The sequence below is a fragment of the Mesorhizobium sp. YIM 152430 genome, assembly GCF_029210365.1.
In the GTDB taxonomy this organism is placed as follows: Bacteria; Pseudomonadota; Alphaproteobacteria; order Rhizobiales; family Rhizobiaceae; genus Aliihoeflea.
The window spans coordinates 56,151-112,057 of the sequence record NZ_JARGES010000055.1; the positions used below are offsets into that span (position 1 = coordinate 56,151).

The following is a 55,907-nucleotide window of genomic DNA, read 5'->3' on the forward strand; positions in this document are numbered from 1 at the left end:
AGCACGGCTTGCAAAAAGGACCGGGGCGGAAAGACCGCCCCTGCCCCGGTTAAAACTTCAGACCGCCTTCGCGGGCGGCATCGGCCAGCGCCTTGACGCGGCCATGATAGATGTACGGGCCACGATCGAAGACGACCTCCTTGACGCCGGCCTTGACGGCACGTTCGGCGACGAGCTTGCCGACGGCGGCCGCAGCGGCCAAGTCGGCGCCGGTCTTCAGCGAACCCTTGAGGTCCTTTTCCAGCGTCGAAGCCGAGGCGATCGTGTGACCGTTGGCGTCATCGATGAGCTGCACGTAGATGTGCTTCGACGAACGATGAACCGAAAGGCGCGGACGCTCGCCCGCGACCTTCTTGATCTGGCGACGAACGCGCGAAGCGCGCTTGAGCGCGGAATCCTTGGAAGCCATTATACAATTCCCTGCCTTGAAAAACGGGGCCGGCCCTGTGCGGTAAGCCAGAGCTTCCCGCGACCGCACCCCGTGGCGTTTCGATCTTACTTCTTCTTGCCTTCCTTGCGAACGATGCGTTCGCCGGCATAGCGCACGCCCTTGCCCTTGTAGGGTTCCGGCGGACGATATTCGCGGATTTCGGCTGCTACCTGACCCACCTGCTGCTTGTCAATGCCGCTGACCACGATCTCGGTCGGCTTGGTGACCTGGATGGTGATGCCTTCGGGCGTCTGGTAGACGACGTCGTGGCTGAAACCGAGCGCGAGTTGCAGGTTCTTGCCCTGCATGGCCGCACGGTAGCCGACGCCGGTGATCTCGAGCTTGCGCTCGAACCCGTCCTTGACGCCTTGCAGGATGTTCTCGATCTGGGTGCGGGACATGCCCCACTTCGACCGAGCGTCCTTGGATTCGTCGCGCGGCGAAACCTGGATCGCGCCGTCTTCCAGCTTGACCAGGACTTCGTCGTTGACGACGTATTTCAGTTCGCCCTTCGGACCCTTGGCGCTGACCGTGCGACCATCGACGGTCGCGGTCACGCCCTGCGGGACGGAGAGAGGCTTCTTGCCGATACGAGACATGTCGTTGTCCTCGTCTTCTTCTTATGTTTCGAGAAGCCGATCAGAAGATCTGGCAGAGAATCTCGCCGCCGACATTCTCTTCGCGGGCCTGATGGTCCGCCATGACGCCCTTCGGCGTGGAGAGAATGGCAATGCCGAGACCGTTGGCAACCTGCGGGATCGACTTGACCGACACGTAGACGCGACGGCCCGGCTTCGACACGCGGGCGATCTCGCGGATCACCGGCTGGCCTTCGAAGTACTTCAGCTCGATCTCGATTTCCGACTTGCCGTTGTCGTAGTCGACCTGGGCGTAGTCGCGAATGTAGCCTTCGGACTTCAGGACTTCGAGAACGCGGGCACGCAGCCGCGAGGCCGGCGTCGAGACCTTGGTCTTCTTGCGGCCATAGGCGTTGCGGATGCGGGTCAGCATATCACCGAGAGGATCACTCATGGACATGGAATATCCTCCTTACCAGCTTGACTTGACGAGGCCGGGAATGAGGCCGTTATTGCCGAGCTCGCGCATCGCAATACGGCTCATCTTGAGCTTGCGGTAATAGGCGCGCGGACGGCCGGTAACTTCACAGCGGTTGCGCACGCGGGTCTTGGACGAATTGCGCGGCAGGGCTGCGAGTTCGAGTTGGGCACGGAAGCGTTCATCCATCGGACGGTCCTGGTCCATGATGATCGCCTTCAGATCGGCACGCTTGTTAGCGTAACGCTTCACAAGCTTCGCGCGCTTCTGGTTCTTCTCGACTGAGCTGGTCTTTGCCATTTCAGATATGTCCTTTATTCGCTGCCGTTACTGGCGGAACGGGAAGTTCAAGGCCTTAAGCAACGCTCGCGCCTCGTCATCCGACCGGGCAGTCGTACAAACGATGATGTCCATTCCCCAGATCTGGTCGACCTTGTCGTAATTGATCTCGGGGAACACGATGTGCTCCTTCACGCCCATGGCGAAGTTGCCACGGCCATCGAAGCTCTTGGGATTGAGGCCCCTGAAGTCGCGAACGCGCGGAAGCGCGATCGTCACCAGACGATCGATGAAGTCGTACATGCGGTCCTGGCGCAAGGTGACCTTGGCGCCGATCGGCATACCTTCACGCACCTTGAAGCCGGCGATCGACGTGCGGGCACGTGTCACGACAGGCTTCTGGCCTGCGATCATCGCGAGATCTTCCGCAGCGACCGAAGGCTTCTTGGAATCGCCGGTCGCTTCGCCGACGCCCATGTTGATGACCACCTTGTCGAGACGCGGGATCATCATCTCGTTGGCGTAGTTGAACTCTTCCTGGAGCGCCTTGCGGATCGTCTCGTTGTAGAGCTTCTTGAGCCGGGGCTCATACTTGGAGTCAGCCATTGATCACTTCTCCGGAGCGCTTGGCGATGCGGACCTTCTTGCCGTCGCGGAAATCGAAGCCGACGCGGGTCGGCTTGTTGTCCTTGGGGTCGGCGATCGCGATATTGGACAGATGGAGGGGGGCTTCCTTGCGGATGATCCCGCCTTCCTGCGAAGCGGACTGCTTCTGGTGGCGCGCAATCATGTTGATGCCGCGGACGACAGCCTTGTCCTCCTTCGGCATCACCTGCACGACTTCACCGGTACGGCCCTTGTCCTTGCCGGCCAGAACGACGACCTTGTCGCCCTTACGAATCTTCTGCATCTTTCCGGCCCCTTAAAGCACTTCCGGTGCAAGCGAAATGATCTTCATGTGGTTCTTCGCGCGAAGTTCGCGCGGAACGGGACCGAAGATACGCGTGCCCACCGGCTCTTTCTTGTTGTCGACGAGAACGGCTGCGTTCTTGTCGAAACGGATCACGCTGCCGTCCGGGCGACGGATGTCCTTGGCCGTGCGAACCACGACCGCCTTCATCACGTCACCTTTCTTAACGCGGCCGCGCGGAATGGCTTCCTTCACGGAGACGACGATGATGTCGCCGACGGAGGCATACTTCCGCTTCGAGCCGCCCAGCACCTTGATGCACATGACACGACGTGCGCCGGAATTATCCGCGACGTCGAGGTTTGTTTGCATCTGAATCATGACTGGCCGCCTTCTTATTCGTTGGAGAGCGGCTCATATACGCCCTCTCCGGCTTTATCAAGTTTCGTTCTTATTCGGCCGAAGCCGCTTGGGACGGATTTTCGATCACGACCCAATTCTTGTCCTTGGAGTACGGCGCCGACTCCTGGATGAAGACGAAATCGCCCACCTTGCAGGCATTGTTCTCGTCATGCGCCTTGTACTTCTTCGTCTGGCGAACGGTCTTCTTCATCACCGGATGGGTGAAGCGACGCTCGATCTTGACCACGACCGTCTTGTCGTTCTTATCCGAGACGACCGTGCCCTGCATGATGCGCTTTGGCATGTTCTTCGTCCTTAAGCCTTCTTGCCGGCCGATTTCTCGGCGGCGATCGTCTTGATGCGCGCGATGTCCCGACGGACTTCCTTCACGCGCGCGGTTTTTTCGATCTGGCCGGTCGCCTTCTGGAAGCGCAGGTTGAACTGCTCCTTCTTGAGCGCAGCCAGGTCGTCATTCAGCTCATCGAGCGTCTTCGCCCGAACATCAACGGCCTTCATGATCAGCCCTTTCCTACTCTGCGATGCGCTGTACGAAGCGCGTGCGAACCGAAAGCTTGGCGGCGCCGAGGCGGAGCGCCTCGCGGGCGATCTCCTCGGAGACACCGTCGATCTCGAACATGACGCGGCCCGGCTTGACGCGAGCTGCCCAGTAATCGACCGAACCCTTGCCCTTGCCCATGCGGACTTCGGTCGGCTTCGACGTCACCGGCAGATCCGGGAAAACGCGGATCCAGACACGGCCCTGACGCTTCATCTGACGCGTGATGGCGCGGCGTGCCGCTTCGATCTCGCGGGCGGTGACCCGGTTCGGCTCAAGCGCCTTCAGACCGAACCCGCCGAAATTGAGGTCCGTTCCGCCCTTCGCGACGCCGTGAATACGGCCCTTGAACTGCTTGCGGAACTTCGTGCGCTTTGGCTGCAGCATTCTAATTCTCCAAAATAGCTATGCCATTCAGGCGTTTTCGCGACGACGGCCCGAGCCGCCCTGCGCATCGCCTTCAATGGCGCGACGTTCCGAAGCCATCGGGTCGTGCTCGAGGATCTCGCCCTTGAACACCCAGACCTTCACGCCGCAGATGCCGTATGCAGTCTGTGCCTCGGCCGTGCCGTAATCGACATCGGCGCGCAGCGTGTGCAGCGGAACGCGACCTTCGCGATACCATTCCATACGCGCGATTTCCGCGCCGCCGAGACGGCCGGAGCAGTTGATGCGGATGCCCTCGGCACCGAGACGCATGGCCGACTGGACGGCACGCTTCATGGCGCGGCGGAAAGCAACGCGGCGCTCGAGCTGCTGCGCGATCGACTGGGCGATCAGCGTGGCGTCGATCTCCGGCTTGCGAACCTCGACGATGTTCAAGTGCGTTTCCGACTTGGTCATCTCGGTCAGCTTCTTGCGAAGCTTCTCGATGTCCGCGCCCTTTTTGCCGATGATGAGCCCCGGACGGGCCGCATGGATCGTGACGCGGCACTTCTTGTGCGGGCGCTCAATGACGATCTTCGAGACGGCGGCCTGCTTCAGTTCCTTCTCGAGATAGGAGCGGATCTTCAGGTCCTCATGGAGGAGCTTGCCGTATTCGCCGGTGTTCGCGTACCAGCGCGAATCCCAGGTGCGGTTGATGCCGAGGCGCAGACCGATCGGATTGATTTTCTGGCCCATCAGGCGGCCTCCACTTTCTCTTCGACTTCACGGACGACGATCGTCAGATGCGAGAACGGCTTCTCGATGCGCGATGCACGGCCGCGGCCACGAGCATGGAAGCGCTTCATGACGATGGACTTGCCGACATGGGCCTCGGCAACCACCAGCGCGTCGACGTCGAGGTCGTGATTGTTCTCTGCGTTCGCGATCGCCGATTCGAGCGTCTTCCTGACGGTCTCTGCGATGCGCTTGCGCGAGAATTCGAGTTCGTTCAGCGCAGTGCCGACCTTCTTGCCGCGGATCATGGCAGCAACGAGATTGAGCTTCTGCGGGCTGACGCGAATGGTACGCAGAACGGCGCGTGCCTCGTTGTCAGCAAGCCTGCGCGGAGCCTTGGCCTTGCCCATCGTTACTTCCTCTTTGCCTTCTTGTCCGCGCCATGGCCGTAATAGGTACGGGTGGGGGCGAACTCACCGAATTTGTGGCCGACCATTTCCTCGTTCACGGAGACGGGGATATGCTTCTGGCCGTTATAGACGCCAAAGGTGAGGCCGACGAACTGCGGCAGGATGGTGGAGCGGCGGCTCCACATCTTGATCACCTCGTTGCGGCCGCCGTCACGAACCTTATCCGCCTTCTTGAGCAGATAGCCGTCGACGAACGGGCCTTTCCAAACTGAACGGGTCACGTTGACACCCTTTCCTTAGCTCTTGCGCGCGTGGCGCGAGCGCATGATGAACTTGTCGGTCGACTTGTTGGACCGCGTCTTCTTGCCCTTGGTCGGCTTGCCCCAGGGCGTGACCGGATGACGGCCGCCCGAGGTGCGGCCTTCACCACCGCCATGCGGGTGGTCGACCGGGTTCATCGCGACGCCGCGAACATGCGGACGCTTGCCGAGCCAGCGCGAGCGGCCGGCCTTGCCGAGATTGATGTTGCCGTGGTCCGGGTTCGAGACCGCACCGACCGTCGCCATGCAGGAGCCATGGACGAGGCGCTGCTCGCCCGAATTCAGGCGAAGGATCGCCATGCCCTGGTCGCGGCCGACGAGCTGGGCGTAGGACCCGGCCGAACGGGCGACCTGGCCGCCCTTGCCCGGTTTCAGCTCGACATTGTGGACGATCGTGCCGACCGGCATCGTGCCCAGCGGCATCGCATTGCCCGGCTTGACGTCGATCGCCTTGGTGCCCGCGACAACCTTGTCGCCGACGGCCAGGCGCTGCGGCGCCAGGATGTAGGCGAGCTCGCCGTCCTCGTACTTCAAAAGCGCGATGAAGGCGGTGCGGTTCGGATCGTACTCGATCCGCTCGACCGTCGCCGAAACGTCGTGCTTGCGACGCTTGAAGTCGATGATGCGGTAGGTCCGCTTGTGCCCGCCGCCCTGATAGCGGGCGGTGACGCGGCCGGCATTGTTGCGGCCGCCGGCCGACTTCAGGCCCTCGGTCAAACCCTTGACGGGCTTGCCCTTGTAGAGGCCCGAGCGGTCGACGATGACCAACTGGCGGGTGCCTGGCGTAACCGGATTGAATTTCTTGAGTGCCATTTTCCTGTCCTTCCGGTCGCTCAGAGGCCGGTCGAGACGTCGATCGACTGTCCGTCGGCCAGCGTCACGATCGCCTTCTTCACGTCACTGGTGCGCCCGACGGTGCCGCGGAAACGCTTCACCTTGCCCTTGCGCACGAGCGTGTTGACGCCGGTGACCTTCACGCCGAACAGAGCCTCGATGGCGGCCTTGATCTCGGTCTTCGTCGCCTTGCGGGCAACGTTGAAAACCACCTGGTTGTATTCCGAAGCCATGGTCGACTTCTCGGTGATCGACGGCGAGACGATCACGTCGTAGTGGCGAAGATCCGTCATTTGAACCGCTCCTCGAGAGCTTCGATCGCGGCCTTGGAGAGCACGAGCTTTCCGCGGCGCAGGATGTCGTAAACGTTGATGCCCTGAACCGGCAGCACGTCGATGTTCGCGATGTTCGACGCAGCGCGCTTGAAGTTCTGGTCGATCTCGGCACCGCCGATCATCAGCGCATTCGTCAAGCCGAGCTTGGCGAAATTGGTGACGAGCAGCTTCGTCTTTGCCTCGCCCACCGCCAGATCATCGACGATGATCAGGTCGGACGACTTGGCCTTGGCCGAAAGCGCGTGACGCAGGCCGAGCGCGCGGACCTTCTTGGGAAGGTCGTGCTCGTGGCTGCGGACGACCGGGCCGTGAGCCTTGCCGCCGCCGCGGAACTGCGGAGCGCGCGCCGAGGAGTGACGGGCGCGGCCCGTACCCTTCTGCTTGTACATCTTGGCGCCGGTCCGCGAAATTTCCGCGCGGCCCTTGGTCTTGTGCGTGCCCTGCTGCTTCTTGGCAAGCTGCCAGCGCACGACGCGCTGCAGGATGTCTTCGCGGGGCTCGAGGCCGAAAATCTCTTCCGAGAGCTTCAGCTTGCCGGCATCGTCGCCGGAGAGCGTGGTGACCTTGAGATCCATCATTCGGCTCCTTCAGCAGCCGGCGCTTCAGAAGCCTGGCTCTTGTTTGCAGCGCGGATCGCGGCCGGCTTCGGCGCGTTGTCCGGCATGGCCGACTTCACCGCGTCGCGGACGACGATCCAGGCACCCTTGGAGCCGGGAACGGCGCCGCGGATCAGGATCAGGCCGCGATCGACGTCGGTCGACACGATCTCGAGATTCTGGGTCGTCACGCGGGTCGCGCCCATGTGCCCGGCCATCTTCTTGCCCTTGAACACCTTGCCCGGATCCTGGCGCTGGCCGGTCGAACCGTGCGAGCGGTGCGAGACCGAGTTACCATGGGTCGCACGGCCACCACCGAAATTGTGACGCTTCATGACACCCTGGAAGCCCTTGCCGACAGACGTGCCCGTCACGTCGACCTTCTGGCCGGCGACGAAGTGCTCCGCCGTGATCTCGGCGCCGATATCGAGCATGTTGTCTTCCGACACGCGGAACTCCGCGAGTTGCGACTTCGGCTCGACGCTTGCAGCGGCGAAGTGGCCGCGCATGGCCTTCGACGTGTTCTTGACCTTGGCAAGGCCAACGCCAAGCTGAACGGCCGTGTAACCATTCTTCTCATGGGTGCGCTGAGCGACGACCTGGCAGTTCTCCATACGGAGAACGGTGACCGGCACATGCTCGCCTGCGTCGTTGTAGACGCGCGTCATCCCGACTTTCTGTGCAATTACACCTGAACGCATTGTCTCGTTCTTTCTTCAGAGGAACCTTGGGGCTCATCACCCGGCCGGTTCGTGTCTTGCTCGTTAGAGCTTGATCTCGACGTCCACGCCGGCGGCCAGATCGAGCTTCATCAGCGCGTCGACGGTCTGCGGGGTCGGATCAACGATATCGAGAAGGCGCTTGTGGGTGCGCATCTCGAACTGCTCGCGGCTCTTCTTGTCGATGTGCGGCGAGCGGTTGACGGTGAACTTCTCGATACGGGTCGGAAGCGGAATGGGCCCACGGACGTTGGCGCCGGTGCGTTTGGCCGTCGACACGATTTCACGCGTCGAGGCATCCAGCACGCGGTGGTCAAACGCCTTGAGGCGGATGCGGATGTTCTGTCCGTTCATGCGTTTCTTCCTTCAAGTCTTTCGCGGCGCGGGAGCGATCCCGCGCCCGCGACAGACTGCTTTCCAGTTATTCCGTGATCGAGGCGACGATGCCGGCGCCGACGGTGCGGCCGCCTTCGCGGATGGCGAAGCGCAGCTTCTCTTCCATCGCGATCGGCACGATCAGTTCGACGTCGACCGTCACATTGTCGCCCGGCATCACCATCTCCGTGCCTTCCGGCAGCGTCACGATGCCCGTCACGTCCGTCGTGCGGAAATAGAACTGCGGACGGTAGTTGGTGAAGAACGGCGTGTGGCGGCCACCCTCTTCCTTGGTCAGGATGTAGGCTTCCGCCTTGAACTTCTTGTGCGGCTTCACCGAGCCCGGCTTGCACAGAACCTGGCCGCGCTCGACGCCTTCACGGTCGACGCCGCGGATCAGCGCGCCGATATTGTCGCCCGCCTGGCCCTGGTCGAGCAGCTTGCGGAACATCTCGACGCCCGTCACCGTCGTCTTCTTGGTGTCGCGGATGCCGACGATCTCGACTTCCTCGCCCACCTTGACGATGCCGCGCTCGACGCGGCCGGTCACCACCGTGCCGCGGCCCGAGATCGAGAACACGTCCTCGATCGGCATCAGGAACGGCTGGTCGATCGGACGCTCCGGCGTCGGAATGTAGGCGTCGACTTCGGCCATCAGCTTGCGGATCGCGTCCTCGCCGATCTCCTTGTTGGAGTCTTCGAGCGCGGCCAGCGCCGAGCCCTTGACGATCGGAATGTCGTCGCCGGGGAAGTCGTAGGACGACAGCAGCTCGCGAACTTCCAGCTCGACCAGTTCCAGCAGCTCGGCATCGTCGACCTGGTCGACCTTGTTCAGGAACACCACAACCGCCGGCACGCCGACCTGGCGGGCAAGCAGGATGTGCTCGCGCGTCTGCGGCATCGGGCCGTCGGCGGCCGAGCACACCAGGATCGCGCCGTCCATCTGCGCCGCGCCCGTGATCATGTTCTTCACATAGTCGGCGTGGCCGGGACAGTCGACATGGGCGTAGTGGCGGTTCTCGGTCTCGTATTCGACATGCGCCGTCGAGATCGTGATGCCGCGCGCCTTCTCCTCGGGAGCGGCGTCGATCTGGTCATACGCCTTGAACTCGCCGAAGAACTTCGTGATCGCAGCCGTCAGCGACGTCTTGCCGTGATCGACGTGGCCGATCGTGCCAATGTTCACATGCGGCTTGTTACGCTCGAATTTACCCTTGGCCATGTGAATTCTCCATTCCTAGTTCGCCTGAACAGGCTTGATGTCGTTTATGCGCAGCCGTCAGGCACTTACGCGTATTTCTTCTGAATTTCCTGAGCGACGGCCTGCGGGACCGGCTCGTAGTGGTCGAACAGCATCGTGTACTGGGCGCGGCCCTGAGACATCGAACGCAGATTGTCCACGTATTTGAACATGTTCGCGAGCGGGACCATGGCGTTCACCACGACGGCCACGCCGCGCGTTTCCTGCCCCTGGATCTGGCCACGACGGCCGTTCAGGTCGCCGATGACGTTGCCGACGTAATCTTCCGGCGTGACGACCTCGACCTTCATGATCGGCTCGAGAAGCTGGGCGCCGGCCTTCTGCGCACCTTCACGGAAGGCGGCGCGGGAGGCGATCTCGAACGCCAGGACCGAGGAGTCGACGTCGTGGAAGGCGCCGTCGATCAGCGTCGCCTTGACGCCGAGCATCGGGAAGCCCGCCAGCGGACCGGAGGACAGAACGCTCTGGATGCCCTTCTGGACGCCCGGAATGTATTCCTTCGGAACCGCACCGCCGACGATCTTCGATTCGAAGACGAACTCTTCGCTCTCGGGGTTCGGCTCGAACACCAGCTTGACGCGGGCGAACTGGCCCGTACCGCCGGTCTGCTTCTTGTGGGTGTAGTCCACTTCGGCCGTGCGCGTGATCGTCTCGCGATAAGCAACCTGCGGCGCGCCGACATTCGCCTCGACCTTGAATTCGCGCTTCATGCGGTCGACGATGATGTCGAGGTGAAGCTCTCCCATGCCGGCAATGATGGTCTGGCCGGACTCTTCGTCGGTCTTGACGCGGAAGGACGGGTCCTCGGCGGCCAGGCGGTTGAGCGCGAGGCCCATCTTTTCCTGGTCGCCCTTGGTCTTCGGCTCGATCGCGATCTGGATGACCGGATCGGGGAATTCCATGCGCTCGAGAATGACCGGCTTCAGCGGATCGCAAAGCGTGTCGCCCGTGGTGGTCTCTTTCAGGCCGGCCAGTGCGACGATATCGCCGGCGAACGCCTCATCGATGTCCGAACGGGAGTTCGAGTGCATCTGAAGCATCCGGCCGATGCGCTCCTTCTTGTCCTTCACGGTGTTCTCGAGCGAAACGCCCTTCTTGAGAACGCCCGAATAGATGCGGCAGAAGGTGAGCGAGCCGACGAACGGGTCGTTCATGATCTTGAACGCAAGCATCGAAAGCGGCTCTTCGTCCGACGACTTGCGCGCGATCTCGGCTTCGGTCTTCGGGTCGATGCCCTTGATGGCCGGAACTTCGATCGGCGACGGCAGGAAGTCGACGACGCCGTGCAGCAGGGGCTGGACGCCCTTGTTCTTGAAGGCCGAGCCGCAGAACATCGGGAAGAACTTGACCGCGATCGTGCCCTTGCGAATCAACGCGCGCAGTTCGTCGTTCGACGGCATCTCGCCTTCGAGGTAACGCTCGAGCGCGCCTTCGTCCATTTCGACGGCGGTCTCGATCATCTGCTCGCGGAACTGCTCGGCGCGCTCCTGGAGATCGGCCGGAATTTCGACGACATCCCATTCGGCGCCGAGGTTCTCGGACTTCCAGACCAGCGCCTTCATCTCGATCAGATCGACCACGCCGGCGAATTCGTTCTCGGCACCGATCGGAAGCTGGACTACGACAGGCGTCGCGCCGAGGCGGCTCTTGACCATCTCGACCGAGCGGTAGAAGTCGGCGCCGATCTTGTCCATCTTGTTGCAGAAGATCATGCGCGGGACATGATACTTGTCGGCCTGGCGCCAGACGGTCTCGGTCTGCGGCTCGACGCCGGCATTGGCGTCCAGGAGCGCGATCGCACCGTCGAGAACGCGCAAGGAACGCTCGACTTCGATGGTGAAGTCGACGTGGCCGGGCGTATCGATGATGTTGAAGCGGCGCTTCTTGCCATCGCGACCTTCCCAGAAGGTGGTCGTCGCGGCGGACGTGATCGTGATGCCGCGCTCCTGCTCCTGCTCCATCCAGTCCATCGTCGCGGCGCCGTCATGCACTTCGCCGATCTTGTGCGACTTTCCGGTGTAATACAGGATGCGCTCGGTCGTCGTGGTTTTGCCGGCGTCGATATGCGCCATGATACCGAAATTGCGGTAGTCTTCGATCTTGTATTCGCGGGCCATGATTGTGCCTTTCCCTTATCGCCGGCTTTACCAGCGGTAGTGCGCGAAGGCGCGGTTGGCTTCGGCCATCTTGTGCGTGTCTTCACGCTTCTTGACTGCCGTGCCGCGATTGTTCGAGGCGTCCATGAGTTCGCCGGACAGGCGATCGATCATGGTGGTCTCGTTGCGGTTGCGAGCAGCGGTGATCAGCCAGCGGATGGCCAGAGCCTGACGGCGCTCCGGACGGACGTCGACCGGAACCTGGTACGTCGCACCACCGACGCGGCGCGAGCGCACCTCCACATGCGGCGCGACATTGTCGAGCGCGGCATGGAACAGGGCGACCGGCTCGGCCTTGGCGCGGCTCTCAAGCTGCTCCAGCGCGCCATAGACAATGCGCTCGGCAGCCGACTTCTTGCCGTCGAACATGACGGCGTTCATGAACTTGGTGATCACCAGATCGCCGAACTTCGGATCCGGGTTGATCTCACGCTTTTCTGCACGGTGGCGTCGGGACATGTCTCTCGTCTCTCACGATCGCGGCCGGCGGTCGAACCGCCCCAGCCGGAAAACCTTACTTCGGACGCTTGGCGCCGTACTTCGAACGACGCTGCTTGCGGTTCTTGACGCCCTGGGTGTCGAGAACGCCGCGGATGATGTGGTAGCGCACACCGGGAAGATCCTTCACGCGGCCGCCGCGGATCATCACCACGGAGTGCTCCTGAAGGTTGTGGCCTTCGCCGGGAATGTAGCCGATCACTTCGAAGCCGTTGACGAGGCGGATCTTCGCAACCTTACGCAGAGCGGAGTTCGGCTTCTTCGGCGTCGTCGTGTAGACGCGCGTGCAAACGCCGCGCTTCTGCGGGTTGGCCTGCATGGCCGGGACCTTGTTGCGCTTCACCGGCGCAATGCGCGGCTTGCGGATCAACTGGTTGACGGTAGGCATTAAACCTTCCTCTTTCTTTCAATCTCGTGTCTCAAGCCCGTCAGGGCGGCCAGCGGCAGCAATTCCATGCACGAATTCGGGCAAAACACCGCAACTGCGGTTTCGCCCAACAAACGCAGAGGAAGCGTCGCCGCTTCTTGCAAGCCGGAAATGTGTCGTCGCTCGTAATAACGAACCCTGTTTGAGACAAACTCCAAAGCGCGGCGCTTCGGAAAGGAGAGTCTCACATCGGCTCAGACGAGGCGGCTTCTAACCCTAAGCCACCGGATCGTCAACCCCATTCGGCTTTCAGCGGCGAGATAGCTCGGCCGTTCGGCGCGCGCGAAAGAAAATATCGCAAACAAGCCGAAAACGGAGCGAAAACGCCGCCCGACAGAAGGAGGTTGTCCCGTCCAGCGCCATATGGAATGACCGGGCATGGGAATCAAGACCGGAAGAGCGTCATGAACGACAATGAAGAGCCGCGGATCACCATCATCGTCGGCCGCGTTTGGCGCAGCGATTCCGCGCCGGCCGAACGGATCAATGTTCTCCTGCGTGCGCCCGACGACGACAGCGCCGTGCGCATGACGCTCGAGGCGCTTGCGGGTGAAGGATATGCCCGCGCCGAACTCGACCAGATCGGCGAACTGGAGGGAATGCCGGACGAAGAGCCGCACATGTCGGCGTGGCAGGGCGCGATCGAGGGCGAAATCGCGATCGTCCAGGTCGGCTGACGCTACTTTGACGTCGCCATGGCCGCGGCCGCGGCGGCCATCACGGTGGCCCCTGCCCGGTTGGTCAGCCGCACCGCACGGGGCGAGCGGATGAACCGCCGGGCGCGCGAGGCCAGCAGCACCCAGGCAAGGTCGACGGCGACCAGAACGCCCAGCATCGTAACGGTCAGTTCCGCCCATGCCAGCAGCGTCACCTGCGACAGGTCGATGATGACCGGCAAAAGCGCGACGTAGAAGACCATGATCTTCGGATTGCCGATGGTGACGGCGAAGCCGGCGAGAAACATGCGCAGCGGCGATGTTCGCGGAGCGATCTCGTGTTCCTCGATCGTCGACGGGGCGGTCCACATCTTCCAGGCGAGATAGAGAAGATAGGCGATGCCGGCATATTTGATCACCGCGAAGAGGCCCTGGAAGGTTTGCGCGATCGCCACGAGGCCGAACACCGCGCAGGCAAGCCAGATCGCCTCCCCCAGCCACATGGCGAACAGGAACGGCATGACATCCGAATAGCCGCGCGTCAGGACGCGCGCGACCAGCGCCGCGATGCTCGGGCCGGGCGAGCCGGCCGAAATTGCCAGCGCGCCTGCGAAGATGGCGAGATGCGTGAGATCCATCGATTGCTGACCTGTTGATGTCGAACCGTGCCACCGGCCTTGCCATCTTGCAAGCTGCATGAAAAAGGCCGCCGGATCGCTCCGGCGGCCATGTCCGTTCGCTGGCGGCGCCCGCCTTACTCGGCAGGCGTCTCCGACATGTCGGCCAGCATCGGGTTGGCCAGTTCCGCGCCCGAGGACTTGCGGCGCTCATCGAGGATCAGATCGTCGCGCGAGGAAGCGATGCGACGAATCTGGCTCATCTGGCCGCCGGTTCCGGCGGGGATCAGACGGCCGACGATGACGTTCTCCTTCAGGCCCTGCAACGTGTCCATCTTGCCGGCGACGGCCGCCTCGGTGAGGACGCGGGTCGTTTCCTGGAAGGATGCCGCCGAGATGAAGGACGGCGTCTGCAGCGACGCCTTGGTGATGCCGAGCAGCACCGGCTCGCCGGCCGCAGGCTTCTTCTTCTCCTCGATCAGGCGCTCATTGACCTCGTCGAGCTCGATGGAGTCGACGTGGTCGCCCGGAATGTACTGCGAGTCGCCCTGCTCCGTGATCTCGACCTTCTGCAGCATCTGGCGAACGATCACCTCGATATGCTTGTCGTTGATCACGACGCCCTGCAAGCGGTAGACTTCCTGGATCTCGTTGACGAGATAGGAAGCCAGAGCTTCCACGCCCTTGATCGCCAGAATGTCGTGCGGGGCCGGGTTGCCGTCGAGGATGTAGTCGCCCTTCTCGATGGAGTCGCCTTCCTGGAGATGGAACGGCTTGCCCTTCGGGATCAGGTATTCGACCGCCTCGACTTCCGAGTCATGCGGCTCGATGACGATGCGACGCTTGTTCTTGTAATCCCGGCCGAAGCGAACCGTACCGTCGATCTCGGCGATGACGGCGTGATCCTTCGGACGACGCGCTTCGAAGAGTTCCGCGACACGCGGCAGACCGCCGGTAATGTCCTTCGTCTTCGCGCTCTCCATCGGAACACGGGCAATCACGTCGCCCGGCTGGACCGTCGCGCCCGGCTCGACCGAGAGAATGGCCTCGACCGAGAGCAGGAAGCGCGCGTCGCCGCCCTTCGACAGCTTGGCGACCTTGCCCTTCTCGTCCGAAACCGTGATCGCCGGCTTCAGATCCGCGCCGCGCGGCGTCGAGCGCCAGTCGATGACCTCGCGCTTGGTGATGCCGGTCGACTCGTCGGCCGTTTCCTGCACCGAGATGCCATCCACCAGATCCTCGAACTCGACCCGGCCGCCGACTTCCGTCAGCACCGGACGAGTATACGGATCCCACTCGGCGATGCGCTGGCCGCGCTTCACCTTGTCGCCCTCGTCGACGAAGATGCGCGAACCATAGGTGACGCGGTGAACCGCGCGTTCCTTGCCCGCCTCGTCGACGATGACCACAGCCATATTGCGGCCCATGACGACCAGATGGCCGTCCGAATTGCGCACCACGTTGCGGTTGCGGACCTTGACCGTGCCTTCATAGGACGCTTCGAGGAAGGACGAGTCCACCACCTGCGCCGTACCGCCCATGTGGAAGGTACGCATGGTGAGCTGCGTGCCCGGCTCGCCGATCGACTGCGCCGCGATGACGCCGACCGCCTCGCCCTGGTTGACGGGCGTGCCGCGCGCAAGGTCGCGGCCATAGCAGACAGCGCAGACGCCGGTGCGCACTTCGCAGGTGAGTGCCGAACGGATGCGAACGGCCTGGATGCCCGCCTTCTCGATGGCGTCGACGTCGCGCTCGTCGATGAGAGTGCCGCCCTTGACGATCACGTCGCCCGAGACCGGATGAACGATGTCCTCCAGAGCCGTGCGCCCGAGAACGCGCTGGCCGAGCGAGGCGACCACCTGACCGGCATCGACGATCGGCTGCATGGTGAGGCCGTTTTCCGTGCCGCAATCGACCGCATTGACGATGCAGTCCTGCGCCACGTCGACCAGACGTCGGGTCAGGTAGCCCGAATTCGCCGTCTTCAAGGCGGTGTCGGCCAGGCCCTTGCGGGCGCCGTGGGTGGAGTTGAAATACTCCAGAACGGTCAGACCTTCCTTGAAGTTCGAGATGATCGGCGTCTCGATGATCTCGCCCGACGGCTTGGCCATGAGGCCGCGCATACCGGCGAGCTGGCGCATCTGCGTGGGCGAGCCACGCGCACCGGAATGCGACATCATGTAGATCGAGTTCATCGGCTTTTGCCGCTTGTTGTCGTCGAACTCGACCGCCTTGATGCGGCCCATCATCTCGTCGGCGACCTTCTCCGAGCACTTGGCCCAGGCGTCGACGACCTTGTTGTACTTCTCGCCCTGGGTGATCAGGCCGTCATTGTACTGCTGCTCGTATTCCTTCGCGAGCGCTTCCGTCTCGGCAACCAGCCCGGCCTTGGTGTCCGGGATGACCATGTCGTCCTTGCCGAAGGAAATGCCGGCCATGCACGCGCGGCTGAAGCCGAGCGCCATGATGCGATCGCAGAAGATGACCGTCTCTTTCTGACCGCAGTGGCGGTAGACGGTGTCGATCATCTTGGAGATGTTCTTCTTGGTCATCTCCTGGTTGCAGATGTCGAACGGCACATTGACGTTCTTCGGCAGCAATTCGCCGATCAGCATCCGGCCGGGCGTCGTGTCGAAGATCTTCGAAACGACCTTGCCCTCGGCGTCGACCGAGCGGAAACGGCCCTTGATCTTGGCGTGAAGCGTCACGGCCTTGGTCTCGAGCGCGTGCTGCAACTCGCCCATATCGGCGAAGATCATGCCTTCGCCAGGCTCGTTGTCGTTGACGATCGACAGGTAGTAGAGACCGAGAACCATGTCCTGCGACGGCACGATGATCGGTGCGCCCGAGGCCGGGTGCAGGATGTTGTTGGTCGACATCATGAGCACGCGCGCCTCGAGCTGGGCTTCCAGCGAAAGCGGAACGTGAACGGCCATCTGGTCGCCGTCGAAGTCGGCGTTGAAAGCCGTGCAGACCAGCGGGTGAAGCTGGATCGCCTTGCCTTCGATCAGGATCGGCTCGAAGGCCTGGATGCCCAGACGGTGCAGCGTCGGCGCGCGGTTCAGAAGAACCGGGTGCTCGCGGATGACCTCGTCGAGGATGTCCCAGACTTCCGGACGTTCCTTCTCGACCAGCTTCTTCGCCTGCTTGACGGTCGAGGAATAACCCTTGGCGTCGAGGCGGGCATAGATGAAGGGCTTGAACAGTTCGAGCGCCATCTTCTTCGGCAGGCCGCACTGGTGCAGCTTGAGCTCGGGACCGGTCACGATGACCGAACGGCCCGAATAGTCGACGCGCTTGCCGAGCAGGTTCTGGCGGAACCGGCCCTGCTTGCCCTTAAGCATGTCCGACAGCGACTTCAGCGGGCGCTTGTTGGCACCGGTGATGACGCGGCCGCGGCGGCCATTGTCGAACAGCGCGTCGACGGCCTCCTGCAACATGCGCTTCTCGTTGCGGATGATGATGCCCGGCGCGCGAAGCTCGATCAGGCGCTTCAGGCGATTGTTGCGGTTGATGACGCGGCGGTAGAGATCGTTCAGATCCGACGTCGCGAAGCGGCCGCCGTCGAGCGGCACCAGCGGGCGCAGGTCCGGCGGGATGACCGGAACGATCTTCATGATCATCCACTCGGGACGGTTGCCCGATTCCATGAAGTTCTCGACGACCTTGAGCCGCTTCAAAAGCTTCTTCTGCTTCAGGTCCGACGTCGTGGTCGCGAGTTCCGAACGCAGGTCGCCCGCGATCTTCTCGAGGTCCATGGACGCGAGAAGGTCGTGGATCGCCTCGGCGCCGATCATGGCGGTGAACGAGTCCTCGCCATATTCGTCGACGGCCATCATGTAGTCTTCCTCGCTGAGGAGCTGATGCTCCTTCAGCGCGGTCAGGCCCGGCTCGGTGACGATGTAGTTCTCGAAATAGAGAACGCGCTCGATATCCTTCAGCGTCATGTCGAGCAGCGTGCCGATACGGCTCGGCAGCGACTTCAGGAACCAGATATGCGCGACGGGCGCGGCGAGCTCGATGTGGCCCATCCGCTCGCGGCGCACGCGCGACAGCGTGACCTCGACGCCGCACTTCTCGCAGATGACGCCCTTGTACTTCATGCGCTTGTACTTGCCGCACAGGCACTCGTAGTCCTTGATCGGGCCGAAGATGCGCGCGCAGAACAGGCCGTCGCGTTCGGGCTTGAACGTACGGTAGTTGATGGTTTCCGGCTTCTTGATCTCGCCGTAGGACCAGGAGAGAATCTTGTCCGGGCTGGCCAGCGAAATCCGGATGGAATCGAAGGTCTGGGCCGGCGCCTGAGGATTGAAAAGATTCATGACCTCTTGGTTCATGCCGTTCTCCTTATCGGGGCAAAGCGCCCCTTACCTGGAAAAACGATGAGGCGCGACACGCCCTGATCGTTTGAATATCTCGATGTCTGGACACCGGCCCCACCGGACCGGCGAGAGGACGGGCGCCGCGTGTTCGCAGCGCCCTCATCCTTATTCGGCAGCGTCGGGCAATTGTTGTTGCTCCAGATCGGCCTGGGTGTTCTCCAGTTCGACATTGAGCCCCAGCGAGCGCATTTCCTTGACGAGAACGTTGAAGCTCTCGGGAATGCCTGCCTCGAACGTATCGTCGCCGCGCACGATGGCCTCGTAGACCTTGGTGCGGCCGGCTACATCGTCCGACTTCACAGTCAGCATTTCCTGCAACGTGTAGGCGGCGCCATAGGCTTCAAGCGCCCAGACCTCCATCTCACCGAAGCGCTGTCCGCCGAACTGCGCCTTGCCGCCCAGCGGCTGCTGGGTGACGAGCGAGTAGGGACCGATCGAACGGGCGTGGATCTTGTCGTCGACCAGGTGGTGAAGCTTGAGCATGTAGATGTAGCCCATCGTAACCTTGCGGTCGAACGCCTCGCCCGTACGCCCGTCATAGACGGTCGACTGGCCGCTCGTATGGAGACCCGCCTGCGTCAAGAGCTCGTTGATGTCGGCCTCGTTGGCGCCGTCGAAGACCGGCGTCGCGATTGTGACGCCCTTCTTCATCTGGTCCGCCAGACGCAGGATCGACTCGTCGTCGTAATCGCGCACCGGCTCGTTGCGATCGTTGGACGGGATGATGTCCTCGATCGTGGCGCGCAGATGCTTGATCTCGCCATTCTCGTTATAGGCTTCGATCAGTTCCCCGATCTTGCGTCCCATGCCGGCACAGGCCCAGCCGAGATGCGTTTCCAGAATCTGGCCGACATTCATGCGCGACGGCACGCCCAAAGGATTAAGCACGATGTCGGCATGGGTGCCGTCCTCGAGGAACGGCATGTCCTCGACCGGAACGATCTTGGACACGACGCCCTTGTTGCCGTGACGACCGGCCATCTTGTCGCCGGGCTGCATCTTGCGCTTCACCGCGACAAAGACCTTGACCATCTTCATGACGCCGGGCGGCATCTCGTCGCCGCGCTGCACTTTCTCGACCTTGTCCATGAAGCGCTGCTCGAGCGCCTTCTTGGACTCGTCATACTGGCCGCGCAGGGCTTCGAGTTCACTCTGGAGCTTCTCGTCGCCGACGGCGAACTGCCACCATTGCGAACGCGGGTAGTCGGTCAGCGTCTCACGGGTGAGCGCTGCGCCCTTCTTGTAGCCCTTCGGTCCGGCAATGACGTCCTGACCCGACAGCATGTCGGCCAGTCGGCTGTACACGTTTCGGTCGAGGATCGCCTGCTCGTCGTCGCGGTCCTTGGCGAGCGCCTCGATCTCCTCGCGCTCGATCGCCATCGCGCGCTCGTCCTTCTCCACGCCGTGGCGGTTGAAGACGCGCACTTCGACGACCGTGCCGAAAGCTCCGGGCGGCATCCGCATGGAGGTGTCGCGAACGTCCGAGGCCTTTTCGCCGAAGATGGCGCGCAGGAGCTTTTCTTCGGGCGTCATCGGGCTTTCGCCCTTCGGCGTGATCTTGCCGACCAGAATGTCGCCCGGCTGAACCTCGGCGCCGATATAGGTAATGCCGGCTTCGTCGAGGTTCTTCAGCGCCTCTTCCGAAACGTTCGGAATGTCGCGCGTGATCTCTTCCGGCCCGAGCTTGGTGTCACGCGCCATGACCTCGAATTCCTCGATATGAATCGAGGTGAACACGTCATCGGCCACGATGCGCTCGGAAAGCAGGATCGAGTCCTCGTAGTTGTAGCCGTTCCACGGCATGAACGCGACGAGCACGTTGCGGCCGAGCGCCAGGTCGCCGAGGTCGGTCGACGGACCGTCCGCCAGGATGTCGCCTTTGTTGACCTTGTCGCCCACCTTCACCAGCGGGCGCTGGTTGATGCAGGTCGACTGGTTCGAACGCTGGAACTTCATCAGGCGGTAGATGTCGACGCCGGACTTGCCCGGATCGAGATCTTCCGTCGCGCGGATGACGATACGCGTCGCGTCGACCTGGTCGACCACGCCGCCACGGCGGGCTCCGATGGCAGCGCCCGAGTCACGGGCGACGATCGGCTCCATGCCGGTGCCAACGAACGGAGCCTCGGCGCGCACCAGCGGCACGGCCTGACGCTGCATGTTCGAGCCCATCAGCGCGCGGTTGGCGTCATCGTTCTCGAGGAACGGGATCAGCGCTGCGGCGACCGAAACGAGCTGCTTCGGCGACACGTCCATCAGGTCGACGTTCTCGCGCGGCGCCATCATCACTTCGCCCGCATGGCGGCAGATGACGAACTCGTCCGTGAACTGGCCGTGTTCGTCGAGCTCGGCATTCGCCTGCGCGACGTAGTGCTTGGCCTCTTCCATCGCCGACAGATAAACGACGTCGAGCGTGACCTTGCCGTTCTTGATTTTGCGATACGGGCTTTCGATGAAGCCGTACTTGTTGACGCGGGCAAAGGTCGCGAGCGAGTTGATCAGACCGATATTCGGGCCTTCCGGCGTCTCGATCGGGCAGATGCGGCCGTAATGCGTCGGATGCACGTCGCGCACTTCGAAGCCGGCGCGCTCGCGGGTCAGACCGCCGGGCCCGAGCGCCGACAGACGGCGCTTGTGCGTGATCTCCGACAGCGGGTTGGTCTGGTCCATGAACTGCGAGAGCTGCGAGGAACCGAAGAACTCGCGCACGGCGGCCGCCGCCGGCTTGGCGTTGATCAGATCCTGCGGCATGACGGTGTCGATCTCGATCGACGACATGCGCTCCTTGATCGCGCGCTCCATGCGCAGAAGGCCGACGCGATACTGGTTCTCCATGAGCTCGCCGACCGAACGCACGCGGCGGTTGCCGAGATTGTCGATGTCGTCGATCTCGCCCTTGCCGTCGCGAAGCTCGACCAGCGTCTTGACGACCGCCAGGATGTCTTCCTTGCGCAGGACCCGCACGGTGTCTGCGGCGTCGAGTTCGAGGCGCATGTTCATCTTGACGCGGCCGACGGCTGAAAGGTCGTAGCGTTCTGCATCGAAGAACAACGAGTTGAACATTGCCTCGGCGGTTTCGAGGGTCGGCGGCTCACCTGGACGCATGACGCGATAAATGTCGAAAAGCGCGTCCTGGCGGCTCTCGTTCTTGTCGACTGCAAGCGTGTTGCGGATATAGGCGCCGACATTGACGTGGTCGATGTCGAGAACGCTGATCTCCTCGTGACCGGCCTCGATCAGGACCTTGAGCGTCTTCTCGTCGATCTCGTCGCCGGCCTCGAGATAGATCTCGCCGGTTTCGAAATTGACGATGTCCTCGGCCAGATACGAGCCGAACAGGTCGTCCTCGGTCGCCTTGATCGCCTTGAGGCCCTTTTCGGCAAGCTGCTTGGCCTGGCGGGCCGTGATCTTCTTGCCGGCCTCGACGACGATTTCGCCGGTGTCGGCATCGACCAGATCGGTCACGGCCTTCATGCCGCGGAAACGCTCGGCCGAGAACGGAATGCGCCAATGGTCGCCGGCGCGCTCGAAGGTCAGCTTGTTGTAGAAGGTCGAGAGGATTTCCTCGCCGTCCATGCCGAGCGCCATCAGAAGCGACGTCGCCGGAATCTTCCGACGGCGATCGATGCGCGCATGAACCACGTCCTTGGAATCGAACTCGATGTCGAGCCAGGACCCGCGATAGGGAATGACGCGCGCGGCGAACAGAAGCTTGCCGGACGAGTGCGACTTGCCCTTGTCATGATCGAAGAACACGCCCGGCGACCGGTGCATCTGGCTGACGATCACGCGCTCGGTGCCGTTGACGATGAAGGTCCCGTTGGACGTCATGAGCGGCATGTCGCCCATATAGACGTCCTGCTCCTTGATGTCCTTGATCGACTTCGAGCCCGTATCCTCGTCGATATCGAAAACGATCAGGCGCAACGTCACTTTCAGCGGCGCAGCGAAGGTCAGGTCGCGCTGCCGGCATTCATCGACGTCGAACTTGGGCGCCTCGAACTCATACTTGACGAATTCCAGCATCGCGGTTCCGGCGAAGTCCTGTATCGGAAACACCGACTTGAAAACCGCCTGGAGTCCCTCGTCGGAACGGCCGCCCTTGGGCTCCGTCACCATGAGGAACTGATCATAGGATGCTTTCTGAACCTCGATGAGGTTCGGCATCTCCGCAACTTCCGGAATCTTTCCGAAGAACTTGCGTACGCGCCTGCGACCGTTGAACGTCTGGGTCTGGGCCATCGTCGCTCCTTGCTGCCTCTTGGCAATTTGCCAACCACGCACCGCCGGAAGAATGTCGGCGGGTATCCATCAAAAACGGGCAAAAACCCGTTTCCTGAAAGCCGTTTCCGGCCCACAGGAAAGAGGTTTTCAAGTTCCACTTTTCCCGGTGGGACCGGTGGGCGGCTGATGCCGCCCACCGACAGAACCCACTGGGGTCTTACTTCAGGTCGACCTTGGCGCCGGCGCCTTCGAGCTGAGCCTTGATCTTGGCAGCTTCGTCCTTAGAGACGGCTTCCTTGACGGGCTTCGGCGCGCCTTCGACGAGGTCCTTGGCTTCCTTGAGGCCAAGACCCGTGATCGCACGGACTTCCTTGATGACGTTGATCTTCTGGGCGCCGGCATCCGTCAGGATGACGTCGAACTCGGTCTTCTCTTCTTCGGCGGCAGCGGCACCACCGGCAGCGCCGCCAGCGGCGGCAACGGCGACCGGAGCTGCGGCGGAGACGCCCCACTTCTCTTCGAGCATCTTCGACAGCTCAGCCGCCTCGAGGACGGTCAGGCTCGACAGGTCTTCAACGATCTTTGCAAGATCAGCCATTTTCTCAGTTCCTTGATTAAGTTCGAATGTGTGTTGGATTTTTGACAGCGAAGAACAGCCTTAAGCGTTCTCGTCCTTCCGGGCGTAGGCGCCGAACACCCGTGCGAGCTGACCCGCCGGTGCGTTGACGACCTGTGCGATCCGGGTTGCCGGGGTCTGAACCATGCCGACAATCTTGGCCCGAAGCTCGTCGAGCGACGGGAGCGAGGCGAGAGCCTTCACTCTGTCGGCGTCGAGCGCGGTCTCGCCCATGGCTCCGCCGATGATGACAAGCTTGTCATTCGTCTTGGCGAAGTCGGACGCGACCTTGGGGGCCACAACCGGATCGTCCGAATAAGCGATCAGGGTCTGTCCCTTGAACAGAACCTGGATCTTTTCGGACTGCGTACCCTGAAGAGCGATCTTGGCAAGACGGTTCTTCGCGACCTTTACCGTGCCACCGGCTTCACGCATCCTGGAACGAAGATCGTTCATCTGCGCAACGGTGAGCCCGGCATAGTGGGCCACGACGACTGAACCCGTGTTCGAGAACACGTCATTCAGGCCCGTGACGAATTCGCGCTTTTCCGCTCTTTCCACTGCCTATCTCCATTAGGCAACCGCCGAAGCGATTGCCGGGTTGCCTTTGCCGATCGGGCCTTCCTCGAAAGGATCGCCCGAACGACGTTCGAGGATCCTGCCCCCTTTTCTCCAGACCGGCAGACGCCGGCTTGTCAGACAAAAGGCACACACGGTTCGAACCTTTTCCATGGGCTTGCACCCGCAAAAAAGCCTCTCACCCGTCTCATGCAGACCCTTGCGAATTAAGGCTTCTCTTTCGAAAAACCGTCTGCAATCTCGGACAGGATTTCCGGGACTTGCGATCCCGGAGATCCGGGCCCCGTGAGGCCCGGAATTTCTTGGACTGGCGAGCCAGCCGATTACGCCGACGGCGCGGTCACGCTCGACGGGTCGAGCTTGAGGCCCGGCCCCATGGTCGAGGACAGGGCGACCTTCTTGACGTAGTTGCCCTTTGCGCCGGCCGGCTTGGCCTTGATCACCGCATCGGCGAAGGCGCGAACGTTCTCTTCGAGCGCCTTGGCATCGAAGGAAGCCTTGCCGACGCCGGCATGAACGATGCCCGCCTTCTCGACGCGGAACTCGACGGCACCGCCTTTGGACGCCTTTACGGCGGCCGCGACGTCCGGCGTCACCGTGCCGACCTTGGGGTTCGGCATCATGCCGCGCGGGCCGAGAACCTTGCCGAGACGGCCGACGAGCGGCATCATGTCCGGGGTCGCGATGCAGCGGTCGAAATTGATCTCGCCCTTCTGCACGATCTCGACTAGATCTTCCGCCCCGACGACATCGGCGCCGGCAGCCGTGGCTTCCTCGGCCTTCTCGCCGCGTGCGAACACGGCCACGCGAACCGTACGGCCCGTGCCGTTCGGCAGATTGACGACGCCGCGGACCATCTGGTCGGCGTGACGCGGATCGACGCCGAGATTCATCGCGACTTCGATCGTCTCGTCGAACTTGGCGGTCGCGCGGTCCTTCAGAAGGTTGATGGCTTCCGAAAGGCCGTACTGCTTGTCGGCATCGATGCCTTCACGCGCCTTGGTGATGCGCTTTCCTGCTTTCGTCGCCATGATCAGCCCACCACTTCCAGGCCCATGGAGCGGGCGGAGCCCTCGACCATGCGCATTGCAGCCTCAACGTCGTTGGCGTTGAGATCCTTCATCTTGGCTTCGGCGATCTCGCGGACCTTGTCGCGCGAAATCTTGCCGGCCACCGACTTGCCCGGCTCCTTGGAGCCCGACTTCAGGTTCACGGCCTTCTTCAGGAAGTACGACACCGGCGGCGTCTTCATCGCGAAGGTGAAGGACTTGTCCTGGTAATAGGTGATCACGACGGGGATGGGCGAACCCTTCTCCATCTCCTGGCTCTGCGCGTTGAACGCCTTGCAGAACTCCATGATGTTGATGCCGCGCTGACCAAGCGCAGGACCGATCGGGGGCGACGGCGTCGCGGACCCGGCGGGGACCTGAAGCTTGAGCTGGCCTGCAATCTTCTTAGCCATATCTCATCTGCCTTTTGTCGTTGTGCCGGCAAGCCGGCGGTTTTGCAGTTCGGTGGTGCGGATATGAACGGCCGGCCAGACCGCCTCACCTTCCACCCGATGACCGGCGCTCGCGCCCGCCACCGTCTCGGACCGGGACCGGTCCGCTTCCGGTCAGACTTTTTCGACCTGACCGAATTCCAGATCGACGGGCACGGCGCGCCCGAAGATCGAAACTTCCACCTTGAGGCGCGAACGCTCCTCCTCGACTTCCTGCACCGTTCCATTGAACGACGCGAACGGGCCATCCGAAACGCGAACGGCTTCGCCGATCTCGAAGGTGACCGACGGCTTCGGGCGCTCCACGCCTTCCTGCACCTGATGCAGGATGCGGTTCGCCTCGGCTTCGGAAATCGGAACCGGCTTGGCCGTCGTGCGGTCTTCGCCGAGGAAACCGGTCACGCGCGGCGTGTTCTTGACGAGGCTGATCACCGCGTCGGTGAGTTGTGCCTTCATCAGCACGTAGCCGGGGAAGAACTTGCGCTCGGCATCGACCTTCTTGCCGCGGCGGATTTCGACGACCTTTTCGGTCGGAACGACGATCTGCTCGATCTTGTCCGACAGGCCCTTCTGCTTGGCCTTGTGCTCGATATCCTCGGCGACCTTCTTCTCGAAATTCGAGTAAGCGTGGACGATGTACCACCGCGCAGTCATTCTGAATGGCTCTCCGTATTGCGGGTCTTAGCGAGCGATCCCGAGGATCAGTTCGATGCCCCAAGCCATCACCTGGTCGGCGACGAAAAAGAAGATCGATGCAATGAGGGCGAAGACCAGGACCATGATCGTCGAGATCAGGGTCTCGCGCCGCGAGGGCCACGTCACCTTGGACGTTTCCGTCCGCACCTGCTGGAGAAAGGTGAATGGATTGGTGGTCTTGGACGCCATCTGCCGCTCATTTTCTTGTCAGGTCCGGTGCGCAGCCAAGCCGCTCCCTTTCCATTTATCTCGAACAGTCCTGCCGGCGCATTTGCGCGCGCAGCCAGATCTGGGAACCTCGCAACGAATCAAAGAAAATGCTTTGTCCATGCAATTCGGGCGCGTAAAGCCGCTCTCCGGCTCCACGCACCGCGTGTTCGTGAAGCTGTAAATAGATTCGATTCCGCACCGATGCAAGCGCTTTGTTCGAATTGATGCGGGAGAACCTGGCAGGGGCAGCAGGGCTTGAACCCGCGACCTGCGGTTTTGGAGACCGCCGCTCTACCAACTGAGCTATACCCCTTCAGGTCGGTGGCTTCTCCCACAACTGCCCGCGCATTTCAAGCATCGGATGCAGCGCGGCGCTTATTTTATCCCATCCGATTCGAGCAACGCAACGTCAATCCGCGAAACGGAAACGGGCGGCCCCGAAGGACCGCCCGCATCGATTCTCAAAGGCTCGTGCGTCGATTACTCGGTGATCGAGGCGACGATGCCGGCGCCGCGGGCAAAGCGCTTGCGCACTTTGCCCCACTCTAGTGCGTCGGCAGCTTTCGGCCTCGACGCTTGATCACTCCGTGATCGAGGCGACGATGCCGGCGCCGACGGTGCGGCCGCCTTCGCGGATGGCGAAGCGCAGCTTCTCTTCCATCGCGATCGGCACGATCAGTTCGACGTCGACCGTCACATTGTCGCCCGGCATCACCATCTCCGTGCCTTCCGGCAGCGTCACGATGCCCGTCACGTCCGTCGTGCGGAAATAGAACTGCGGACGGTAGTTGGTGAAGAACGGCGTGTGGCGGCCACCCTCTTCCTTGGTCAGGATGTAGGCTTCCGCCTTGAACTTCTTGTGCGGCTTCACCGAGCCCGGCTTGCACAGAACCTGGCCGCGCTCGACGCCTTCACGGTCGACGCCGCGGATCAGCGCGCCGATATTGTCGCCCGCCTGGCCCTGGTCGAGCAGCTTGCGGAACATCTCGACGCCCGTCACCGTCGTCTTCTTGGTGTCGCGGATGCCGACGATCTCGACTTCCTCGCCCACCTTGACGATGCCGCGCTCGACGCGGCCGGTCACCACCGTGCCGCGGCCCGAGATCGAGAACACGTCCTCGATCGGCATCAGGAACGGCTGGTCGATCGGACGCTCCGGCGTCGGAATGTAGGCGTCGACTTCGGCCATCAGCTTGCGGATCGCGTCCTCGCCGATCTCCTTGTTGGAGTCTTCGAGCGCGGCCAGCGCCGAGCCCTTGACGATCGGAATGTCGTCGCCGGGGAAGTCGTAGGACGACAGCAGCTCGCGAACTTCCAGCTCGACCAGTTCCAGCAGCTCGGCATCGTCGACCTGGTCGACCTTGTTCAGGAACACCACAACCGCCGGCACGCCGACCTGGCGGGCAAGCAGGATGTGCTCGCGCGTCTGCGGCATCGGGCCGTCGGCGGCCGAGCACACCAGGATCGCGCCGTCCATCTGCGCCGCGCCCGTGATCATGTTCTTCACATAGTCGGCGTGGCCGGGACAGTCGACATGGGCGTAGTGGCGGTTCTCGGTCTCGTATTCGACATGCGCCGTCGAGATCGTGATGCCGCGCGCCTTCTCCTCGGGAGCGGCGTCGATCTGGTCATACGCCTTGAACTCGCCGAAGAACTTCGTGATCGCAGCCGTCAGCGACGTCTTGCCGTGATCGACGTGGCCGATCGTGCCAATGTTCACATGCGGCTTGTTACGCTCGAATTTACCTTTCGCCATAGTCAGTCTTCCCTTGGGCGCGATGTGTGCGGTTTGGGTTAAAAGGATGCGGGGCGATTAGCGAGTGCCAGACGAAAACACAAGTGCTTTGTTGCCTCGCTGATGGCTGGGTAAGCCATCGCGCGCCGATATCATGCCGGTCAAACGGGATCAGTTGGCGCCTTGCGCCAGTATGTCTTCGGCAAGGGCGATGGCCGTGCGGCGGTCGGCTTCCGGCGCCAGCGCGAACGCCTCTTCCTGCATGTTGCGGATCCAGATCTGGTCCGCCGGCGAAGCGCGATGCAGCGCCGCCGTCATCATCGCGAGCCCGCGTACGACGCGCCCGCTCTGGAAGAGCAGATTGCCGAGCGTGGCCTCGGCGCCGGCATGGCCCTTTTCGGCCGCAAGCTGCAACCAGCGCGCCGCCTGCTGGACGTTAGGCTTGAACCCCTCTCCGCCAAGGAACATGCGGCCGATCTCATATTGTGCGTCCGGGTGCCGGTAGCTCGCGGCCGCGCGCATGTAATATTCCTGGGCCGCGACCGGATTGGCGGCGACCGGCGAGCCGGGAATGCCGCGCTTCAGATAGCCGGCCAGCGCCACGAGCGCGTCTGCGACATACGAATCGTCCGGGCTGCCGGGCTCGACCTCCTGCTGGACGATCTCCTGGTAGAAGCGGAACGCCTCATAATCGTTCTGGGTGACACCGTCGCCCTGCGCATACATGCGCGCCAGTTTCCACTGGGCGCCGAGCTGGCCGTTCTCGGCCGCATAGCGATAGGCCTCGGCCGCCTCGTCCTTGTCGCCGGCCTTGTATGCGGAGAAGCCGAAGCGGAAGACGGCCCAGGGGCTGCGTTTTTCGCCAGCACCCTGCTCGGCCAGAACCTGCTCGTCGAGCGCGAACGCCGTCCCCACGCTGCCGAGAATGCTTCCGGCGAGCGATGCGGCAACGAGCCCGGCCCTGACCAAATCAGATATCAGCATAGCAGTGCGTTTCTCTGGCGCCGCCCGGATGGGTGACGGCGCCCTCGCGCGCCGACCCGACGGTCTGCGCATATTTCCAGATCGCGCCGGACTGATAATCCGTCTGGCGCGATGTCCAGGCTTTGCGGCGATCGGTGAGTTCCTCGTCGCCCAGTGCCACCGACAATTCTCCAGTCGTGGCGTCGATCGTGATCATGTCTCCGTCGCGCAGAAGGCCGATCGGCCCGCCGACGGCAGCCTCGGGGCCGACATGGCCGATGCAAAAGCCGCGCGTCGCGCCCGAAAAGCGGCCATCGGTGATGAGCGCGACCTTGTCGCCCATCCCCTGCCCGTAGAGCGCCGCGGTGGTCGAAAGCATCTCGCGCATACCCGGACCGCCCTTGGGTCCTTCATAGCGGATGACCAGCACCTCGCCTTCGCGATAGGACCGCTCGGTGACGGCCGCAAAACAGTCCTCTTCCGAATCGAAGCAGCGCGCCGGACCCGTGAATTTGAGATTGCTCATGCCGGCCACCTTCACGATCGCGCCGTCAGGAGCCAGATTGCCCTTCAGGCCGACGACGCCTCCGGTCGCGGTGATCGGCCGATTGGCCGGCCGCACCACGTCCTGCGCGTCGTTCCAGCGAACATGCTCCATGTTTTCGGCAACAGTACGGCCAGTGACCGTCAGACAGTCGCCATGGAGGTAGCCATGCTCCAGCATGGTCTTCATCAGGAGCGGAATACCGCCCGCCTCGAACATGTCCTTGGCGACGTAGCGGCCGCCCGGCTTGAGATCGGCGATGTAGGGCGTCTTCTCGAAGATACGGGCGACATCGAAGAGATCGAACGCGATGCCCGCCTCATGCGCGATCGCCGGCAGATGAAGCGCGGCGTTGGTCGAGCCGCCTGTGGCCGACACGACGGCAGCCGCATTTTCCAGCGCCTTCAGCGTGACGATATCGCGCGGCCGGATGTTGCGGGCGATCAGTTCCATGATCTTTTCGCCGGAGGCGTAGTTGAAGCGGTCGCGCATCTCGTAGGGCGCTGGCGCGCCGCACGAATAGGGCAGCGCCAGCCCGATCGCCTCGGCGACGGTCGCCATCGTGTTGGCGGTGAACTGGGCGCCGCAGGCGCCCGCCGACGGACAGGCCGCCTGCTCCACTTCCAGAAGGTCCTCGTCGGAAATCGCGCCGACCGAATGTTGCCCGACCGCTTCGAAAACGTCCTGGATGGTGATCTGGCGCCCGCGCCAGGTGCCGGGTAGAATCGAGCCGCCATAGATGAAGATCGACGGCACGTTGAGGCGCACCATGGCCATCATCATGCCCGGCAGCGACTTGTCGCATCCCGCAAGTCCGACCAGCGCATCATAGGAATGGCCGCGCATGGTGAGTTCGACCGAGTCCGCGATCACGTCGCGCGAGACGAGCGATGCCTTCATGCCCTGATGCCCCATCGCGATGCCGTCGGTGACCGTGATGGTGCAGAACTCGCGCGGCGTGCCGTTGGCGGCCGCGACGCCCTTCTTGACCACCTGCGCCTGGCGCATCAGCGAAATGTTGCAGGGCGCGGCCTCGTTCCAGCATGAGGCGACGCCGACCAGCGGTTGCGCGATTTCATCGGCCGAAAGGCCCATGGCGTAGAGGAACGAGCGGTGCGGCGCGCGCGCTGGACCAACCGTCACATGTCGGCTGGGCAGCTTGGCCTTGGATATTGCCTTGGCGTCCATTTCGCTCCTGCCCGCCCCGGGCGGGCGGCTTCCTCCGGTTGGACGCGCGTGCGTCTTCGGAATACGGCATCTGGCCTGCGCCCGGTTTATGGCGGGAAATGGGCGCTGCCTCCTCGGTCTCCTCTATAGCCTGGAACGGGTTGCCAGAGTGTTGCGCTGAAAGCACAAATCGCGCCTCGAAGGGCGCGATCTGTGTCGATAACGATTCATTAGCGACGTTTGGCGCTATTCGCCGTGCTTGGCCCGGTCGACGGCCGCAAGGTGTTCCGGCGTCTCCTCGGCCTCCCCTTCCTTGATCAGCCAGGAAAGCAGAACCGAACCGAGGATGAGGGCAGCGACGACGCTGAGCGAGATTTCCGACGGCAGCTTGTACCAGTGCTGCACGATCATTTTCGCACCGACGAAGATCAGCACCAGCGACAGGCCGTGCTTCAGGAAGCGGAACTCGCGCATCATGCCCGAAAGCACGAAGAACAGGGCGCGCAGGCCCATGATCGCGAACACGTTCGACGAGAACACGATGAACGGGTCGTTGGAGATCGCAAGCACCGCCGGGATCGAGTCGATGGCGAAGACGAGGTCGGTGACCTCGACCGTGACGAGCACGAGGAAGAGCGGCGTCATGAACAGGACGCCGTTGCGCCGCGTCAGGAATTTCGAGCCTTCATATTCGTCGGTGACGCGTCCTGTGGAGCGCAGCCATTTGACGACGCGGCTGTTGCCCGGATCGGCCATCTCGCCGTCCGAGGTCATCATCTTGTAGCCCGAAACGAGAAGCACGACGCCGAGAAGCGCGCCCACCCACCAGAACTGGTCCACCAGATGGACGCCGGGCACGATGAGCGAGAGCCGCATCACGATCGCGCCGACGATGCCGTAGAACAGGACCCGGTACTGCGCCTCCTGCGGCACCTTGAAATAGGCGAAGATGAGCGCGATGACGAAAATGTTGTCGAGCGACAGCGCCTGCTCGACCAGATAGCCGGTCAGAAACTCGGAGCCGCGCTGGCGGCCCTCGAAATAGAAGATGCTCGCCGCAAAGAGCATCGCCAGCGAAACGTAGCCGGCCACCGTCACCATCGCTTCGCGGGTGGAGATGACGTGGTCCTTGCGGTGCAGGACGAAAAGGTCGAAGAAAAGGATCAAGGCGACGAACGCCAGGAATCCGGGCCAGAGCCACTCGTGGTCAAACATGAGTATGGATTTTCGGATAGCGCTGCGTCGGCGCGGCGTCGATCGGTCCGACATCGCAGGCGACGCCTCGCCTGCCAGAGGGGCCCGGCCCGTGTGACGACGCGGAAAATGCGCCTTGCGCGCGCGACATACAAGACGTCGCACGCATTTTCTTTGACGGTCAGCTAGGCAGCGTCGCGAACCCGCGCAAGGGCGGTTTCCAACTTCGCCCTAGCTTGCTGGAATTCGGCAAGCTTTTCACGCTCGGCCGCCACGATCTCGTCCGGCGCATTGGCGACGAACTTGTCGTTGGACAGCTTCTTTTCGATCCGCTGCGCCTCGCCGTCGAGCTTGGCGATCTCCTTGGAAAGCCGCGCGGCCTCTGCCTGAAGGTCGATCAGATCGCCGAGCGGCAGGCACGCGGTCGCCTCGCCGACCACGATCTGGGCAGCGCCCTTAGGCGCCTCGGAGGCAAAGCCGATATCGCCGACGCGCGCCAGACGCCGGATCGCCGGCTCGTGCCGGCCAATGCGTTCGCGTGTTGCCGAATTGCCGCCGACGACGACCAACGGCGCGATCGCGGCCGGCGGCACGTTCATCTCGGAACGGACCGAACGGATGCCAGAGACGATGTCGATAAGCCAGTTGATCTCGGCCGCTGCGTCCGCATCCTCGAATTCGGGCGCCGGCCAGTCGGCATGGCACAGGAGCGTGTCGCGCGCCGCCGTATGCGCCCAGAGCTCTTCCGTCATGTACGGCATGAAGGGGTGGAGCAGCTTGTAGGTCTGAGACAGGACGTAGGCCGCGACCTTCTGGCTTTCCGCCTTCGCCGCCTCGTCCTCGCCCATGAAGACCGGCTTCAGGAGTTCCAGATACCAGTCGCAGACCTGGTTCCAGACGAAGCGGTAGGCAGCCGCCGACGCCTCGTTGAACCGGTAGGAGGTGATGCCCTCGGTAACCGCCTCGGTCGCGCGGGCAAGTTCGGTCAGGATCCAGCGATTGACTGTGAGTTTTGCGTCTTCCGGCACGAAGTCGGGATCGAGTGCCGCGCCGTTCATCTCGGCAAAGCGCGTCGCGTTCCAAAGCTTGGTGCCGAAATTGCGGTAGCCGGCGACGCGCGCGGGGTCGAGCCGCACGTCGCGCCCCTGCGCCGCCATGATCGCGAGCGTAAAGCGCAGCGCGTCAGCGCCATACTCGTCGATCAGGTCGAGCGGGTCGATGACGTTGCCCTTCGACTTGGACATCTTGGCGCCGTTCTTGTCGCGAACGAGCGCATGGACGTAGACCGTGTGGAACGGCTCTTTATCCATGAAATGAAGCCCCATCATCATCATCCGGGCAACCCAGAAGAAAATGATGTCGAAGCCCGTCACCAGAACGTCGGTCTGATAGTAGGTCTTGAGGTCCGGTGTCTTGTCCGGCCAGCCGAGCGTGGAGAACGGCCAGAGCGCGGAGGAGAACCAAGTATCGAGCACGTCCTCATCGCGGGTCAGGATGTCGCCGGGCTGATAATTTTCCAGCTTGTCCTCGACCCACGCCTTCCACGGACCCTCATGGGCGATGTAGTGCTGGATCGCCGCCTCGAGCGCCAGTTCCTCGTCCTTCTCGACAAAGACGGTGCCGTCCGGCCCGTACCAGGCGGGGATCTGGTGGCCCCACCAGAGCTGGCGCGAGACGCACCAGGGCTGGATGTTCTCCATCCAGTCGAAATAGGTCTTTTCCCAGTTTTTCGGCACGAACTTCGTCCGTCCGTCCCGAACCGCCTCGATGGCCGGCTCGGCCAGCGTCTTGGCGTCGGCGAACCACTGGTCCGTCAGCATCGGCTCGATGACGACGCCGGAACGATCGCCGAAGGGCTGCGTCACCTTGCGGCTGTCGACGAGCGGGATGGCATTGCCCTCCGCATCGCTCGTCATGACGGCCAAGCCCTCGGCATTGATCTGCGCGACGATCCGCTCGCGGGCTTCGTAACGGTCGAGCCCGCGATATTCGTCCGGGACGAGATTGATTGCGTCGACCGTCGCCTCGTCCGGCAGGCGGCCGGAGCGCACGATTTCTGCGGCCTGCGCGGCGCAGGTCGCGTAGTTCTCGCCGTCGGCGCGCATCGCCGCCGTCAGGTCCATCAGCCGGTAGAGCGGAATGTCGTTGCGCTTGGCGACCTGGTAGTCGTTGAAATCGTGCGCGCCGGTGATCTTCACCGCGCCCGAGCCGAAGGTCGGGTCCGGATATTCATCGGTGATGATCGGGATCAGGCGCCGATGTTCCTTCGGACCGACCGGGATTTCGCACAATTTGCCGACGATCGGCGCATAGCGCTCATCGTCGGGATGGACCGCCACCGCGCCGTCGCCCAGCATCGTCTCCGGCCGTGTCGTGGCGATCGAGATGTAGTCGCGGGTCTCGCGCAGGACGACGTTGCCGTCAGCGTCCTTCTCGACATATTCGTAGGTCTCGCCACCGGCCAGCGGGTATTTGAAATGCCACATATGGCCGTCGACGTCGCGGTTCTCGACTTCGAGGTCGGAGATCGCGGTCTCGAATTTCGGGTCCCAGTTGACCAGCCGCTTGCCGCGATAGATCAGCCCCTGCTTGTAGAGCGTGACGAAGACTTCGATTACGGCCTTCGACAGGCCCTCGTCCATGGTGAAGCGCTCGCGCGCCCAGTCGCAGGAGGCGCCGAGGCGCTTCAACTGGTGGATGATCGAGCCGCCGGACTGCTCCTTCCACGACCAGACGCGGGACACGAATTCGTCCCGGTCCATGTCGCGGCGCGACAGGCCGCTCTCGGCAAGCTGGCGCTCGACGACCATCTGCGTCGCGATGCCGGCATGGTCCATGCCCGGTTGCCAGAGCACGTTCTTGCCCCGCATCCGTTCGAAACGGACGAGAATGTCCTGCAACGTGTTGTTGAGCGCGTGCCCCATATGGAGCGAGCCGGTCACGTTCGGCGGGGGGATGACGATGGTGAAGGCTTCGGCGCCCGGCTTGGAGCCGGCACCCGCGCGGAAGGCGTCCTCCTCCTCCCAAAGGCTGGCGATCTTCGGCTCGACGGCTTTGGCGTCGTAGGTCTTCTCAAGCATGGGAAATTGTCCGCTCGTTCAGGCGTTTCGTGCGGACGGTAAACCGGAAGGCCAAAGCCAAGTCAACTGCGAGGAGAGCCCCTTAGCGGGACCCGCCGCGTGCCACGCGCTCGATTTCCTCGCGCACCAACCGCTCGACCAGCGTCGGCAGATTGTCGTCGAGCCATTCCTGCAACATCGGCCGCAGCATGTCCTCGGCCATCTCCTCGAAGCTCTTGCGGCGGCTGGCCGCGAAGGCGTCGGTCAACTCGCCGAAGGCGGCCGCGACCTGGCGTTCGGGATTCTCCGAAAGGATCGGCCCGCGGCCGAACTGGGCAACGGGCCCATCCCCTGCCGGCACATCGTGCCCCGCCGCGTTGATCGCCTGCGCGTCCTGTTCGAGCGCAGCCTGCAATTCCTCGAACTCGGCGGCAAAATCGTCCGGCAAGTCGAACACATCCGTCTCGCCGGCTTCATCTTCGGGCGCAGATACCTGCGGCAGAGCAGCGGCAGGAATGTTCGACGCTTCAGGTTCTCCGTCGAAATCCGGCGCCGCGGCCGTCGGCTCGCCGCGATCCGCCACTTCCTTTCCGGCGACATCGGCCGGGCGAAGGAAGGAGACGACGTCCGAATTGGCCGGTTCCAACGCGGGCTCATCCGGATCGTCGATCTCCAGACGCGACGGTGAACGGCGGTCGAAGGATGTCGGCTTCTTCGCCGTATCGCTGTCCTCGATGATCCGCCGGATCGACGCGAGGATTTCCTCCATCGAAGGTTCACGCTGTGCTGAAGACGCCTGTGCCATTGCTTGCCCCGCCTTTCGGCCGTTTTTCGCCGTTGACGCCAGAAATCCTGGCCACGAATCACAGGTAGATTAGCGACAAGCCCCGGAGGAGAGAATCCCCCGAGGCTCGATCACGGAGCTTTACACAGCTTTGATTCTAAAGGGAAAGGTCAGCGGCCGTCGGGCGTGCGCGTTCCGTACCACTTGTCCTTGACGGCATCGTAGTGCTCTTCGGGCTGATGGAGCGTCACGGCGAGGCCGAGATTGGCGGCGGTCAGACGTCCGGCGGCCGAAAGGATCGCATAGCTTGCCACCACGACGTCGCGTTCGGAGCTTGCGAGATTGATCTGTGCGTTGATCACATCCGCCTGCGCGTTCAACACGTCGAGCGTCGTGCGCTGGCCGACATTGCGCTCTTCGCTGACGCCATTGAGCGCGAGCTGCGCGGCCGAGGCGAGCTGGCGATTGGCCGAAGATACTTCGCGCGCGGCGACATACTGCGTCCAGGCGGCGGTCACGGCCTGACGCACCTGATCGCGCGTGACATCCACTTCGATCCGCGCCTGGCCGAGCTGCTCCTTCGACTGGCGCACCAGGCCCGACGTCCGTCCGCCCTGATAGATCGGGATGGTCAGGTTGATTCCGACATTGGCCGAATTGGTGGTATCGGAGCCCGATGTCATGCCGACACCCGGCAGGCCGGATACCTGTCGGTCAGTATAGGTCGACGACACACCCGCAGAGGCCGTCACCGATGGCAGGAGCGCGCCTTCCGCGGCCTTGACCGAAAAGCCGGCCGCATCGACCAGATGCTGGGTCGCGAGAATGGCGGGATGCTGCGCGGCCGCGAGCGTGTAAGCTGCATCGAGGCTCGGCGGAAGAAGATTGGTCAGCGGGCCGGCGGCGGACAGGTTCGAAGGATCCTGCCCCACGATCTGCCGGTAGAGCGCGCTGCTGGCCTGAACCTGCGCGCGGGCGGCGGCGAGCTGGGCGATCGCGGCGGCGCGGCTCGCATCGGCCTGCGCGACGTCGGTGCGCGTGCCTTCTCCGACCTCGAAGCGCGAATTGGCCGCGCGGACCTGCTCGCCGAGGAAGGCGAGGTTTCGCTCCTGAAGACTGGCGATCTGCCGATCCCGGATGATGTCCATATAGGCGCTGGCGGCATTGAAAAGGATGTTCTGCTCGGTATTGCGCAGGCTTTGCTGCGCGGCGCGCACATTGGCTTCGGCAGAACGCACATTGTTCGTGGTCTGGAAACCGTCGAACAGGGATTGCTGGATCGAAACGCCGAACGAGCCGGTGAAGATGTCTGTGCCGGACTGCGTCTGGTAATTGATCTGGCCGCTGCCGCCCACAGTCGGGCGCCAGCCGGATTTGGCGATCGGCACGGTTTCGTCGGTCACCCGGACGCCGGCGCGCGCCGAATTCAGGCTGGCATTGTTCTCATACGCCTTTGCCAGCGTACCCAGGATCGTCTCCGAATGGGCCGGAACGACGATCATCGCCGAGGATGCGAAAGCTGCGGAAAACAGAAGACGACGAAATGCGGACACGTAAGCTCACCCTCTCCAAAGTGCGCGCCCGCCCGAGCCGCGCAAACTGTTCCAGCGATACCCGATTCGACGCGACACGCCAGCAACACACATTAGACGATAGCGAATAAATCCTGCCGATAGGTTGCAGATCGGTAACAGGCCGCCGCGCAAAATAGGACGGTTCAGAACTGGAATGACGGAACCTGGAGAAAGGCGGCGAGCGGGCGGATGGCGCAGTTGAAGGCGCGCCGTGTGGCGACGTTGCCGTTCTCTTTCAAGAAGAGCGTCGCCCTGCCGGCGTTGCCCTGTCCGACGACGGCCACGAGGCGCCCGCCATCCTTCAACTGGTCGAGCAGCGACGCGGGAACCTCATCGACGGCACCTTCGATGACGATCACGTCGAAAGGCGCCTCGGACGGATAACCCTCGCCAAGTGGGCCTTCCACGATGGCGACATTGTCGAAGCCGAGGCGGTTGAGCGTTTCGGTCGCGGCAGCGGCAAGGTCCGAGTCGCTTTCAAGCCCGATGACGGAACTGCCGATTTGCGAAAGAATCGCGGCCGGATAGCCCGTCCCCGTGCCGACGTCCAGGATGAAGTCGCCGGGGCGGATGTCGGCCAGTTGAAGGAGCTTGCCGAAGGGCGATGGCTCCATCAGGTAGCGTGCGGCGGCATCCTTGCGGGCCGCTGCGATCTCGATATCCTCGTCGATATAGGCTAGCGCCTTGCGTCGGCCCGGCACGAATTCCTCACGCGCGACGCGGGACATTGCGTCGAGCACGGCAACATCGGAGACGTCGGTCGTGCGCAACTGCCCGTCGACCATCTTGCGTCGCTGCGTTGCATAATCGGAAGTCATCGTCGCCCTGCCCGCGCTAAATGCCGCTTCGCCTGCGGCGTCCCGTGCCGACGTCCTGCGGCGCGTCGGAGCGCCGATGGAGGCCTCGCCCGGAATCGAACCGGGGTGCAAGGATTTGCAGTCCTCTGCGTAACCACTCCGCCACGAGGCCATCCGGGCGTCGAGCCCTGGCGCTCCATTAGGTTGGCGCCCGCCTGCCTGTCAACAGGCCAGTTGCCGTTTCACCCTGCCGCAGGGACAATCACGGTTCACGGCCACGCCTCCCCTTGCGACTGCCCCACCAGACGGCAGATCGACGACGCCATCTGCGAACCATGGCGAACTCGTAGGACAGGACGAGAATGCCGAGCGGAATCATCCAGAATCCGAGAATTGGCAGGAAGCCGAGAATGCCCCCGATCACAAGGAGGATGCCGATCGAAATCCTCAGCATCCGCGACTGCGGCAATGGAACGACCCTGCCGAACAAGGAAATGCGCTGCTGGAAGTCGGGCTCGGCCATCGGCAGGTCCTTGGGGATTTCGATCATCGTCTGATTCATCTAGGATAGATTGGGGCTCTTTCGGGGCTAAGTCCTCAATTTCGCAGGAAAAGTTCCGCACCGTAACGCAAATTTCGCCCGATCGGTCCAACTTTGATGCGGTTTTCCGCCCGATGCGCTTTGCAAATCGAAAAACTGTTTGCTATAGGCACGCTCGTTCTCACGAGCATCGTTCCCCGGTAGCTCAGTGGTAGAGCAACCGGCTGTTAACCGGTTGGTCGCTGGTTCGAATCCGGCCCGGGGAGCCACTTCACACCACCAAAGCCTTACAAGCCAAGCGTTTCAAGGGTTTCCGCTTTCCTGACGGTACACCATTCGGTACACCGGAAGGTACACGGATATGATGATCGCAATGGATTACCCCCACCTCCAGAAGCGCGGAAAGAACGAATGGCGGTATCGGCGCAAAGTGCCTCTGGCGCTGCGTCCCGTCGTCGGTAAGCTCGAAATCGTGCGCCGGCTCGGGTCTTCCGAGAAGGAAGCCATCAAGGCGTACCCGAAGGTGCACCAAGAGGTGGAGCGGCTCTTTGCTGAGGCGAAGAACCCCAAGAAGGCTGCGGAGAGCGCGCCGGCCCCGCTGTCGAGCCTTGAGGCCTTCCAGGAGGCTCAACGCCGTCTCCGCACCCTCCAGCTCGATCCCGAGTGGACACCAGGTGAAGAGGACGACGAGGAATGGATCGCGCGTGACGTGATCGCGGATCAGATCGCCAAGGCGTATGCGGTCGACGAGGAAGGGCACCCGGTGGGGGTCAGTGTCAGTGATGCCGCCCTCCTCCGTGGACTGGCGCAAGGTGGCCGGCAGAAACGTCCCGAGCCAACCCTTGAGGATGCCCAGAAGCTGTACCTGAAGGACAAGGTCCGGGACGACCGCAAGAAGAAGCTGCAGCTCGACCGGATCGTCCAATACATCGATGATGCGATTGGCAAAGACCGCAAGCTCAGCAGCCTTCGGCGCGAGGACGCCAAGGAGGTCCGCGACTTCATGCTGGATGGTCGCTCCGCATCTTCCGTGGAACGCTACCTCAACACTGTCCGAGCCATGATCAATCACGCAATCAGCGAGTTCGACCTCGACACCAAGAACCCGTTCATGAAGTTGGTGGTTGAAGCCCGCGACAAGGCTGAGCCGGATCGGCGCAAGAGGCGGTCCTATACCGATGGGGAGCTGGCCATGTGTCGCGACCGCGTTTTGCGGATGGCGCGGGATGACCTTCGCCACGTTTGGCGCATCATGGAGGGGACCGGCTGTCGGCTTGCTGAGGTCACCGGCTTGCGCGTCATTGACGTCATGCTTGATCACTCCATTCCCCATATCGACGTTGAGTGGCACGACGAGCGGCGGGTCAAGACCTCGGTATCGCGCCGCAAGGTGCCGCTTGTCGGTGACGCTCTGGTGGCCGCTCAGGAGGCTGTGAAGGCAGCGGAGGGGCACTCCGCGCTATTCCCCGCCTATTGCCGCGAAGGCGGCGCTGCCTCAGCCTCCGCAGCCCTCGGGAAGCATGTGCGCGCTTGCGTCAAAGACAAGAAGATCGCGCCTAACCACTCCATCCGCCACTGGATGAAGGACCGCCTCCGGCTCGCCAGCGTTCCCAAGAGCGAACAGGACATCATTCTCGGGCACTCGTCGGGCAATGTCGGGGAAGACTACGGTGGCGAAGAGGTGCGGCTTGCGGTGGCCAAGCGGGCACTGGAGAAGGCGTTGGCCTAACTGCATATTGAGAGCCCGCCAGAGACAACCTAGCGGGCTCTCCGCGTGTCAGCCAAAGCTGAATGTGAAGGTCTTCCCGGCTAGCGTACCTGTCCCGGTGCCCCGCGTCCCGGTCGACACGAAGTTGAACGGGCCGCTCGCGCCGTCGCTGCACATGAACGTCCCGCTGCCCTCGCGTCCGTTGACGTAAACGAACGTTCCTTCGCACGTCCTTCCGCGATTGCTGGAGATTGTCAGGTTTCCTCCCCCGTCTGCATAGCCAGTTGCGCTTCCGGTGAAGGTTTCGGAACCGTCGGCAATTTGCCCCCGAACTGGCAAGGTCATGGCACAGCCCGACAGCCCCACACCAATCAATACTGTCACGGCAATCACACGCATCAAATTTGCTCCCTCTCATAATTGCGGGACAACTATCGCGCGTGGGGAATTTTCAACAAGACGGGCTGGGAACCCATCCGATGGGAAACAGGCTCCTGCTTTTGGAGCGTCGCGTATAGGTGCCCATATGTGACAATTGGGCAACAGACTGCGAGTTGCGACATTCCGATGCGCTGGGCTGCAGTTCCGGCCAACAAAAATTAGGTGATGATTGCCGTTAAGTCCTCGTGCGGTCCAAAAAGACCCGTGAGCGCATTCGACTTCACTGTTTTGTCAGTAGCGAAATAGTAGGTCTCGCCGACGTCGATCACTGCGGAATACATGCGGCCCAGGGTCATTGCAGGGGGCAGCGTGGCGTCAGGGGAGATATGCCCTGTATATGTGTCACCTTCGGGCACAGACAGATGAAATGTGCGAGAGAGCATATTTGCTCCGACGAGCATCCCGCGAACCTCCTCGGTATAGGTGGTAGTGTCGGATGAAGCACCAATGTAGCCGGCGATAAGCTGCATCTGCCCTTGGTCGATCACCTGTCCCAACTGCCTGCCATCGGATCGGCTCCAGCGGATGTCTGCAGCGAAACCACCCTCGACATTAGCCGTCGTCCAGTCATGGATGCGTTTGACCACAGCGCGGCCGAGCGACTGTGCGATGTCCTTCACGTCATCGAGGTTGTTGATCTCCATGACCTGATACAGTGCGTCAATTGGCTTGTCCAAAGCGCCATCAAAGAAGTCGCGCTCGCTGTGTGCCAAGAGAGTTACGCCGAGTGATCCTGCAAAAGTGTACGCCATGTCGAGCGTACTAGCTCGCTGTGCTTCGACCCCAAACACGGCACGCGATTTCTTTCCATTTGCGAATGCGTCGAACAGTTGCGAGAACAGGTTCTGATACCCCAGCAACGACCGAGCTACATTGCTGAGGCCGAAGCTCATCTGGGGCAGTGGAACGAGCCGGTACTGGCAAACATCAACGTGCCGCCCAAGGGCCGCGCGTTCCATCTCCTCCCTCGCGCGCTCAGCGACGCGACGCATCGAACGCAGGTTGAGAAGTGCCACGGGATCGAGCGGATTTTGCTGCAGAGCGTCCTCCAGCTTTGCGACTGAAGAATGCGCTCTCTTGGCCCGGTCAACTAAGGATACGAAGTCCGACATCTGTCTATCTCACCTTAAGAACGACGAAACCCTTAAGCCACTGCTCCCCGCTCTCCAGACCATACTGGCAACCCCAATCGTACGCCGGATCAAGGTACGCGTCACCGAAATCTGGATGCTCCCGGTCCAGTCTTGCGTAAGCAAAACAATCGACGTCTTGGGCAAATGCCCCTTCGCTGACGGTGTGCATAAATGCCTGCTGATCAGCGTTCAGGCGTTGAGCCGTATCCGCTTCGACAATAAGGGTGACATCTAAGTCGCGCGGCTCTGGTTTTGTTGTCAGCCAACTGCCGTCGATCCAAATCTCACAGGGAATGCCGGACACCAAAACGGCCTGCAGGAACTCTTCAAAAAGAGTGAAGAGGTGCTTCCGGCGGGGATGATCAGGAAAAGGGTCGACGAAGTGAGCCTTGATGTCCGGTAGGGTCATCACGTGCCTGCCCGGTGCCAGTAAAGGCGGGTAGTCGTACTTGCTGAAAAACGCCATCTTCTCCCTCCCGGGCCCTTAAAGCACACCGTGGTTAACCAATGTTGCTGGTGGACCTCAGGAATGTTTGGCAGAAAAATGCGAGACCCCCATCGGATAAGCGGCACCGCGCGCATCCCCCCGTGCCCCTTACCGCGCAGGCGTGGGACGCGCATGTGTTTCCTGTCTGTGCGCGACCGTCAACCCATCAGTCTGCCGTGTGGTGCTGGCGTGCAGCGTCCGGGTCGCTCGGTCATCCATTAGAAGTGTTGGCCGGGGGTATGGGGTGCGTGGGGAGGCGCGTCGCCGGCCAGCCTAGGCATCGCGTGCAGCCATCCCACTGCCCGCGCTCTCCACAGCCTTCCCGTCGATTTGTCAGGCACAACGAACGTTGACATTGGACAAGCACGTGTCTAGGTCTCTTGTCAGGCACAACGCCTGGAGGGACAGATATGCAGCAGTACGTCGTCTACACCCGCGTCTCCACTGAGGATCAGGGCCGCAGTGGGCTAGGCCTGGAGGCGCAAGAGCGTGACATTGCCGTCTATCTGGAGACCTTCTCAGCCGTTCCCTTTGAGATCGTCGGCCGGTTCTGTGATGTCCAGTCCGGCGGTAGCGATGGACGTCCCGAGCTTCAGGCGGCGCTAGCTCTAGCTCGTCGCACTGGTGCGGAACTGCTTGTCGCCAAGCTCGACCGGCTGAGCCGCAAGGTGTCCCTTATCGCGACCCTCATGGATGACCCGAAGGTGAAGCTCCGGGTGGCTCAGATGCCCCACGCCGACAAGTTCCAACTCCACATCTACGCAGCCCTCGCTGAGCAAGAGCGCGACTTCATCTCCGCGCGGACCAAGGCGGCACTACGGGAAGCCAAGGCCCGGGGAAGGAAGCTCGGCGGGCTGCGTGACAAGACCATGAAGCGAAACGACGCCATTCAGTCCAAGGCCCGGGCTGAGGCGGACAAGCTGATGACCATCATCGGCCCGATGCGAGAGGCCGGCCGGAACCTCAGTCAGATAGCGGAGGCGCTCGGGAAGATGGACGTGGCGACGTCTCGGGGTGGCCAGTGGACGGCAAAGCAGGTTTCGCGGGTGATAGAGCGCGCCTCGTGAACTGATCCCTTCGCGGAGATAGTCCCGCGAACAGGAGCGAATATCCGAGTGCGTCCATGGGCTTAGGACGGGCCCGAATACCTCCGCTAGCGGGACAGTTCCGTCAACGCAATTATCCCGCATAAGTAGCTGTATTTTATTGGCTTTTTACCGTTGACGAGGCAGGCAAATCAGCCCCATGTCGCGTTCAGGGGCCGATAGGCTACCCCAAAAGTCAGCCGGCCGCAGCCTGTGGTGGTCGACATCAGGCAACAGACACACAGGCACCATCCCCGGGGGTCGGGGTTCCAAGCAAGGCGATTGGCAAGTGCATAACTTCATCACCATCAAGACGAAAAAGACTGAGATCGGCATCGGCGGGGTTCGGGGCGGCTGGTATCTCCAGACGCAGATCGGCAAGTGGCGCATCGAGCGCTATTGGTGTGTCTGGGACGAGCGGGTCGTCTGGTCGCGCGTTGACACCGAGCGGGAGGCTGCGGAGAGAGCGGCCGATGGTAGCGCGGGGGATTTGTGGGGCGGGACGACGGTCGAAGCTCTCCGCACTGCTCCGGCCGCGATCTGAGCCGATTGACGACCTGGACGAGCTGCGGTGCCCTGGGGAATGCTCCTCGGGGCACCTTACGTAAGATAAGGCTTCCACTAGGACTACCGAGTGCCTGTCTGAGGGTTTCCTCTTAGAGTATCCCCTCCGTTAACCCTGCCCAAGTTGCCAGAATGGATGGGAATAGGTGGCCCACTAAGACTACCGAGCGCCTCCCCTAAGGCTCCCTTCAAGTACCCAACCTGTTCACCGCATGGTGACCGCCCTGAGCCTGTCGTGTCGACCGTCAATCTGGTTACCGACAACTCCGGGGAATAGTCATACCACTAGCACTATGACGATGCCCTCCTGAGGTTGCTCCCGATTGGGGAATACCCCACCCACTAGGACTACCGAGTGCCTGCCCCAGGGTTCCCCTTAGAGTGCTTACCTGTCTGAGCCAATAGGGCCCCCACTAGCACCATGAAGGGTTTCCCTTGGTTTGGTCTATGGGAATAGGGTGACCACTAGGACTGCCGAGTGCCTTCCCGATGGTCCCGGGGGGAATACCACCCCCACTAGCACCACCAAGTTTCCCCGTGAGGTTGCACCTAAAGGTGAATACCCCCACCACTAGGATACTGAAGGTTTCCCCGATGGTTCAGACCTGAGGACAATACCCCCTCCACTAGCACTATCGAATGCCTCCCCGAGGGTCCTCACCCTAAGGTTCACCTAAGGTGCCACCAGCGTGACACCGCAGGGACACCATGTCCGAGGAGACCTCCTCCCGCCTTCTCCTGATCATGCACTCCCCTCTATCCCGACTGTTTGCCCAAACGCTCGAATAGGGGCCACACTAGATTACCGAGGGCTATGTCTTAGGGTTCCCCTTAAGGTGACACCTAGAGTGACACCCGACAGGTCACGTAGGGGACACCATGTCCGAGGAGACCTCCTCCCGCCTTCCTCCTGCCTGTCGAACTTGATCACCCCCTCCCCAAGACCAAGGCCCCGAGCAGTTCTCCCCTGTTGCGACAGCGGTTGACCCGTTTCTGGTCCCTTTCGGTTCACCCGACGTGGCGCATGTCGGTGGCCTTGGTCTTTGGGAGCGTGTCTCTCTTTACCTGTCTTTCAAGAGAATGCTCATCCACCCCAAAAGGACCCCCCGTTGCCCCTTCACACCCACCCATGTCGGTAACGATCCGCTGGGACTTCGACCCTGCTGAGTATCCGTCCGAGGAGGAGGCCCGGGAGCTGGTGTCAGCCGTCCTGGACCTTGAGACAGGCACCGCCGACCACAGCCCGACCCGCTTCACCCGGGCCCACCTCGCATATCGCCGCTTCGGCTTCCCCGAGTTGGACCCTGACAGGGTAGCCAGAGCGATTGCCGAGGCATCCTGTCGGCCGTGTCGAGGGATCGGCCCCGCGCCGGTTCGCCTTGATTGTCGAGAGAATGCCGAGCCGCGCAAGCTGCCTGTCATCGGCTACGGGTTCAACTTCCCGTCCGCCTAGCACCACCCCACACATCACCCCCCACGCGCATCTTCGGGACCACCCGAGGGGCGCACATTCACGACCAAAAGGAACCAAGCACCATGTCAGACATCCAATACGGAACGATCCACGTCCCGCTCATCGAGAAGCCCACGAGCATCTCCCGCGAAGAGATGGACGCACGGGTCGCCGCTACTCGCTACTCCCGCGAAATGGCCCGCATCGAAGCTGCCCGCGTGAAGGAGGAAGACCTCCAGAGCCGCATCGACGCTGCCACAGCCCGATCCGTCGCCAACAACCAGTCGCTCAATCATGGCGGGGTCCAGCGTGTCGAGGTCGTCCGTCAAGAGGACCGCTCCCGAGACATCGCCATCGTCGGCCCCGGCTCCGGCCCGACCTACTACCACGCCCAGGCCGACCGCGTTGCTGTCAAGGTGGGTGGTGTCGAGCTGTCGCCGGAACAGGCTAAGGCATGGCTGGCAGACGGCAGCATCACGCCGAAGCAGTACAGCGACGCCGTGACCGAAGCGATGCAACGCTATCAGCCCGGGTACCGCCATTCTTTCAGGTAACCCCGTCTGACCAGAGAGAGCCCCAAGGTGAAGACCTCGGGGTGTCTGGCGGGGATGATGCGGCCAATGACGAGGCCGACACCGACGACGACGACGAGAACGGCGACCACATGGCCAAGATCATCGCGGCAAGCGACCGGGTCATGGACCGCTGGGAGCAGACCCAGACCGAGGACGTCCGCAAGGCTGCGATCACTCGCTACATCGAAAGCGGCGAAGGCGATGCCGCCTCAGCGGGGATGGAGGAGATCGAGGGCCATGTCTTGGTCACCGCCTACTCCCATCACATCGAGAAGGATGTCTGCCAGCCGTTCGGGCTGACACTCGATACGTTCCAAAGCCACATTGACGACCAGCATGAGCACCTCTTCCGTGAGGCGGTCGTGAAGGGCAACTGGCAGTGGCTCCGGTCGTGGGCCCAGAAGGTCGCCGAACATCGCGCCGGGAAGTCGGCCACGGCATAAGCACCATGCCGGGGGGGGCTCGTCATCAGGCTCCCCGGCCCATCGTCATCGTGTGGCAGGGTAGGGCCTAGAACGCCTGTCGAGCGTCTGACGCAGCAATGCTGCACCCGACCCCGCGCCGCGCTTCCCCGCTTACCCGTGCCAACAACCACGGGCATTCCATCCATCTTGAAAGGACCAGATTGACCAATAGCAGACGCTTCCGGCCCATCCAGCCAGGACGCGAAGAAACCGACCAATATGACCGCGTAGTCCTCCGGTGGGACTTCAGCGCAGACCGAGCCACCCGCATCGTTTCCTTTCGTGATCACTGGGTCATCCAGCATCGCACGATGACCAACGGTCCCGAGTGGCGCTCCATTCACCTTTGCCAGACCCCGGCTGACCTCGTCAGGCTCCTCCCGGCGAAGGCTGGGGAAATCTTGGCCGCGTTGCCTCAGGAGGGCGCAACTGATGGGCAGTGAGGCTGAACGCACCTATTGGCGCGCGGAAGCCCGCAAGCGCTACTGGTCGGACCCCGACGTGAAGCGCGAGGCAGTGCGTCGGTGGCGTCGGGAGAACCCCGAGCGGGCTGCCGAGATACAGCGCGAGTACCGTAAGCGCAAGAAAGCGAAGCTGGTGGCCCTCCGCGCCAGTCTAGACGCCATGCTCGCCCAGCACGGCTGAAGTGGGCCCGGAGGCGCGCGGCAAGTTCCCATTGGGTGAATGTAGCCGCGCGCCTTACCGAACGCCTCCACGCTGACCCGTGCCAACAATCACGGGCATTCCTGACACCATGAAAGGACCAGATTGACCAATCGCCGACGCTTCCAGCCCACCCGGCCGGCAAGCGAAGAAACCGAACACTATGACCGCGTCGTCCTGCGTTGGAACTACAGCGAAGAGAAGGCAACCCGCATCATCGAATGTCGCCACGGCATTCAGTGGGTCGTCCAGCACAAAATGGGCACCCGCAAAGGCTCCCCGATCTGGCGTTCTCGCCACTTCTGTCGGACCCGTGCCGCCCTGGAAGCAATCCTACCGAGCATGTCCTCAGAGATCGCCGGCACCCTCCCCGAGCGCTTCCCCCAAGCGGCTTGAAGCACCCCCACCTGTCGCACACCCAACGTCACCCCCGGGCCAACGCTCGGGGGCATCTCTCCGCACCCTATAAGGACCAACAATGACACGATCACTCCGCATCCAAGCACCTGAACTTGGCGCTGCTCCGGCGCTTCGCCCTGCCCCCATGCAGTCGGACACCTACGCTCAGCCGGCGCGGCCCTCCAATGCCGAAAGCCTTGCGCGTCTCTCTGATGCACTAAGCGGCTTCTCCAACTCGCTGGGCAACCTCGTCCCTGTCATGGACAAGAAGGATGACGACGCCCAACTGCTCAGCCTCAAGAAACAGCTTGCCGGCATGGCTGAAGCGGACAAGGTGCGCGCCGTGCAAGAGGGTCGCGTTGTCGTCGGTGACACCGATCTGAAGACCAAGGCCATTCAGGCCTCCCACGGCATGGCCTACGGCTCCCACATGGTCGCGGAAACCCAGCGGCACCTCCAGACGGAATTTGATTGGGACCACGGCAACCCTGACGAGTTCATCAGCGAACGCATCCGGCACGACTTGGAGACGTACGGACATGATCGGAACTTCGTGTCGGCCTACCTGAGGTCTGCTGAGAGTGTTCGCAACTGGGCGATTGAGTATGGCCAGAAACGCAACACCGAGCAGTTCGTTCAGGCTCAGGGTAACGCAGCGTTTCTGTTTATCGACACGAAGGTCGACGAGCTGATTACGGCTGGGGCGGACCCCAAGGTCATCAGCCAACAGGTGATGCAGTGGTATGCCGATCTGGGCAAGGACGGCACCCTCGGGGTCGACTATGACCAGCTTGACCAAGAGGTCTTGAACAAGGCCCGAAGGATCACCACGACGCACCCTGAGGTGGCCCTAGCCTTCCTCACGGCCAAGCGTAAGGGGCGTGGGGGGCAGGACCTGTCCATCTCGACAAACCCGGCCATGCGGGACGACGTTCTGCGCATACGCGCGGCTGCTACCAGGGCGATTTCGGATCAGGCAGAACGAGCATTCCTCGACATGACGCTAGCTGAGGACGAGAACCTCCTCCGCAACGGCAATCTCGATCAAGTTCGCGATCTTCGCTACACTACACAGGCCGGCGAAGAGAAAGTCTTGTCGCGGGACGAGCGTGTCGAACGAGCGAAAGAACGCTACTTCGCCGGTTCGGTTAGGGAAGCGGCCACCAAGCGGGAAGCGCCGGATGCTACCCTGGCACGGGAGCTGCGGGCTCTGCGCATCAGTGGCGAGAAGCATCCCGTTGTCGAGGCCAATGTCTCAGGTATCGCCGGCATGGCCAGCACAGACATCCTGCAGGACCCTCAGGGGCTGGAGAAGCTCAAAGGCAAGCTCCAGGCCTACCAATGGCTGCAGGGTGAAAGCACGACCTCGCTGCTCTCCTACACTACGCTGGAGGACAGAGACTTCGCCGAAACCTACCTTATGGCAACTCGGTACCTCACCCATGAGAACGGCAATCGGTACTCCGACGACGAGGCCCTTACGTTCGCCATCCGCTCTACCCAGATCACCGCAGAGGGCAAAGCCAGCATCGGCCAGCACAGAGACGTGATTGAGGATGCTGTGGGCTCGCTGGGATCAGAGCCCGGATGGCTCTGGGGCACCAATGACGTGGAGCCGGCGAATGCCGCCGCCGCAGAGCAACGAGTATCTCTCCTCGCTCAGCGCTTCGTCGCAACGGGGGTGAAACCGGACAAGGCCGTTCGCATGGCCGCTGAGGCGATCAAGAAGACGTCGGTGGTCTACCGTGGCGTCCTGCTGGACCTTCAGGGCCACGATCTTCCCGACAATTTCGCAGAGGGGCTTGACAGCTTCATTGACGACTTTGCGAAGTCCAACCCCCTTACCCTCGAACAAAACGGCTTGTCGGCAGGCGATGTCTCAATCGCTCCCATTTTGGCAGGCGGTAACAGCGGCGGAAAGTTCATGCTGGTCGACAAGGCCGATCTTACGGGCATCGTCGGTGACGACGGCCGACCGTTCTACATCACGATCCCCGATGTTCGGTCGAAGTCCCGGGAAATCACGCAGGAACGCGAGCATAAGGCCCTTCAAGATGCGATGATGAAGGACAGCCTTGAGCACCGTGGCATCGTCCAAGCGGTCGACGTGGACGGCCAGACCTACTGGGTCAATGAGAAGACCCGCGAGGTCATGGACTTCACGCTCGGGGATGACGACCTCACTCCCGTGTGGCGGAAGACCGGCCGTCGCTACAAGCGCAACGTCATCACGACACCGATGGGTGGCTTCAACACCAACGACCGAGCTGACACAATCGGTGCAGCCGCAACGTCCGCAGCCGGCGCTGTCTTCGATGCAGGCATGGCCAACGCGAGGGCAGCCGCAGCCGGCGCCAAGGCAATCGGCAAGGTCCTGCCAGAGGTCAAGATTGGCGAAGATGCCTTCAAGGACAAGTCGGGTCGCTAACAGGCACCGCTAGATCAGCTCAGGAGCATCCCAGGGGAAACCTTGGGGTGCTCCAATTTCGTTGACCAATCCAACATCTTGAACTTGCCAAGGCCTTCGCCCCAAAGCTTAATGCAATGGGGCGTTGTGTTAGGCTTGGGGTTGCAATCATGTTCGGTCGGTGGTCGTCGGTCTGGAGCGCCGCGTTGGTGGCGGGGACTATGGTCTCGTCGCAAGCGAGCGCGCTTGAGTTCAGTGCGGAGACCAGCGACGACGGCTCACGGTTCATCTACGTCACCGGGGATTTCCGTGCGGACGACGATGTCTCCCAATTCTTTGGGATTGCACTCGACCACAAACCGCAGTTTGTGACCTTCAATTCCCCTGGAGGGAATGTCGAGACGGCCCTCAAGCTCGGCCGAACCATCCGCATGTTGAACCTTGGTACGGTCCAAATACGCAATCTCGAATGCTCCTCCGCTTGTGCCCTCGCCTTTCTCGGGGGGGTCTTCAGGGTCGCAGAAAGTGGCGCGATAGGGGTCCACCGGAGTTCCTTCTCCAATGCCTCGACGATGGATGCGGAAACGGCCATAGCAGCGATCCAGGAGGGCACTGCGAGGACTATGGCGTACATCGCGGAGATGGGGGCTGACCCGAGCCTCCTTCAACTCGCTCTTCAGTATGATCGCAGCGATATGCGCTACCTTTCATCAAGCGAGATGCAGCAGTATCGCGTCACGCTGGTTGATGGTGCCGACGGCCACGAGCCAGAGACTGCATGGGTGCCTCCCACGCCCGTCCCGCCCGCATCCACACCCTCCGTGCCGCCAATCGCGCGCGCGCCAATGCCGAGCCTTAATATCCCCCGAGCCCGTTCGGGCTACGTGCGACACCCCAAGGGTGCGGTCTTTCTTAAAGCAGGCCCGGCAGACGACAGCAGAAACATCGCGAACCTTCCGAACCGGACGGCAGTCTCCGTCGCAGGCACCGAGGGGCGCTGGTACATCGTCCACACGCCACAGGGTCGCGGCTACCTTCACGACACGTGGGTACTGGTCGACCAATTCGAGAGCGGCGGTTTCGAAGACCGACACATCCAAATCAAAAGCTTTGGGACGTACCCCGAGGCTGTCGCCTATGCGCAGCAATCGCCGCTGCGGGTTGCCGCCTATCTGGCGACCAACGGCTGGTTTGCGGTGACGCTAGAGGACACCTTCACGGCTACCCGAGGAGCAGAGGTGCTGAAGGTTCTGAAGGCAGAGGGGCGCGTCCCCGATGATGCCTACATGAGCTACGGCAACACATACGCTCGCAAGGTGTGTTGCAATTAATGGGGTGGGGGCGACAATGAGACTGTCTTTTCTAGCTGGAGCGGCGATACTGCTACTCTCCGGTTGTGGGTCCGTGACGCTCCCCGCAGCCGTGCAAATGGCGGACGGAACCGCGCTAGTCGGGACGACCACCGCAGCCATCTCGGGCGGACACTTCACGGTGGCCACCGCAGATCAAAGGATCAGATGCTCCGGCACTTACGACGCGTTGGACCAGCGTCCGACGATCTCGGTTCCCGTGACGTGCACCAACGGTCTTACCGGCAACGCAATTGTCACCCGGTCTCCTGATGGAATGAGCGGGTCAGGTATAGTCCAGGTCTCAGACGGCTCGGTCGCGCGTGTCGCCTTCGGAAACAATTCAGGGGCAATCTTCGCAGCGTCGACTGGACCTTCAGGCTCATTTGCCAGAGCGGCTACGTCCGCGTACCCGCCATCGCCCTCACCGATCTATGCAGCTTCCTATCCGACATCGACCTTGTACCGAGGTGGCACGGCTGCAGCATCGACCACGCCTCGGGCCACCGGTTCCTCAGCTTACGGCAGGACGTACACCGGCAATTGTCCCACCCCGGAGAGCCTAGACGCGGCCGGCCGACGTTGCGGCGCTCGCAGCGCTGCGTCACGGCCCGGGGGATATGACGGCTATGGCACCTGGGCCACGCCCCGCGCGTCATCTGGTGGCTCAACCTATGTCAGGGGACACTATCGCAACGGAAGCTGGGTGAGTGGTCATTATCGTCGCCGCCGATGATCGGCAAATTGCAGGCGTCGGGACTTGACGATCCGGTACACCGCGATTACACCTTCCGGTACACCAGCTCGGGTGAACCTTCAGGGGCACTCCTCGTAACTAGTTGTTTTGTAAGGAAGAATTGGCTTCACGGCAGGAGTTGGATTTATGTCCATAGGCCGGCCCGGGGAGCCATCATCCAGCCAGACGGATTTGGAGCAATGCGCCGGTTGGCGCATCGTCGTGTGTCTGGCTCTTTACTCATTGGCCAGTTATGCTACTGGCACGGCGTCGCCCTTGTAGCTCAGTTGGTAGAGCACCTGATTTGTAATCAGGGGGTCGCGGGTTCAAATCCTGCCGGGGGCACCACGCGCCAACAGCGCTTTGCAGCCCTTCAACGACATGCTACCCGCTTGGTCCCAGGCATTTTGACCGAGCGTATTTGATGGATTCCCGTTCTCTTTCGCAATCGATCGCCTTCGTCAGTGCCTCGACCGACGAGGCGCAATCCGCCGCCCGGCGCCTCGCCGCGCTCTACGGCCAGGCGAGCCTCGAAGAAGCCGAGGTGGTCGTCGCGCTCGGCGGCGACGGGTTCATGCTGCAAACGCTGCGCGATCAGATGGGCAGCGGCAAGGCGATCTACGGCATGAACAAGGGAACCGTCGGATTCCTGATGAACGAATTCGCCGAGACCGGCCTGCGCGAGCGCATCGCGGCCGCCCTGCCCGAAACGATCCGTCCCCTGGAAATGATCGCCGAAACCCTCGATGGGCCGAAAAGCAAGATCCTGGCGATCAACGAGATCGCGCTTTTCCGTCAATCTGCGCAGGCGGCCAAGCTGCGCATCACGGTTGATGACAAAATTCGCCTTGAGGAACTCGTCTGCGATGGAGTGATGGTCGCGACGCCGGCGGGATCGACGGCCTACAATCTGTCCGCGCACGGGCCGATCCTGCCGCTCGATGCGCCGCTGCTGGCATTGACGCCGGTCAGTCCGTTTCGACCGCGCCGCTGGCGCGGCGCCTTGCTGCCGAACCGCGCGAGCGTTCGCTTCGACATCCTCGAAGCAGCAAAACGACCGGTCAACGCCGTTGCCGACCATACCGAGATCCGCTCGGTCCTGACAGTCACCGTGCGCGAAGCGCGCGATGTCACGGCCACCGTGCTCTTCGATGCCAGCCACTCCTGGGACGAACGCGTGCTGGCCGAGCAGTTTCGCTATTGAGCAGCCTCCGCGTATAGGCGAAAAGGGCTTGAAAAGCGCGGGTTCGATTGACATTTACCCCGCTTGGCCTTAACGCCACGGCAGCACTTCCACGCCGCTGGCCTGGAACCCTTGTTGCATGAGCGCGCAATCGAGCGCCTCCAAACCTAGCAGAGACAATCAAAAACGTGTCAGAAAGCAAGATTGAAGACCAGGCGTCCGAACAGACCCTGACCTTTGCCGATCTCGGACTTTCGCCCAAAGTCCTCTCCGCCGTGACCGACGCCGGATACACCGTGCCGACGCCGATCCAGGCGGGCGCGATTCCTCACGCGCTTCTCGGCAAGGATGTCCTGGGCATCGCCCAGACGGGCACCGGAAAGACAGCCGCCTTCGTTTTGCCGATGATCACCCGCCTTGAAAAGGGCCGCGCCCGCGCGCGTATGCCGCGCACGCTGATTCTCGAGCCGACGCGCGAACTCGCCGCACAGGTCGAGGAGAACTTCATCAAATACGGCAAGAACCACAAGCTCAACATCGCGCTTTTGATCGGCGGCGTGTCGTTCGACGAGCAGGAAAAGAAGCTCGAGCGCGGCGCCGACGTCCTGATCGCGACGCCTGGCCGGCTTCTGGACCACCGCGAGCGCGGCAAGCTCCTGCTCAACGCGGTCGACATTCTCGTCATCGACGAAGCCGACCGGATGCTCGACATGGGCTTCATTCCCGATATCGAACGCATCTGCGAGATGATCCCGTTCACCCGGCAGACGCTGTTCTTTTCCGCGACGATGCCGCCGGAGATCACCAAGCTCACGGAAAAGTTCCTCCAGGCGCCGGTTCGCGTCGAGGTCTCGAAAGCCGCGTCGACCGCCACGACGGTCACGCAAAGGCTGGTGAAGTCCAAGTCGAAGGATTGGGACAAGCGCGCAACGCTGCGCGATCTGATCCGCGCCGAAGAAGGCGAACTGAAGAACGCGATCATCTTCTGCAACCGCAAGACCGCAGTTTCCGAACTCTTCCGTTCCTTGGTGAAGCACGAATTCGACGCAGGCGCCCTGCATGGCGACATGGACCAGCGCGCGCGCATGGCGATGCTCGCCGGTTTCCGCGACGGCAAGCTGAAGCTCCTCGTGGCCTCCGACGTCGCGGCGCGCGGCCTCGACATTCCCGACGTCAGCCACGTCTTCAATTTCGACGTGCCGATCCACGCCGAGGACTATGTCCACCGGATCGGCCGCACCGGCCGCGCCGGCCGCTCGGGCAAGGCCTTTACGCTGGCGACCAAGGCGGACGGAAAATATGTCGACGCGATCGAGAAGCTGATCGGCCAGAGCATCGAATGGCACGACGGCGACCTGTCGACCATCGTCCACGATGACAGCGCAGACGAGGCACCGCGCCGTGGCGCCAAGGGCGCTCGCGGCCGTGGCGGCCGCAAGAGCGATGCCGAAAAACGCCCGCGTCGTGGCCGCAAGTCCGATGAGGCTCCGGCGGTCGCCGCCGCCGTCGATGCGCCCGTTGAGGACGTGGCGCAGGCACCGGCCGTCGCGATCGAAGAGCGCACCGAGCGGCGCGACGCGATCCGCGTGGGAAATGCCGAGCGCCAGCGTGCCACTTACGGGTCCGACCAGCGCAACACGCGCAACCAGGACCGCGACCGCCGCCACCGCCGCGACGATCTGGGCGAAGCTCCGATCGGCTTCGGCGACGATATTCCTGCCTTCATGAAGGTTGTGGCGAAGGTTTGATCTTTTTCGACATTTCGGCGCGGCGGGAAGCCGCGTCGGCCTTGCGCGCCCATTCGGCGAATTCCGCCGGATCGTCCAGCGCGGCATCCGGAATGGACCAGTACGGCATCAGCGCCGGCTTGCCCTTGCCCTCATAGACCCATTGCCGCGAGCCTGCCGCCGCAAATTCGGGCGCGGTTTGCGCATCAGCCTTCAGCCAGACTTCGTCGAAAGCGTGAAGCGCGATGATCCGGCCCTGATGGTAAATCCCGTGGCCGCCGAACATGCGCCGGACCGTGACCGGACCGAATTCGGCAAACATGTCGATGAAATCGGCTGTCTGCATCGCCGGGCTCCGGTCAGACGACGACACCCTGTCCGCGCGCTTCGGCCAGCGCCTTGAGGTCGGCCGGCTGAAGCTCGATCGATTCGCCGCAGCCGCAGGCGGAGGACTGGTTCGGATTGTTGAAGGTGAAGCCCGAGCGCAGCTTGGTCGTCTCGAAGCCCATTTCCGTGCCGAGCAGGAACAAAGCGGCTTCCGGCGCGACATAGACATGCGCCCCATCGCGCTCGACATGGTCGTCTTTCGGGTCGGGCGCGGTGACGAGGTCGACCGTATACTCCATGCCCGCGCACCCGCCCTTCTTGATGCCGACGCGGATGCCCACCGCACCCTCGCGCGCGGCAACGATGTTGCGAACGCGCGCGGCTGCCTCGTCGGTCAGGGTCAGAACTTGAAAACGTGCCATCAACTGCTCCATGCCGGCGGGTTCAAGGCCCGCGGAATGATCTGGACCCCGAAGATGGGGAAGTTCGCGTCCGCGTGCAACCACGAACCTCAGATCAGTACCAGCCGACGGCGACCTGTGCCTCTTCGGACATGCGGTCCGGCGTCCAGGGCGGATCGAACACCATCTTCACGTCGACATCGGAAACGCCTTCGACGGTGCTGACGGCGTTCTGCACCCAGCCGGGCATTTCGCCGGCGACGGGGCAGCCCGGCGCCGTCAGCGTCATGTCGATCTTGAC

58 protein-coding genes and 4 tRNA genes (1 of these 62 only partly in view) are annotated in these 55,907 nt (G+C 62.4%); 14 read left to right on the forward strand and 48 right to left on the reverse strand.

Features of this window, described 5'->3' with window-relative positions; all coding sequences use genetic code 11:
- Positions 1-49: 49 nt before the first annotated feature.
- The 22 genes from rplR to rpsL all read right to left on the reverse strand — a co-directional run bounded on the left by rplR (position 50) and on the right by rpsL (position 12,626).
- Positions 50-409 (reverse strand): 50S ribosomal protein L18, encoded by a 360-nt coding sequence (gene rplR / locus PZ895_RS16800; protein WP_275840148.1) that lies wholly within the window; start codon positions 407-409, stop codon positions 50-52.
- A gap of 86 nt (positions 410-495) precedes the next feature.
- A complete protein-coding gene (gene rplF / locus PZ895_RS16805) occupies positions 496-1,029 on the reverse strand; it encodes a 50S ribosomal protein L6 (protein WP_275840149.1) in 534 nt (177 codons plus the stop codon).
- A 40-nt stretch (positions 1,030-1,069) separates the two neighbouring features.
- Complete coding sequence (gene rpsH / locus PZ895_RS16810) at positions 1,070-1,468, reverse strand: 30S ribosomal protein S8 (protein WP_024585437.1); 399 nt, start codon at positions 1,466-1,468, stop codon at positions 1,070-1,072.
- Positions 1,469-1,480: 12 nt separating this feature from the next.
- Positions 1,481-1,786, reverse strand: coding sequence for a 30S ribosomal protein S14 (gene rpsN / locus PZ895_RS16815; protein WP_275840150.1), 306 nt, complete (start codon positions 1,784-1,786; stop codon positions 1,481-1,483).
- Between the two features lie 27 nt (positions 1,787-1,813).
- Positions 1,814-2,371 carry a 50S ribosomal protein L5 gene (gene rplE, locus PZ895_RS16820; RefSeq protein WP_275840151.1) on the reverse strand — a complete coding sequence of 186 codons (558 nt, stop codon included), beginning with the start codon at positions 2,369-2,371 and terminating at the stop codon, positions 1,814-1,816.
- Positions 2,364-2,675 carry a 50S ribosomal protein L24 gene (gene rplX, locus PZ895_RS16825; protein WP_275840152.1) on the reverse strand — a complete coding sequence of 104 codons (312 nt, stop codon included), beginning with the start codon at positions 2,673-2,675 and terminating at the stop codon, positions 2,364-2,366. Before rplX ends, rplE begins: the two co-directional genes overlap by 8 nt.
- Positions 2,676-2,687: 12 nt before the next feature.
- Complete coding sequence (gene rplN / locus PZ895_RS16830) at positions 2,688-3,056, reverse strand: 50S ribosomal protein L14 (RefSeq protein ID WP_024585433.1); 369 nt, start codon at positions 3,054-3,056, stop codon at positions 2,688-2,690.
- Positions 3,057-3,126: 70 nt separating this feature from the next.
- On the reverse strand, positions 3,127-3,381 hold the full coding sequence (rpsQ, locus tag PZ895_RS16835; protein ID WP_275840153.1) for a 30S ribosomal protein S17: 255 nt from the start codon (positions 3,379-3,381) through the stop codon (positions 3,127-3,129).
- Between the two features lie 11 nt (positions 3,382-3,392).
- On the reverse strand, positions 3,393-3,593 hold the full coding sequence (gene rpmC, locus PZ895_RS16840) for a 50S ribosomal protein L29 (protein WP_275840154.1): 201 nt from the start codon (positions 3,591-3,593) through the stop codon (positions 3,393-3,395).
- A gap of 13 nt (positions 3,594-3,606) precedes the next feature.
- The gene (rplP, locus tag PZ895_RS16845; RefSeq protein WP_275840155.1) at positions 3,607-4,020 is read right to left on the reverse strand and encodes a 50S ribosomal protein L16; all 414 of its coding nucleotides are present in this window, start codon (positions 4,018-4,020) and stop codon (positions 3,607-3,609) included.
- A gap of 27 nt (positions 4,021-4,047) precedes the next feature.
- Positions 4,048-4,755: a 30S ribosomal protein S3 gene (rpsC, locus tag PZ895_RS16850; protein ID WP_275840156.1), complete on the reverse strand. Its 708-nt coding sequence runs from the start codon at positions 4,753-4,755 to the stop codon at positions 4,048-4,050.
- The gene (rplV, locus tag PZ895_RS16855; RefSeq protein WP_275840157.1) at positions 4,755-5,144 is read right to left on the reverse strand and encodes a 50S ribosomal protein L22; all 390 of its coding nucleotides are present in this window, start codon (positions 5,142-5,144) and stop codon (positions 4,755-4,757) included. Before rplV ends, rpsC begins: the two co-directional genes overlap by 1 nt.
- Before the next feature lie 2 nt (positions 5,145-5,146).
- Entirely contained in the window at positions 5,147-5,425 is a 279-nt protein-coding gene (gene rpsS, locus PZ895_RS16860) for a 30S ribosomal protein S19 (protein ID WP_024585427.1), read from the reverse strand.
- A 15-nt stretch (positions 5,426-5,440) separates the two neighbouring features.
- The gene (gene rplB / locus PZ895_RS16865; RefSeq protein WP_275840158.1) at positions 5,441-6,277 is read right to left on the reverse strand and encodes a 50S ribosomal protein L2; all 837 of its coding nucleotides are present in this window, start codon (positions 6,275-6,277) and stop codon (positions 5,441-5,443) included.
- Positions 6,278-6,297: 20 nt separating this feature from the next.
- Positions 6,298-6,591, reverse strand: coding sequence for a 50S ribosomal protein L23 (locus PZ895_RS16870; protein WP_024585425.1), 294 nt, complete (start codon positions 6,589-6,591; stop codon positions 6,298-6,300).
- The gene (gene rplD / locus PZ895_RS16875; protein ID WP_275840282.1) at positions 6,588-7,208 is read right to left on the reverse strand and encodes a 50S ribosomal protein L4; all 621 of its coding nucleotides are present in this window, start codon (positions 7,206-7,208) and stop codon (positions 6,588-6,590) included. The genes PZ895_RS16870 and rplD overlap by 4 nt, the downstream gene beginning before the upstream one ends.
- The gene (gene rplC / locus PZ895_RS16880; RefSeq protein ID WP_275840159.1) at positions 7,208-7,930 is read right to left on the reverse strand and encodes a 50S ribosomal protein L3; all 723 of its coding nucleotides are present in this window, start codon (positions 7,928-7,930) and stop codon (positions 7,208-7,210) included. Before rplC ends, rplD begins: the two co-directional genes overlap by 1 nt.
- Before the next feature lie 63 nt (positions 7,931-7,993).
- Positions 7,994-8,302 carry a 30S ribosomal protein S10 gene (gene rpsJ / locus PZ895_RS16885; RefSeq protein WP_007066362.1) on the reverse strand — a complete coding sequence of 103 codons (309 nt, stop codon included), beginning with the start codon at positions 8,300-8,302 and terminating at the stop codon, positions 7,994-7,996.
- A gap of 67 nt (positions 8,303-8,369) precedes the next feature.
- The gene (gene tuf / locus PZ895_RS16890) at positions 8,370-9,545 is read right to left on the reverse strand and encodes an elongation factor Tu (RefSeq protein ID WP_275840160.1); all 1,176 of its coding nucleotides are present in this window, start codon (positions 9,543-9,545) and stop codon (positions 8,370-8,372) included.
- Between the two features lie 65 nt (positions 9,546-9,610).
- A complete protein-coding gene (gene fusA, locus PZ895_RS16895) occupies positions 9,611-11,701 on the reverse strand; it encodes an elongation factor G (RefSeq protein WP_275840161.1) in 2,091 nt (696 codons plus the stop codon).
- A 27-nt stretch (positions 11,702-11,728) separates the two neighbouring features.
- Complete coding sequence (rpsG, locus tag PZ895_RS16900; RefSeq protein ID WP_275840162.1) at positions 11,729-12,199, reverse strand: 30S ribosomal protein S7; 471 nt, start codon at positions 12,197-12,199, stop codon at positions 11,729-11,731.
- A 55-nt stretch (positions 12,200-12,254) separates the two neighbouring features.
- Positions 12,255-12,626, reverse strand: a complete 372-nt coding sequence (rpsL, locus tag PZ895_RS16905) for a 30S ribosomal protein S12 (protein WP_024585419.1) — start codon at positions 12,624-12,626, stop codon at positions 12,255-12,257.
- Between the two features lie 443 nt (positions 12,627-13,069).
- Here rpsL and PZ895_RS16910 point away from each other — a divergent pair, with 443 nt between their 5' ends.
- Positions 13,070-13,342 carry a transcriptional regulator gene (locus PZ895_RS16910; RefSeq protein WP_275840163.1) on the forward strand — a complete coding sequence of 91 codons (273 nt, stop codon included), beginning with the start codon at positions 13,070-13,072 and terminating at the stop codon, positions 13,340-13,342.
- 2 nt (positions 13,343-13,344) lie between these two features.
- Here the strand turns inward: PZ895_RS16910 and PZ895_RS16915 are convergent, their stop codons facing one another.
- From PZ895_RS16915 to PZ895_RS17010, 20 genes are all read right to left on the reverse strand, one after another.
- Positions 13,345-13,959 (reverse strand): LysE family translocator, encoded by a 615-nt coding sequence (locus PZ895_RS16915; RefSeq protein ID WP_275840164.1) that lies wholly within the window; start codon positions 13,957-13,959, stop codon positions 13,345-13,347.
- A 116-nt stretch (positions 13,960-14,075) separates the two neighbouring features.
- The gene (rpoC, locus tag PZ895_RS16920; protein WP_275840165.1) at positions 14,076-18,275 is read right to left on the reverse strand and encodes a DNA-directed RNA polymerase subunit beta'; all 4,200 of its coding nucleotides are present in this window, start codon (positions 18,273-18,275) and stop codon (positions 14,076-14,078) included.
- Between the two features lie 150 nt (positions 18,276-18,425).
- Entirely contained in the window at positions 18,426-22,562 is a 4,137-nt protein-coding gene (gene rpoB / locus PZ895_RS16925) for a DNA-directed RNA polymerase subunit beta (protein WP_275840166.1), read from the reverse strand.
- Between the two features lie 199 nt (positions 22,563-22,761).
- The gene (gene rplL / locus PZ895_RS16930) at positions 22,762-23,142 is read right to left on the reverse strand and encodes a 50S ribosomal protein L7/L12 (RefSeq protein ID WP_275840167.1); all 381 of its coding nucleotides are present in this window, start codon (positions 23,140-23,142) and stop codon (positions 22,762-22,764) included.
- A 60-nt stretch (positions 23,143-23,202) separates the two neighbouring features.
- Positions 23,203-23,721, reverse strand: a complete 519-nt coding sequence (gene rplJ, locus PZ895_RS16935) for a 50S ribosomal protein L10 (RefSeq protein ID WP_275840168.1) — start codon at positions 23,719-23,721, stop codon at positions 23,203-23,205.
- Between the two features lie 341 nt (positions 23,722-24,062).
- Complete coding sequence (gene rplA / locus PZ895_RS16940; RefSeq protein WP_275840169.1) at positions 24,063-24,770, reverse strand: 50S ribosomal protein L1; 708 nt, start codon at positions 24,768-24,770, stop codon at positions 24,063-24,065.
- Between the two features lie 2 nt (positions 24,771-24,772).
- Positions 24,773-25,201: a 50S ribosomal protein L11 gene (gene rplK, locus PZ895_RS16945; RefSeq protein WP_252924275.1), complete on the reverse strand. Its 429-nt coding sequence runs from the start codon at positions 25,199-25,201 to the stop codon at positions 24,773-24,775.
- A gap of 153 nt (positions 25,202-25,354) precedes the next feature.
- Positions 25,355-25,894: a transcription termination/antitermination protein NusG gene (gene nusG / locus PZ895_RS16950; protein WP_024585410.1), complete on the reverse strand. Its 540-nt coding sequence runs from the start codon at positions 25,892-25,894 to the stop codon at positions 25,355-25,357.
- 27 nt (positions 25,895-25,921) lie between these two features.
- Positions 25,922-26,125: a preprotein translocase subunit SecE gene (gene secE / locus PZ895_RS16955; protein ID WP_024585409.1), complete on the reverse strand. Its 204-nt coding sequence runs from the start codon at positions 26,123-26,125 to the stop codon at positions 25,922-25,924.
- A 258-nt stretch (positions 26,126-26,383) separates the two neighbouring features.
- Positions 26,384-26,459: transfer RNA gene (locus PZ895_RS16960), tRNA-Trp, on the reverse strand.
- A 267-nt stretch (positions 26,460-26,726) separates the two neighbouring features.
- Positions 26,727-27,902, reverse strand: a complete 1,176-nt coding sequence (tuf, locus tag PZ895_RS16965; RefSeq protein ID WP_275840160.1) for an elongation factor Tu — start codon at positions 27,900-27,902, stop codon at positions 26,727-26,729.
- Positions 27,903-28,052: 150 nt separating this feature from the next.
- On the reverse strand, positions 28,053-28,865 hold the full coding sequence (locus tag PZ895_RS16970; protein WP_275840170.1) for a tetratricopeptide repeat protein: 813 nt from the start codon (positions 28,863-28,865) through the stop codon (positions 28,053-28,055).
- Positions 28,852-30,576 carry a dihydroxy-acid dehydratase gene (ilvD, locus tag PZ895_RS16975; protein ID WP_275840171.1) on the reverse strand — a complete coding sequence of 575 codons (1,725 nt, stop codon included), beginning with the start codon at positions 30,574-30,576 and terminating at the stop codon, positions 28,852-28,854. Before ilvD ends, PZ895_RS16970 begins: the two co-directional genes overlap by 14 nt.
- Before the next feature lie 225 nt (positions 30,577-30,801).
- Complete coding sequence (locus PZ895_RS16980; protein WP_275840172.1) at positions 30,802-31,770, reverse strand: TerC family protein; 969 nt, start codon at positions 31,768-31,770, stop codon at positions 30,802-30,804.
- A gap of 164 nt (positions 31,771-31,934) precedes the next feature.
- Positions 31,935-34,829, reverse strand: a complete 2,895-nt coding sequence (locus tag PZ895_RS16985) for a valine--tRNA ligase (protein WP_275840173.1) — start codon at positions 34,827-34,829, stop codon at positions 31,935-31,937.
- 82 nt (positions 34,830-34,911) lie between these two features.
- A complete protein-coding gene (locus tag PZ895_RS16990; protein ID WP_275840174.1) occupies positions 34,912-35,613 on the reverse strand; it encodes a PopZ family protein in 702 nt (233 codons plus the stop codon).
- Positions 35,614-35,762: 149 nt separating this feature from the next.
- Positions 35,763-37,145 (reverse strand): TolC family outer membrane protein, encoded by a 1,383-nt coding sequence (locus PZ895_RS16995; protein ID WP_275840175.1) that lies wholly within the window; start codon positions 37,143-37,145, stop codon positions 35,763-35,765.
- A 164-nt stretch (positions 37,146-37,309) separates the two neighbouring features.
- Complete coding sequence (locus PZ895_RS17000; RefSeq protein WP_275840176.1) at positions 37,310-37,984, reverse strand: protein-L-isoaspartate O-methyltransferase; 675 nt, start codon at positions 37,982-37,984, stop codon at positions 37,310-37,312.
- 77 nt (positions 37,985-38,061) lie between these two features.
- A tRNA-Cys gene (locus PZ895_RS17005) sits at positions 38,062-38,135 on the reverse strand.
- Positions 38,136-38,225: 90 nt separating this feature from the next.
- Positions 38,226-38,513: a PGPGW domain-containing protein gene (locus tag PZ895_RS17010; RefSeq protein ID WP_275840177.1), complete on the reverse strand. Its 288-nt coding sequence runs from the start codon at positions 38,511-38,513 to the stop codon at positions 38,226-38,228.
- A 185-nt stretch (positions 38,514-38,698) separates the two neighbouring features.
- On the opposite strand from PZ895_RS17010, the gene PZ895_RS17015 reads away from it, so the two are divergent.
- Positions 38,699-38,773, forward strand: a tRNA-Asn gene (locus tag PZ895_RS17015).
- Between the two features lie 92 nt (positions 38,774-38,865).
- Complete coding sequence (locus PZ895_RS17020; RefSeq protein WP_275840178.1) at positions 38,866-40,233, forward strand: DUF6538 domain-containing protein; 1,368 nt, start codon at positions 38,866-38,868, stop codon at positions 40,231-40,233.
- A 48-nt stretch (positions 40,234-40,281) separates the two neighbouring features.
- Here the strand turns inward: PZ895_RS17020 and PZ895_RS17025 are convergent, their stop codons facing one another.
- The 3 genes from PZ895_RS17025 to PZ895_RS17035 all read right to left on the reverse strand — a co-directional run bounded on the left by PZ895_RS17025 (position 40,282) and on the right by PZ895_RS17035 (position 42,252).
- Positions 40,282-40,611 (reverse strand): hypothetical protein, encoded by a 330-nt coding sequence (locus tag PZ895_RS17025; protein WP_275840179.1) that lies wholly within the window; start codon positions 40,609-40,611, stop codon positions 40,282-40,284.
- 200 nt (positions 40,612-40,811) lie between these two features.
- A complete protein-coding gene (locus tag PZ895_RS17030) occupies positions 40,812-41,765 on the reverse strand; it encodes a hypothetical protein (protein WP_275840180.1) in 954 nt (317 codons plus the stop codon).
- A 4-nt stretch (positions 41,766-41,769) separates the two neighbouring features.
- Complete coding sequence (locus PZ895_RS17035; RefSeq protein WP_275840181.1) at positions 41,770-42,252, reverse strand: hypothetical protein; 483 nt, start codon at positions 42,250-42,252, stop codon at positions 41,770-41,772.
- Positions 42,253-42,683: 431 nt separating this feature from the next.
- On the opposite strand from PZ895_RS17035, the gene PZ895_RS17040 reads away from it, so the two are divergent.
- The 11 genes from PZ895_RS17040 (at position 42,684) to PZ895_RS17090 (ending at position 54,899) form a co-directional block, all read left to right on the forward strand.
- Positions 42,684-43,340, forward strand: coding sequence for a recombinase family protein (locus PZ895_RS17040; protein ID WP_275840182.1), 657 nt, complete (start codon positions 42,684-42,686; stop codon positions 43,338-43,340).
- 307 nt (positions 43,341-43,647) lie between these two features.
- A complete protein-coding gene (locus PZ895_RS17045; protein WP_275840183.1) occupies positions 43,648-43,902 on the forward strand; it encodes a hypothetical protein in 255 nt (84 codons plus the stop codon).
- Positions 43,903-45,458: 1,556 nt separating this feature from the next.
- Positions 45,459-45,929: a hypothetical protein gene (locus PZ895_RS17050; protein ID WP_275840184.1), complete on the forward strand. Its 471-nt coding sequence runs from the start codon at positions 45,459-45,461 to the stop codon at positions 45,927-45,929.
- Positions 45,930-46,039: 110 nt separating this feature from the next.
- Positions 46,040-46,393 carry a hypothetical protein gene (locus tag PZ895_RS17055; protein WP_275840185.1) on the forward strand — a complete coding sequence of 118 codons (354 nt, stop codon included), beginning with the start codon at positions 46,040-46,042 and terminating at the stop codon, positions 46,391-46,393.
- A 453-nt stretch (positions 46,394-46,846) separates the two neighbouring features.
- Positions 46,847-47,059, forward strand: coding sequence for a hypothetical protein (locus PZ895_RS17060; protein ID WP_275840186.1), 213 nt, complete (start codon positions 46,847-46,849; stop codon positions 47,057-47,059).
- A gap of 123 nt (positions 47,060-47,182) precedes the next feature.
- Positions 47,183-47,473: a hypothetical protein gene (locus PZ895_RS17065; protein ID WP_275840187.1), complete on the forward strand. Its 291-nt coding sequence runs from the start codon at positions 47,183-47,185 to the stop codon at positions 47,471-47,473.
- A gap of 82 nt (positions 47,474-47,555) precedes the next feature.
- Positions 47,556-49,904 carry a hypothetical protein gene (locus tag PZ895_RS17070; protein ID WP_275840188.1) on the forward strand — a complete coding sequence of 783 codons (2,349 nt, stop codon included), beginning with the start codon at positions 47,556-47,558 and terminating at the stop codon, positions 49,902-49,904.
- 149 nt (positions 49,905-50,053) lie between these two features.
- Positions 50,054-51,214 carry a hypothetical protein gene (locus tag PZ895_RS17075; RefSeq protein WP_275840189.1) on the forward strand — a complete coding sequence of 387 codons (1,161 nt, stop codon included), beginning with the start codon at positions 50,054-50,056 and terminating at the stop codon, positions 51,212-51,214.
- Positions 51,215-52,240: 1,026 nt separating this feature from the next.
- A tRNA-Thr gene (locus PZ895_RS17080) sits at positions 52,241-52,316 on the forward strand.
- A gap of 76 nt (positions 52,317-52,392) precedes the next feature.
- Complete coding sequence (locus PZ895_RS17085; protein WP_275840190.1) at positions 52,393-53,172, forward strand: NAD kinase; 780 nt, start codon at positions 52,393-52,395, stop codon at positions 53,170-53,172.
- 209 nt (positions 53,173-53,381) lie between these two features.
- On the forward strand, positions 53,382-54,899 hold the full coding sequence (locus tag PZ895_RS17090) for a DEAD/DEAH box helicase (RefSeq protein WP_275840283.1): 1,518 nt from the start codon (positions 53,382-53,384) through the stop codon (positions 54,897-54,899).
- Here PZ895_RS17090 and PZ895_RS17095 read toward each other — a convergent pair.
- The 3 genes from PZ895_RS17095 to PZ895_RS17105 all read right to left on the reverse strand — a co-directional run.
- A complete protein-coding gene (locus PZ895_RS17095) occupies positions 54,874-55,224 on the reverse strand; it encodes a TfoX/Sxy family protein (protein WP_275840191.1) in 351 nt (116 codons plus the stop codon). The two genes, PZ895_RS17090 and PZ895_RS17095, sit on opposite strands and share 26 nt — an antisense overlap.
- Positions 55,225-55,237: 13 nt before the next feature.
- Positions 55,238-55,627 carry a Fe-S cluster assembly scaffold SufA gene (gene sufA / locus PZ895_RS17100; protein WP_275840192.1) on the reverse strand — a complete coding sequence of 130 codons (390 nt, stop codon included), beginning with the start codon at positions 55,625-55,627 and terminating at the stop codon, positions 55,238-55,240.
- A gap of 94 nt (positions 55,628-55,721) precedes the next feature.
- On the reverse strand, positions 55,722-55,907 hold the 3' portion of the coding sequence (locus tag PZ895_RS17105) for an SUF system Fe-S cluster assembly protein (protein ID WP_275840193.1). The gene runs 183 nt beyond the window's last position; the window shows 186 of its 369 coding nt (coding positions 184-369); the start codon falls outside the window, past its right edge; its stop codon occupies positions 55,722-55,724.

What these genes read in the sequence shown, in the direction of transcription:
- rpsG (WP_275840162.1), bottom strand. Translation starts at nt 12,199, where the DNA reads ATGTCCCGACGCCACCGTGCAGAAAAGCGTGAGATCAACCCGGATCCG.
- rpsC (WP_275840156.1), bottom strand. Translation starts at nt 4,755, where the DNA reads ATGGGCCAGAAAATCAATCCGATCGGTCTGCGCCTCGGCATCAACCGC.
- PZ895_RS17030 (WP_275840180.1), bottom strand. Translation starts at nt 41,765, where the DNA reads ATGTCGGACTTCGTATCCTTAGTTGACCGGGCCAAGAGAGCGCATTCT.
- PZ895_RS17060 (WP_275840186.1), top strand. Translation starts at nt 46,847, where the DNA reads ATGGGCAGTGAGGCTGAACGCACCTATTGGCGCGCGGAAGCCCGCAAG.
- tuf (WP_275840160.1), bottom strand. Translation starts at nt 9,545, where the DNA reads ATGGCCAAGGGTAAATTCGAGCGTAACAAGCCGCATGTGAACATTGGC.
- PZ895_RS17020 (WP_275840178.1), top strand. Translation starts at nt 38,866, where the DNA reads ATGATGATCGCAATGGATTACCCCCACCTCCAGAAGCGCGGAAAGAAC.
- rpmC (WP_275840154.1), bottom strand. Translation starts at nt 3,593, where the DNA reads ATGAAGGCCGTTGATGTTCGGGCGAAGACGCTCGATGAGCTGAATGAC.
- PZ895_RS17050 (WP_275840184.1), top strand. Translation starts at nt 45,459, where the DNA reads ATGTCAGACATCCAATACGGAACGATCCACGTCCCGCTCATCGAGAAG.
- rpoB (WP_275840166.1), bottom strand. Translation starts at nt 22,562, where the DNA reads ATGGCCCAGACCCAGACGTTCAACGGTCGCAGGCGCGTACGCAAGTTC.
- rplB (WP_275840158.1), bottom strand. Translation starts at nt 6,277, where the DNA reads ATGGCACTCAAGAAATTCAATCCGGTTACGCCAGGCACCCGCCAGTTG.
- rplK (WP_252924275.1), bottom strand. Translation starts at nt 25,201, where the DNA reads ATGGCTAAGAAGATTGCAGGCCAGCTCAAGCTTCAGGTCCCCGCCGGG.
- nusG (WP_024585410.1), bottom strand. Translation starts at nt 25,894, where the DNA reads ATGACTGCGCGGTGGTACATCGTCCACGCTTACTCGAATTTCGAGAAG.
- rplA (WP_275840169.1), bottom strand. Translation starts at nt 24,770, where the DNA reads ATGGCGACGAAAGCAGGAAAGCGCATCACCAAGGCGCGTGAAGGCATC.
- PZ895_RS17035 (WP_275840181.1), bottom strand. Translation starts at nt 42,252, where the DNA reads ATGGCGTTTTTCAGCAAGTACGACTACCCGCCTTTACTGGCACCGGGC.
- rplR (WP_275840148.1), bottom strand. Translation starts at nt 409, where the DNA reads ATGGCTTCCAAGGATTCCGCGCTCAAGCGCGCTTCGCGCGTTCGTCGC.
- rplN (WP_024585433.1), bottom strand. Translation starts at nt 3,056, where the DNA reads ATGATTCAGATGCAAACAAACCTCGACGTCGCGGATAATTCCGGCGCA.
- rpsJ (WP_007066362.1), bottom strand. Translation starts at nt 8,302, where the DNA reads ATGAACGGACAGAACATCCGCATCCGCCTCAAGGCGTTTGACCACCGC.
- rplD (WP_275840282.1), bottom strand. Translation starts at nt 7,208, where the DNA reads ATGGATCTCAAGGTCACCACGCTCTCCGGCGACGATGCCGGCAAGCTG.
- fusA (WP_275840161.1), bottom strand. Translation starts at nt 11,701, where the DNA reads ATGGCCCGCGAATACAAGATCGAAGACTACCGCAATTTCGGTATCATG.
- PZ895_RS17010 (WP_275840177.1), bottom strand. Translation starts at nt 38,513, where the DNA reads ATGATCGAAATCCCCAAGGACCTGCCGATGGCCGAGCCCGACTTCCAG.
- PZ895_RS16910 (WP_275840163.1), top strand. Translation starts at nt 13,070, where the DNA reads ATGAACGACAATGAAGAGCCGCGGATCACCATCATCGTCGGCCGCGTT.
- secE (WP_024585409.1), bottom strand. Translation starts at nt 26,125, where the DNA reads ATGGCGTCCAAGACCACCAATCCATTCACCTTTCTCCAGCAGGTGCGG.
- PZ895_RS17055 (WP_275840185.1), top strand. Translation starts at nt 46,040, where the DNA reads ATGGCCAAGATCATCGCGGCAAGCGACCGGGTCATGGACCGCTGGGAG.
- PZ895_RS16970 (WP_275840170.1), bottom strand. Translation starts at nt 28,865, where the DNA reads ATGCTGATATCTGATTTGGTCAGGGCCGGGCTCGTTGCCGCATCGCTC.
- PZ895_RS17085 (WP_275840190.1), top strand. Translation starts at nt 52,393, where the DNA reads ATGGATTCCCGTTCTCTTTCGCAATCGATCGCCTTCGTCAGTGCCTCG.
- rpsH (WP_024585437.1), bottom strand. Translation starts at nt 1,468, where the DNA reads ATGTCCATGAGTGATCCTCTCGGTGATATGCTGACCCGCATCCGCAAC.
- rplF (WP_275840149.1), bottom strand. Translation starts at nt 1,029, where the DNA reads ATGTCTCGTATCGGCAAGAAGCCTCTCTCCGTCCCGCAGGGCGTGACC.
- PZ895_RS17075 (WP_275840189.1), top strand. Translation starts at nt 50,054, where the DNA reads ATGTTCGGTCGGTGGTCGTCGGTCTGGAGCGCCGCGTTGGTGGCGGGG.
- rplP (WP_275840155.1), bottom strand. Translation starts at nt 4,020, where the DNA reads ATGCTGCAGCCAAAGCGCACGAAGTTCCGCAAGCAGTTCAAGGGCCGT.
- rplC (WP_275840159.1), bottom strand. Translation starts at nt 7,930, where the DNA reads ATGCGTTCAGGTGTAATTGCACAGAAAGTCGGGATGACGCGCGTCTAC.
- rplV (WP_275840157.1), bottom strand. Translation starts at nt 5,144, where the DNA reads ATGGGCAAGGCCAAGGCTCCGCGCAGGCTTGCTGACAACGAGGCACGC.
- PZ895_RS17040 (WP_275840182.1), top strand. Translation starts at nt 42,684, where the DNA reads ATGCAGCAGTACGTCGTCTACACCCGCGTCTCCACTGAGGATCAGGGC.
- PZ895_RS17000 (WP_275840176.1), bottom strand. Translation starts at nt 37,984, where the DNA reads ATGACTTCCGATTATGCAACGCAGCGACGCAAGATGGTCGACGGGCAG.
- PZ895_RS17095 (WP_275840191.1), bottom strand. Translation starts at nt 55,224, where the DNA reads ATGCAGACAGCCGATTTCATCGACATGTTTGCCGAATTCGGTCCGGTC.
- PZ895_RS16990 (WP_275840174.1), bottom strand. Translation starts at nt 35,613, where the DNA reads ATGGCACAGGCGTCTTCAGCACAGCGTGAACCTTCGATGGAGGAAATC.
- PZ895_RS16870 (WP_024585425.1), bottom strand. Translation starts at nt 6,591, where the DNA reads ATGACGGATCTTCGCCACTACGACGTGATCGTCTCGCCGTCGATCACC.
- PZ895_RS16985 (WP_275840173.1), bottom strand. Translation starts at nt 34,829, where the DNA reads ATGCTTGAGAAGACCTACGACGCCAAAGCCGTCGAGCCGAAGATCGCC.
- PZ895_RS17070 (WP_275840188.1), top strand. Translation starts at nt 47,556, where the DNA reads ATGACACGATCACTCCGCATCCAAGCACCTGAACTTGGCGCTGCTCCG.
- PZ895_RS16915 (WP_275840164.1), bottom strand. Translation starts at nt 13,959, where the DNA reads ATGGATCTCACGCATCTCGCCATCTTCGCAGGCGCGCTGGCAATTTCG.
- rplX (WP_275840152.1), bottom strand. Translation starts at nt 2,675, where the DNA reads ATGCAGAAGATTCGTAAGGGCGACAAGGTCGTCGTTCTGGCCGGCAAG.
- PZ895_RS17025 (WP_275840179.1), bottom strand. Translation starts at nt 40,611, where the DNA reads ATGCGTGTGATTGCCGTGACAGTATTGATTGGTGTGGGGCTGTCGGGC.
- ilvD (WP_275840171.1), bottom strand. Translation starts at nt 30,576, where the DNA reads ATGGACGCCAAGGCAATATCCAAGGCCAAGCTGCCCAGCCGACATGTG.
- tuf (WP_275840160.1), bottom strand. Translation starts at nt 27,902, where the DNA reads ATGGCGAAAGGTAAATTCGAGCGTAACAAGCCGCATGTGAACATTGGC.
- sufA (WP_275840192.1), bottom strand. Translation starts at nt 55,627, where the DNA reads ATGGCACGTTTTCAAGTTCTGACCCTGACCGACGAGGCAGCCGCGCGC.
- rpsQ (WP_275840153.1), bottom strand. Translation starts at nt 3,381, where the DNA reads ATGCCAAAGCGCATCATGCAGGGCACGGTCGTCTCGGATAAGAACGAC.
- rpoC (WP_275840165.1), bottom strand. Translation starts at nt 18,275, where the DNA reads ATGAACCAAGAGGTCATGAATCTTTTCAATCCTCAGGCGCCGGCCCAG.
- rpsL (WP_024585419.1), bottom strand. Translation starts at nt 12,626, where the DNA reads ATGCCTACCGTCAACCAGTTGATCCGCAAGCCGCGCATTGCGCCGGTG.
- PZ895_RS16980 (WP_275840172.1), bottom strand. Translation starts at nt 31,770, where the DNA reads ATGTTTGACCACGAGTGGCTCTGGCCCGGATTCCTGGCGTTCGTCGCC.
- rplL (WP_275840167.1), bottom strand. Translation starts at nt 23,142, where the DNA reads ATGGCTGATCTTGCAAAGATCGTTGAAGACCTGTCGAGCCTGACCGTC.
- rpsN (WP_275840150.1), bottom strand. Translation starts at nt 1,786, where the DNA reads ATGGCAAAGACCAGCTCAGTCGAGAAGAACCAGAAGCGCGCGAAGCTT.
- rplE (WP_275840151.1), bottom strand. Translation starts at nt 2,371, where the DNA reads ATGGCTGACTCCAAGTATGAGCCCCGGCTCAAGAAGCTCTACAACGAG.